The sequence below is a fragment of the Microcoleus sp. AT3-A2 genome (assembly GCF_036705685.1).
GTDB lineage: Bacteria > Cyanobacteriota > Cyanobacteriia > Cyanobacteriales > Microcoleaceae > Microcoleus.
Genome location: NZ_JAUBVF010000008.1, coordinates 114,205 through 162,820, shown reverse-complemented (window position 1 = coordinate 162,820; position 48,616 = coordinate 114,205). Strand labels below are relative to the sequence as shown.

Here is a 48,616-nt window from a genome sequence, read left to right as displayed (position 1 = left end):
GTCGCTAATTTAGGATGATTGCATTTACGTCATACAGCCTAGTTACACAAAGGCTTTAATTGTTTTTGGAGATGTCTAGTAGTAATTAATCCCAGTTAATGAGTAAATCGCCCCCTCACCCTTTCATCACAAAATCTAACAATCGGTGAGCCATTTCTAGCTTGCTGCAAGAGGCTATTTCTACTTGCTTCCCGGCGGCATTAATTAATACTGCTTGATTGGTATTGCTGCCGAAACCGGCACCTATTTGATCGATCGGGTTTGCGGCAATTACATCCAGTTTCTTCGATCGCAATTTCTCCAAAGCAGGCTTGACAATATCCCCAGTTTGTGCTGCAAAGCCGATTAATTTTTGGTGTGGCTGTTTCAATTTTCCTAACTCTGCCACAATATCCGCTACCGGTGCCAAAGGTAAACAATTGGGGAGCGATCGCTTGGGCAATTTCTCACTACTGTACTCAGCCGGCTTCACATCCGCTACCGCTGCTGCCATCACCGTCAAATCCGCATCGTGAAAGCATTGCAGCATCGCCTGCCGCATTTCTTCTGCACTGGCAACTGCGATCGCCCGCACACCTGAGAGCGGCAATTCGCCAGTTATACTGTGTACCAGCGTCACTGTCGCGCCGCGGTGCTGTGCAGCTTGCGCCAAAGCTATACCCATTTTGCCGCTGGAAGGATTGCCGATAAACCGCACCGGATCGAGGTGTTCCCGCGTTCCTCCCGCACTGATCAACACCCGAAGGCCCGCTAAATCTCGATCGCCCTTCGCATACAACAGCGATTCAATATGAGGCAAAATCTCACCAGGTTCTGCCATCCGGCCGACACCCGCGCGATCGCACGCCAGCATTCCCGCCCCCGGATTCGCAGCATGATAGCGCCGATAACTCAACACTTCACGCCAATTCCGCTGCACCGTCGGCTGTTCCCACATATCCGTATTCATCGCCGGTGCCAGCAAAATTGGGCAAGTAGAAGCTAAGACAGTATTAGTCAGCAAATTATCAGCAAAACCCCCTGCCAACTTAGCCAAAGTATTAGCTGTCAGCGGAGCAATTACAAAAACTTCCGCCCATTCTCCCAGTTGAATATGCAGGGGGCGCCCGTGACTTGCTTGCCAAAAATCTTTGTCAGTAAAAGCAGGATGGCGGCAGAGAGTAGCAAAAGTCAAAGGCGTTACAAACTCCCCAGCCGCATCAGTAAGAATAGCTTTAACTTCCGCTCCAGCTTTCGCTAAAGTGGAAACTACTTCGCAAACTTTGTAAGCCGCAATCCCGCCACTAACGCCGATTAAAATTCGTCTGCCCTTCATGATTTTTGGTAATACAGAAACCTTCGAGGTTATGAGAACTTGATGAATTCCTGAAACCATTGCGGAGAAGTGCCCGATCGCATCTCCTCATTCCTTCTTCCTTCTTCCTTCTTCCTTCTTCCTTCAGCCATAAAAAAGAATCAAGAAAGAAATTAAGATAAAAACAGGCTAAAATCCCTAATTCATCTGTTTAATCCGCAACAAAATATGCTGCTAACTTCTTCCTCAATTCCGTCGAAATTTTTGAGCTAGATTTTTCAGTCTATGCTTCGTCGTAGGCTTCCATATCCAGAAGGTGGAGATAAGGTTCAACTAGCTCCGGCCGCTGAAAAGCAAGCGATCGCAACAAATGCCAATCATTCAATCCCTCAAAAGGATCGGTATAATCGTCAACTTCCAAACGGACAGCCAATTCTGCCACGTCCTGAGAAGTAAGTACAGCTATATCGCGCGATGCTTTGGTTAAAGTTTTCATTTTTTTCCCCTGCCCGAGACTTCCGCCATACTATATACTAAACCTTTAATCAGATTTCGACACAGTTTCTACAACAAAACTTCGTATTACCTCTATAACTTCCGGCAGAATCTCGTGTCCCATGTTAAATTCTCGATACTGCACCGCAGCTCCCCAAGCCGTCAAACTCTCGCGCGATCGCACAGCAGCACTAACAGGCACAATGGTATCTTGAGTACCGTGCACGATTAAAACAGGTGGCAAAACACTCCCCGCAACTGGTGAAATCTGGTGTAAATAACCGCTCAGACAAATTAAACCAGCTAGGGGCAAAGTCAATCCCACATCTAGAGTCATCGCTCCGCCTTGAGAAAAGCCACTTAAAATCGTGCGAGACAAAGGCACGCCCGTGCTGCTTTCCAAAGACAGCAAAAATTCCCTCAGCAATTGCCGGCTTTCTACCAATCCCTGAGCCTCTTTGGTTTGAAGGTTATACCACGCTTTGCCGCTCGTTACCTGGGGATGGGGAAAGGGGGCATCGGGAAACACAAACTGATAATCCGGCAAATTGAAAAAGGGTGCTAAGGAAGTCAAATCCCGAGCATTAGCACCCCATCCATGTAAAGCGACCATCAAAGCGACAGGTTTGCGATCCGTTGTGGGCGGTATGCTAATAGATTGTAAAGACATCGTAGTTAATAATTGGTAATCTGGACTTGCTACAATTATAAATTGTCACGACGGGTAAAACCCCAGATATTTGTTTTCGGCAATATTCCACTGGAAATTAGCACGCGCTTGCCAATAACTATAACCGTTGACAGTTGACAGTTAACAGTTAACAGTTAACAGTAGACTGTTGAAAGTAGAGTACGAAATCCGAAACTTTCCCAAGTAAAGTGCAGATAGTTCACCTTTTCTAAATAGGAATTAGGGAGCATCTCATATTTGTAAAAACACTTCTTCTGGCTCCTTCCTTCTCCCTCCTTTATTCTGACTCTTTCCTCCTGGCTTCTGCCTCCAAACTCCAATTTCTAGCTTGGCTGCAAAAGTGATATCGTTTCCGGTTGCATCGGAATAATAAAATCGAGTCACCAGTTAACACTCAACCATTGAGTTTTTCCACCCCTCCTTCAACAGTCAACAGTCAACAGTCAACAGTCAACAATTACCTGACGCTGGAACCGGAATTGATATGAGATGCTCCCATCAAGACTCAGCTAAAAGCGAGATTTCTCCCGCTAATTCCAACTGGCACCTACCGCAGGGAAAACATTAGAAATAGATTGCTTAGACTGTTGCCGCACCGGCACCTCAATCCAGAATTCAGTTCCCTCTCCCGGAGCCGATACGCACCTGAGCGAACCTTGATGTTTGTCCACTATTTGATAGCAGATCGACAATCCCAGACCAGTACCTTTGCCTACAGGCTTGGTAGTAAAAAACGGATCAAACAAACGTTTTTTTACATTCTCCGTCATGCCCGTTCCATTGTCAGCAATTCGCACGCATACACAATTAGAACTTAAAAGTTCAGTGCGAATCCGAATAGTAGGTAAAAATGCAGAATTAGAGGCGTTGTTTTGGAGCCTTTTTGGATTGTCTGCATCAGATAAAACATCAATAGCATTACTCAAAACATTCATAAATACCTGATTCAATTGTCCCGCCCAGCACTCCACTAAGGGCAAATTTCCGTATTCTTTGATAATTTTAATGCCAGGAAAATCCGCTTTTGGTTTCAGCCGACTATCCAAAATCATCAAGGTGCTGTCAATGCCTTGGTGAATGTCAACCGACTTCATTTCAGCTTCATCCAAGCGCGAAAAATTCCGCAGAGAAAGCACGATCTGGCTGATCCTTTCAGCTCCCATATTCATAGATTTTAGGATTTTAGGCAAGTCTTCACTGATAAACTCCAAATCAATATCTTTTAGTTTCGCTTGCACTTCTGGCGTTGGGTTCGGATATTGCTGCTGGTATATTTCCACAAGTTCCAGCAAGTCTTGAGTATATGCGCCTGTATGGATAAGGTTGCCAGAGATGAAGTTGACAGGATTGTTAATTTCGTGGGCAACTCCAGCCACCAACTGCCCCAGGCTGGACATTTTTTCAGTTTGGATTAGTTTAAATTGAGCTTCCTGCAAATTTTTTAGTGCTGTTTCTAGTTCAGCGGTGCGCTGTTTTAGTTGAATTGTGCGATCGTACACTTGCTGTTCTACTTTTGAAGTACGTTCTAGAGACATCAACAGGTAAATCGTCAAGCTGCCAGTCATCAATAGCCCGATCGCGCCAATTGCCAGCGAACCCTGATGCGTCCTGATACTGTTGTACCCCTTCCCTGGCAAAACTAGCAGCATCCACTGGCGGTCTGCTACGTTAAATAAGCGAGTGCAAGCACTAGGATTTTGACAGATTTTTCCCCGGATATTAGTTAACTCTGGCTTTTCGTGTTTTGGGTTATCTATCAACTGCTTAGCTTGTGAGTCGTAGCGCACCAGAAAGCGTTCTTTCTCTATAGCAGAGTTGTCATAGAGGTAAAAATTAATCTTGTCTAAATTTAGCGATTTTAAAGAGGAATCGACCATACTCGTGATCTGAAACAGACCCGCAATAACTCCTATTAGGTTTTGGCGGCTGTTAACCGAGTTATCAGCAGAAGTTGTGTGGCGGGCTACTGGTAGAAATACTTGCAATCCTGGTTGATTGTTGCTGACTAATCTAATCCGCGCGGAAGCCGCTATTTTCCCGGTATTCGCCGACTTCTCTAAAGCTGCTTTGCGATCGGGGCTAGAGGCAACATCAAAACCGATCACTTTGTTATCTTCTTCTAATGCTTCTCTGTAAATAATGGGAAAGTATTCCGATCGCACTTTTGCTTTGACCTGCTTTTTGTCAGGAGTTCGCTCGTAAATTTGAAAGGCCGGAAAACCTTCGGCTCGAATTGTCCGTTCATAAGCTGCTTTTTGGGCAGCAGGCACGCGCCGAATCCAGTTAACAGAATGTATAGCAGTATTTCGGGCAAGTGCAGGTTGAGCGAATTGCTTAAAATCTTGTCGGCTAACTTCAGTAGACGCCCTGTAGAATCCTTCAAGTGAGTACAGAAATTCTAAATTTTTATTGATGCTTTGCTGCAATGCCACATTCAGGCGATCGGCTTGCTGATGAAATTCAGCTTGCATTCGTTGGTTTTCCGAATGCCACACAACGGCTGCGGCTGCCAATGACAAACTCGTACCGGTGCAAAGAGTCAGCGCTGCTGGAATGTAACGACGGTGCGACAGTAAACTTTCGGTCAGCGAATTAAACCAATTGCTCGCAACATTCATATTTCCACACCTTCTGCTAGCGGAGTGCAATTGTTTAAAGACTTGTGAAGTTCATTGATAGCACGATCGACAGCGCACAAACGAGATTGTCTAAAAACTTATGATCGCAGCAATAGAACTTACCTTGAGAAACCCAATTTCTACGAAAATATTGGTGTGGTAACGATAAATCTGGGGAGAAACCGGGTTTCTTAGGAATAGTGCATCCACGACTGAGGATTGCCACCAATTGTAACTAAGTTTGACACTCCCCCGACGCTCAGTACGGGGGATTCTAAGCCGATACTTCGGGACGGGTTGAAACACCGTCCCGAAGTGTCTTCTTAGCTGACCAGAGTTTAATCCTCTGGGGTGCTGTCAAAGGCACCCTACCAACTCCGCTTAGATTAAATCCAAGCATCGTCGCTACTTTTCTCAATATATTTCCTGCGCCATTGCAATCAGCATTAATGTACCAATTGAGGGCAGTTCTGTATAAACCGCGCTTCACTCGCTTTCCTGATGGCTTCCAGTTGTCGGGTTTTTCACCATATTGAGGAAGATAATCACCATCAACGAACGAAGTTTTGGAAGTGTACGACTCTTCTGTTTCTACGAATTGAATTTCATATTGTTCGCACAACTGGGCAATTCGCTCCTTGAGTCGGGCTGTAGGAACTTGCACCCACTTCTGATTGTTTTTGGAGCCAAGGTTGGATTCTTGTTTCTGACCCTGATTCCAACCAAAAACGATGGTTCCCATATTATTGTTTAGGCAGTGATTAATCACTATCCTTGCTGCCTTATTAACAGCATCTCGCATTTGACGGTTTCTACGTTCTGTTAGATGTGCCAACTTTTTAGACCAAAATCCTTGAGGCTTGCCATCTTTGAGCGTGGAAACTTTTTTGTTGTACCAACGATTCAATGACTTAATGTGTTTTCCATCAACAATGAAACTTGTTCCTGTGGTGGAAACACAAGTCAACCAGTTGTCCATGCCAGGGTCAACTCCCAAGGCATTATTAGGATTGAGCTTTGTTTCTACAACATCTAGTTTGTAGACAAACTCTGCCCAGAAGCATTGATTTCTGGGAAGTATCCGCAGTTCCCGAATCTCCTTGAAATTCAGGTTGTTGGGCATGGGAATAGTGAATGAGTCAATCCCAAACCATGTCTTGACTTTACTTCCTAGAGGAATCCTGATATTGCCATTTATCAGCTTTAAGGCTTGCTTAGGGTAGGTGACAACATTTAGCCCACCTTTCCGGTATTTCGGAGGTCTGGGTTGAGCCTCCAATTCCCCTTTTCTAAACAGCTTATTAAGAGCCTTAAAGGATTTGAAGGATTCAAATACGCTGTGGCAAGTTTGCTGCGCCGCCTGAGAATACATGGCTTGAAAGTGCCTATTCCTTTTCAACTCTTGGTCTAACTCTGCTTTTGTGGCATAGCGATGCGCCTTAAAGTATACTTGCCGTGCATAATACACGGCACAATTAAAAACCTTATTTGATTCACTACAAATATACTCAATTATTGCTTGAGTATCTCGATCTGTATGAATCAAAACTTGCTGACATCCGAACAATATAATCACATCCCTTGATATTAGTCATTGTACCATAATAAAAGACAAGAATGCGGGATAAATCCCGCTGTCTTTACGACTCGTTCGGTTTCATCCCCCGACGCTCAGTACGGCGGCTTTCACCATCGCTTTCCTGTAACGAAGCGAGTTAAAATCTGGGCGCTCCCCAAGTTACTTCCCCGGAAGAACCGGGGAAGGAGAAAAAGCCTTGATCTGGTGGGGCGGGTAATCAATACCCGCCCTACACAGCTAACTTAAATGTGGAACAGCTTACAAAACAGTCCCTATTTCCTTCAAATAAACCCGTGTAAACGGTTCATCATCCCCCAGAGTATACTGTTCGATCAATCCCTGGCGGCGAATAGAAATACTATTTCCTTCCCTCATCACAACAGTATCGTCATCAGTGCTTTCTCTGACCAACATCATCTCAGTTTCCCCTGGATTGTCCAGCACCACCATATTGCTGCCCCGATAAAACATTCCCTCAGCTTCCAAAATATCTTCGGGATATTCAGCAATTAACAAATCGAGCTTGGGATTCCGCAGCAAACTTTGCAAGTTGAGATGGTAATTCTTATTCAAAACTTTTTCAGAACGGTTAACAAAAAGTCCACCGCGACAAACAGCACCGATTGTCCAATCGGGATGCTGCAACAGAACATGATCGATGGTTTCTTGTAGGTCATGTACCGAAATTCTGTTGAAAGTAATAATTGGAATTCTGGCTGACTTTCCCGATTCAAAGAAAGTTTCGATAATATGCGAAGGCACATCAACTCCTTCGCCGACAGCGGGGTTGAGGTGCATGAAAATTCCCGGCGCGGCATTGATCTCGATAATCCCAAAATTGCCTGTTTTCCAAGATTTGGCGAGAGTTTCTGTTACCACATCAATGCCCAAACAAGTTAACCGAAAATGTAGGGCGATATCTTGAGCCAAAACAATGTTATCCGGGTGAATATTGCGGGTAGCGTCGATGCTGACGCCGCCTGCAGAAAGATTAGCAACTTTGCGTAGAGACACAGTGCGATCGCGACTTAGCACACTATCCAATGACAGCCCTTGTTCTTCCAGATACATTTCCATCGCTTCGTCGGACTGAATTTTGCTCATCGCCGAAGTTGGCGTATCCAAACGTTCTGGTTTGCGGTTTTCACGGCGGATCAATTCGCGAATTGTTGAGTCGCCATCACCTGTTACCGAAGCGGGCCGGCGTTCAGTTGCAGAAACAAATTTGCCGTCAACGCATAGCAGCCTAAAATCCGATCCTTTGATGCTGTTTTCCACAATTACTCGCACCGGGTCTGTTTCGGGAATGGCCTTAACTGCTCTTTTAAAAGCTGCCTGCAATTCCTCACCATCTCGGACATCTGCGGTTACGCCAATTCCTTTATGACCGACTACTGGTTTGATAGCAACTGGGTAGCCAATTTCTCTAGCAACTGCCAGAGCTCCGTTTTCTGTGGAGACGATATCGCCTTTGGGAACAGGAAATCCTAATGTAGCGAGAAAAGCTTTACAATCGTCTTTGCGCGTGGTAAAATCTGAGTCTAAGTGGCTATCACAATCAAAGGTAGTTGCAGAGCCGCGAACCAGTTTTTTGCCGTACCCATATTGCATTAGTCCTTCATCCCACAAATAAAATGCGGGAATGCCTTTTTGGGATGCCGATCGCATTAACGAATAAACTGTCGGGCCTCCGTAAACTGACTGCCGGAACATATTTTGCAGCGCGCCCATTTGTGCTTCCAAGGGAAAGTCTTGATTTTGATTGATGGCTTCAAACCAATCCCAAACTGCGTAAACTACTGCTCTGGCGGTGCGGGCGTGAAGTGCTTCTATGCTGATTCTGTTAAAATGAGAAAACGGCTTGATGTTCCAGTGTTGGAAGTGCAAACCCATGTCGAGTTTTGCTACTTCTGAGGCGGTACGACCGAACAGTTGGGCATGGTTAGAGAAATTTTCGTGCAGGAGTTGCGGGTAGCGATCGCTAATAATTTCGTGGTAATGTGCGATCGGCAAAGGTTCGCTCGCGCCCGTTACCGCTAAATCAAAAACTAAAGCCGCGGTGTCTAAATAAGGGTTGGGCCCGATATAGTGTTTGAAGTTAAAAACATCAAAAATATCGGTTTTTCGAGCATTGACGCGGGATATTTCAGTGGTTTTTTCTTGCAGCATTTTCTAACCTCCTTTGAGCTAATTTTATACCGTAACTTTATAGTCGCTGCATGGGATACTACCTGCGGGCATAGATATTCCAGCAGTGAGATAAATACTCCGACCAATTCTGCCTTCAGTATTGCCCGAAAGGGGGAGTGGGAGAGTGGGGGAGATGGTGAGAGTGGGAAAATATTCCTTCTTCCTTCAACATCTGACTAAGCATTGATGACTAAGCATTGATGACTAAGTATTGATAACTAAGCACTTATGACTAATTACTACTTCCTTCCCCCCTCCCGACAAAAGCTATAACTTTTGAGAGGTACACTCTGTACTTATAATTGTTTATGACAGTGAAAGAAAATTTAAGAGGCAGCAAATTATGAAAATCGCACAAACTGCTCTCAGGGAAAAAGTTCACCACTTAGCTGAGGAAGCCTTTCACCGGAAGCTAATTTCTGGCTACGGCGATGGTCAAAACAGCAACGAATATCAGATTGTCTGGAACGGCAAACCCAGGCACCTCCCTTTAGAACGGGCGAGTACCATATTGAGCAATTTGATCGAGCGATCGCACTAACGGGCGATCGGACTAATTGAGGACTTACGCTCATCAATCCGATTTCTACGAGCAATCAGAGGAGGATTAGCGAAGAATCGGATCAGAAACCGGATTGATCACCGCGCGCGCGTGGGCCCTGTAATTTAAGCTCATTTCTTGACCCCTCCTATCTCCTGTTAGGGGGGGTAAGTTTGTTTTCTCCATCATCGAGGATGAGTTAAATAGATAGTCCTAGACGCAGAAACCGGTATTTTTTACCAGTCGCGGACGCAAAAGCTCTCTCAAAAACGGGGGTTTCTCAGTTAAGGTTTTCCGCTCACACGCAGAATTTTCGTTCCTATTTCCGGTTTCTTTAATCTAGTGCCTCCAGGACTGTTTACAAAACCATCGTTACAGCCCTGCGCCAGAGTAAAAAAACACCAGAACGCTATAGCTGTATGCGCCCTGGAGGGGTAGAAGTCTGAGATGTTTTTGGTATCTAGATATACCTTTTGGCCGTTTTCGGAAAAAAGAAGTTTGTGTTTTAGTGAAATTATTAATAAATTAACAGTGGAGATAATATGGCGAGCAACGCAATTCAGGGGAAGTTGCTAATTATTGGTGGTGCCGAAGACAAAGAGGGGGACTGCAAAATTCTGCGGGAATTCTTGCGCTGCGCCGGAGGCACTAAAGCCCACATTGTTGTCATGACGGCTGCGACAAGCCTGCCGGGAGAAGTGGGAGATAATTACATCCGAGTGTTTGAGCGGCTTGGCGCTGAAGATGTGCGAGTTGTTGACACCCAGAGACCCGAAGAGGCCCGCAATCCAGAGTATTTAGAAGCGATCGAACAAGCGACAGGCATATTCTTTACCGGCGGAGATCAATCACGGATTATTAGCTGCTTGAAAGACACCAAACTCGACGCAGCAATGCACAAACGCTTCTCTGAAGGGATTATCATTGGGGGCACAAGTGCCGGCGCGGCCATGATGCCAGACATGATGATTATTGAAGGAGACTCGGAGACAAATCCCCGCGTTGATGTGGTAGCAATGGGCCCCGGAATGGGTTTCCTTCCAGGAGTTGTCATCGACCAGCATTTCGCCCAGCGAGGTCGTCTGGGACGCTTAGTTTCGGCACTCTTGCTGCAACCTGCCGTGTTGGGATTTGGTATTGACGAAAATACAGCTATTTTAGTCCACGGTGACGAGTTGGAAGTCATTGGCGAAAACGCTGTAACTGTCATCGACGAGTCGGAAAAACTCCACGACAATATAGATGGACTGTTGAAGGATGAGGCTTTAGCGATTTGCGGCGCCAAGTTGCACATCCTCCCCCACGGATACCGGTTTAACTTGAAAACTCGCCAGCCGGTGCTGCATAACGTAGCAACTACAGCACAGACAGAAAGGGCGATCGCCTAATTTACTTGCAACTGGCAAACCTCTTAAAATTATGTAAGGTGAGCACTACACACCTTATCCATTTTACCAAGTAGGATGCTTAAAAACCCAGTTTCTGTATCCAAAAATAATAAAAAGAAGAGGATTTTACCTCTTCTTTTATTGCTACGGTTTCGGTTTTTTTAAGCACTTTTCTGTTCGCCAAAACTCGACTGCTGCCCTTCTTCAGTCGATATTAAATTCCACCCTTGAGTTCTCAGCTTCTGAAATGTTGCCCATCCATTAGAACCGCCCGGTTCCCGGTAGTCGGCTACAGCCCACTGCGGAAAAGCTGTATAAGGCCGCCACGCCTGACGGGCATCGGTACGCAAGTGCAATATCTTTTCTCCATTGCCTCCGAGTCTGGGCAACCAACACATTTGTTTTAGCATTTTTAACACTCCAGAGTTTTACAGTAACGGTAATTCGCCAACATCCCACATTAAACTTTTAGAGCCTTAGATCCACTGCTCGGAATATCTAACGGGTAAGAGGGACGAATGAGATTTTCACCAATTACCAATTACTGAGGTAGCAGCAGTCGTTAAAGCTGATGAAAGGTTCTACAAAGTTTGCCAGTCACAAACTATAAAACAAGTGCTGCCAAGACATAAGCAAAAATAATCATTGCTATTCTCGGCTCAAACTTGGCTTAAAGTCAGGGGAAAAACCAGTAGAATAAAGGATTCATGTTTCTGGTTTCCCTTGCCTTATAATTACACGTCGATCCTCGCTCTTTCCGCATAAAATGACATCTTTCTACGGTATTACCCCTGTAGGCTAAAAAATGTTTCTTTAGTTACAAATGTTAAATGTTCACCACGATTTATTTAGTTATCAAAAGTTAAATTACTTTTCATACAATACTTCGGACAGTTTTGAATACCCAACCGTAGAATAAGGGTTTCAAGGCTCCAAGGCAAGTTCGCTACCAACGGAAAATCTAGGGTTTCAGACTACGAACTCAAAACAGTCTGGACTATTTTTCATAAATAGCACTTAATAATTTTTAGTTACTTTAACTACATTTTTGATTAAAATCAGGTTTTCGGGTGACTAGGGGCGCACCTTACTCGCTAGAGTTCGCACTACTAAATCCTCCGGGTGCGCCCCCAAGCACGTTACAACATAAGAGTTAGAGGTTTAACTCTTAAGAACGATGGCGGCAGATTTGCAAAATTGTAAAAATCAATACTAATCACACTTATAAGTTCTGCAAACAAGGTATTCATGGCCGCTGCAATTGAATTCAAACTCTTCGCTCCGAACAACAAAGCAGCTACACTGCTCGGCTCCTTTTCCAAATGGGCAGAAATTCCCTTAGAAAAAGATGATAAAGGTTATTTCCGCACTAACATTAAGTTAGAAGACGGTATTTATCAATACAAATTTCGAGTTCAGTCGCAAAGTCCATGTTTTGAACCGGACGAATGGGTAGAAGTCAATGACCCCTACGCGACTGAAATTGACCGCACTACTGATACAAGTACAGTTCGTATCAAAGCCGGGGAACGAATTATTGATACCTATGTTTGGCAGCACGACGACAAAAAGCTCCCCAATAATGAAGAATTAGTCGTTTACGAAATGCACGTTGCTGATTTTTCCGGGTCGGATGGTTCCGACAGTCGCGGTAAATTCCAGGATGTGAGGGAGAAATTAAATTATCTGTGCGATTTGGGAATAAATGCGATCGAACTAATGCCAGTTAATGAATATCCGGGCGATTATAGCTGGGGCTACAAAGTCCGTGATTTCTTTGCTGTAGAGTCCAGCTACGGTGAAACGGCAGATTTGAAGCAATTGATTGATGAGTGCCACGGACAGGGCATTCGGGTGATTCTGGACGGGATTTACAACCACTGCGATGAAGAATGTCCCTTATTGCTAATCGATCGCAATTATTGGTACTACCGCGACAAACACTATCCCGAAGATCCCGCTAACTACTGGGGCCCGGAGTTTAACTACGAAAACTTCGACCCCAAACTCGGCATTCGTCCTGCTTGGAAATTCATCGGCGATGTCGTTAATTTCTGGATTCAAGAATATCATATCGACGGCATTCGCTACGATGCTGTGCGGCAGTTGGACAATCGAGATTTCCTACACTGGATAACTCGTGAAGCGAAAAAAACTGCAGGCGACAAGCCATTTTACAACATAGCAGAACACATTCCCGAACTTCCCGAACTCGTGGCTGCGGACGGGCCGATGGACGGGTGCTGGCACGAAAGTTTTCGCATTTTTGCCATAGAAAATCTCGCGGGGGATACTTTCGATATCGAAAAGCTCAAGCAAGTTCTAGAACCCAAACAACAAGGCTATCAAAAGGCAACTAATGTTATCAATTATTTAGCCAGTCACGACCGTGACCACTTGCTGGCGGAAGAAAGCTTTCGGACTCTAGACCCAGAAGCGGCTTTTAAACGCGCTAAATTGGCAGCGGTTTTGTTAGTGACAGCAGTAGGAATACCGATGCTGTGGATGGGCGAAGAGTTGGGGCAATCTACTCGGCAAACTCCCAACCAGCCGAATAAACTGCAATGGTCTTTGTTGAAAAATCAGCCAAATCATGAGTTGTTGGAATACTACAAACACGTGATTCGGCTGCGGCAACGTTTGCCGGCACTTTATACCGAAAATATTGAATTCATCCACGAAAATCCCGAAGCCAAAGTGCTGGCTTATTACCGCTGGAGCGATGAGGGAACGCGAGCAGTAGTTGTCGCTAATTTTTCGGATACTTATCTATCTGGTAACAGCATTCCTAAGTTTCCGGCTGGGGGAACTTGGCACGAGTGGATGTCTAACAAAATAGTAGAAGTTGGGGAAGAAGGGTTTAAGTTTGATTTGCCGGAATGGTCAGCGCAAGTATTTGTTTGAGAGCGGGAGAATTATGTCTCCAGGCAGATGAGCGGCCCAGTTGTACAACAGTAAATTGTATTTAGGATGGTCGCACCAAGCTCAACAAAGCGGGTTTTTATACCTAGGTGGATGGCTGTAAGGATACTTTTTTGTAAAAAACTCGGTTTCTGCATCCAAAAGTGCGATCGTAATTCCTGGTATTGAGAATAACAATTACAGGGCGATTTGCCAACCGTGAATTAACACGTCAATTAACACGTCAATTAACACAAACTTTGTCGGAGGACAAACTCTATGGGCTGGTTAAAAAGATTGTTTGGTTTAGAAAAACTAGAAAATCAAGAAACTGTTGACGCTCCTGCTTACCAAGCACCTGTTGCTCAAGCTCAAGCTCAAGCTCAACCTGCTGCGAGCGCTCAGACAATCCCGCCGGAACGCATGGGATTGAACGGAGAATACGATCAAAGCGGTTTAGCTAAACGGGTGGCTCAGGCTTTCGATGCAAATCCAGATGTTGCGGATATTGAGACTGTTTATGTGGCTCAACTTGGCACTACGGTGGTTCTCAAAGGTACAGTTCCCAGTCAGGAAATTGTCAACAAGTTGGTGACAATTGCTAAAGGTGTGAAGGGTGCAACTGGGGTAGAAACTAATGAAGTTACTGTCGGCTAACGCGACGGTTATTTCTAATAGTTAGCAGTTAGGAGTTAACAGTTAACTTAACTGCTAACTGTTAACTCCTAACAGTCTTTTTTTATCTTTCATGGTTTCAATAAAATATATGACAGGGGAAACCTTAGAACCTACTCGGGGTAAATTAGAACGGACTCTTTCGCAGGGAATTCAAGCTTTGTACCGCTCTCAACTCGGACACCCAACGAGTCAGGCGCTCTGCAATCTTTTGGATAACAAATTGATAATTGTTGTCGAAAATGGGCTTACTCAACCGGAAAAACTGCTGGCTCAGAACGGTCAGCAAGATTTGGCGTTGCAGGTGCGAACACAATTAGAATCACTTCTGGAATTGCCACTGAAAGAATTAATCCAAAAGGTGTTGGGCGTGGGAGTCACTGATTTGCTCCGCGATGCGACCTTGGAGACAGGCCGCACTGGAACGATCGCAATTTTGGACTCTGCACCTCAATTTCGTGATTCTAATTATAAATCTAAAACTCAACCAAAACCATTGGAGAGTTGATGTGCTGGCGGATAACTGTTTCTAAATCTTTGATGTTAAAAGGTTTAGAAAGGTATTCCACGCAGCCTGCTTGGAGAATTCGAGCGCGGTCTTCTGGTTTTGCTAGTGCTGTGACAGCAACAATCGGAATATGTCTGATCTCGGGGTTTTGTTGGGCGCGCTTTACTACTTCCATACCGTCTATATCCGGCAGGCAAATGTCGAGTACGATTAGGTCGGGCTGTCGATCGACTGCTGCTGAAAGAGCCGCGTACCCGTCAACTGCTCCCACGCAGTCGCAGCCGAATAAATCGAGTATTTGTGTCAGCAGCTCTAAGTTGTCCGGATTGTCGTCTACAGCCAAAATTACAGGACGCTTGTCAACCGGGGGTTGACCGCTACTGAGAGACGAGGATTCCAATTCATTGCTCCAGTTAGGGTAGTTCATAAATGCCGATCGAAACGCTCAAAAAATTTGTTACCGAGGCATTCTTCAAGTGGCGCTGCGGCACTTGACACAGATTGGCTCGTATTTCTAGCTCTCCCATGACCAGTTTTTGGTCTAAGCCGATACAATATCGCTACAAGCTGCAGGCAAAATGACGGCAGTTGATTGACCCCATAGCATCTGCTTAATTCTACATCTCCCAGCGCCAATTACCAAGGCTCAGCCCCTCTGGGTGCCTCAGCCTTGGTAAAAATACGCAATAAAGACGAAAACTCTTACCAATAAAACATCCTCGCTTAATAGCATTGAATAGTGGCGACAGCTTTTTAGGATATTAACCACATTAGACATGGGTTCCCCTACAAGGATCTACCTAAAGGAAGATTCTAATCGACACTTAATTTTAATAACTTCCACCTGCTGAGAGATACTTGATTACTCTACTTTATACTTCAATGTTTTTAAGTAGTAATCATCACAATTTAAGCTAGTAAAAAAAATCAGTTTTTACTTAAGCTTTACCGGATATTAACCTAGGAGGTTTTAATGACAATTCCAATCAGAGACGACCTGACTTACATTTTGCTGAAAAAGATTGGCAGCGGCAACGGCAGGGGAGAGTGGGAAATTAGGAACGCAGCCGAAGAATATGTCGGTCACCCGGTGGCCGAAGCGGACTTGCTCGGTCATTTGGACTACCTCAACCAAAGAGAATTTATCAAAGCTCAGTTTAGTGGCGAGCCTTATGGAGGAGCTGAGTTAGTGCCGCCTTTAGTGGCATTTCAAGAAGCTGACTTAACAGACAAAGGCCGCAAACTGTTACACAAAATGGAGACGAATCCTCCGACATCGCTCCACCAGGAAGGATCGGCAGTTCCTATCGCTTCAAAGGATATGCCGTTTTTGGAAAAAGTGATGGTAAAAGGTCACTTGGAGGATATTTTTGATGCCCGCGACATTACCGAAGTAGTGTACCGGGTCATGCGTGATGTGATGACAAAAGACGCCATCGAGCACGTGGAATCTGAATTGCACAAAGAAGTCTTGCCTACGGATGACAAAACCCTGCAACAAGAAATAGCAGACCTCTGGAAAGATACCAATCCGCTGGTGGGATTGCTCAGCCGGATACGTCAGCCTTTGACCGGCCCGCCTGCACCTGCGGGGATCGATGGCAATTTGTTTGCACGGAGGGTGGAACTAGAAGGCGCACTTCCTTCGGGAGTAAAACCGGAAACTGCGATCGCGGCTGTATTTTCGGCAACGAAGGATGAGCTGTCGCAGGAGCGAATTCAGGAAATAGCTGGCTTTTTGCCCGACCGAATTCGGGGCCTTTGGGAGTCGGCTTAACGAGACCTTTTAAGGTATAAATACTTACCAGCCGGGTTGACCAACCAGTATTATCCCTCATAAGGGCAGAATACTGGTTGGTCAACCCGGTTTCTCTATACCTTTTGTGTTGTAGCTCTGCAATTGCTTTTTAGTGAGGAGGAAAGTCCGATCAAAGTCGATCGGACTTTCGTCCTCACTAATTGTCAGATCGCTCTTTCCTTGCCTTGTAAGTGCTGTGAAAAAATCGGTTTATCACCGAAATTTGTCGAAAAAGCGGAAATATCCCCATAAACCGAGTTTCGCGCTCTTGCTTTGGGTCAAGCCCCTAGACGGAGCGAAAATATTGTAATGTATAATACAGGGCAAGTTAAGACTGTGGCTCGCAAAAATGCTGTCAACAGCCCGGGAGATCAAAAGGCATGACCCGCAACAAAGTTAGACAAATGTCACGATCGACTTTAGAACAAGAGATTTTACTCAATCGAATTACTAATCGCATCCGCAACTCTTTAGAACTGCAAGAGATTTTGACGACAACTGCCCGAGAAATCCGCAGCTTTTTAGAAAGCGATCGAGTAAAAGTTTATCGCTTTGAGGCCGACGGTAGTGGCGAGGTCATTGCTGAGTCCATCAACGGCGACAAGTTGCCATCTATGCTGAGTTTGCGCTTTCCACCAGGTGACATTCCCCATAGTGCTCGGGAAATGTTTCTCAAAGCGCGGCAGCGAGTGATTGTAGATGTGGAATTGAAGCATCAAACAATTAATCGGTTAGATTGTCCCGAAACCGGCAAAACTTTAGCAGTTGAAGATATTAGCTATCGTCCTGTAGACCCCTGTCACGCTGAATATCTGAAGGCTATGGGGGCACGTTCTTCTCTGACAGTGCCGATTGTGCATCAAAATCAGCTTTGGGGACTGTTGGTGTCTCACCATAGCCAACCGAAACGGTTTAGCGATCGAGAATTGAAAATGGTGCAGTTGCTTGTGGATCAACTTTCAATTGCGATCGCCCAATCTTTTCTACTCACTCAAGCTAGACAGCAAGCGCGCGACGAAGCCGTTATCAACCAAATTACCAGTTTGCTGCATTCTCCTCTGGAACTAAACGAAATTCGGAAAGCAGTTCTCGAACAAACTGTCAAGCATTTGCGTGGTTCAGGAGGGCGACTCTACATTGCAGCCGAGTTTGGCGATCGGCCGCCTTTGCTTTATACCTGTGGCCAGCAGCCCGCCGACATCGACCTTGAACTCAGCCCATTTTGGCAGCAGATCATGGGGATGGCGAACCAAGACGATCAAGCACAAACTGCTAATCATACCGGCCAATTAGGTATTTTTGAAAATCTATATTCCCAGCATTACAGTTCAATTGACAGCAATGTTTCCAGTTTTATCGTACCGCACTTGTACCCAATTTCCGATATTTCTAAGGAACCTCAACTTAAATCTGTATCTGCCAATTTAGTCGCAGCTTCCATTCGATCATTTTTGGCAGTACCGCTGCAATATCGCCAACAGTGCATCGGCTGTCTCACCGTTTTTCGCAGCCCTATACAAACCGAAATTTTGTGGGCGGGCCGTTGCAGTTCGGACGCGCGGCACGATCGTCCCCGACAATCCTTTGCAGCTTGGAAAGAAATCAAAACCGGCGAAGCTCAAAAGTGGACTAGCGAAGAACAGAAGCTAGCGCAATCTTTAGGAACTCACCTGTACATGGCTGCAATGCAGAGGCGTGTCGAGGCGATGATCCGACATCAAGCTTCTCACGATCCATTAACTGGTTTACCTAATAGATTACTGTTTAATGAAAGGCTGTCTTTAGCTTTAGCTAGCGCTCACCAAAAGGGAGAAATGCTGGCGGTAATCTTTCTAGATTTGGACAGATTTAAAAATGTTAACGATACTCTCGGTCACCCAGTGGGCGATTTGTTGCTGCAAAGTGTATCTCGGCGTTTGACTAACTGTTTGCGCGTGGGCGATTCGATGGCTCGTTGGGGCGGGGATGAATTTACTGTGCTGCTGTACAATATCAACACCCCGGAGGAAGCAACTAAAATTTGCCAGCTAATTATCCAGAGTTTAAGCAGTCCTTTTGATTTTGAAGGTCTGGAACTTTATATTAAGGCTAGCTTGGGAATTGCTTTGGCTCCTTATGACGGAGAAGATGCAGAAACTTTGCTAAAAAATGCTGATGCTGCGATGTACAAAGCTAAACAGAAAGGTCGCAATAATTATCAGTTTTACACGCAGGCGATCGGCAGTAAAGTCTCCGAGGATCTTAACTTAGAAAATCATCTTTACAAAGCTCTAAAAAATTCAGAGTTTGTCCTGCACTATCAACCGCAAATAAATTTAAATACTGGCAAAATAGTGGGCATGGAAGCTCTGATTCGCTGGGAGCATCCCGAACGCGGTTTGATTCCTCCCGATCGATTTATTCCCTTAGCTGAGGAAACAGGATTAATCTGCCAAATTGACGAATGGGTGATGCGGACTGCTTGCTTGCAAAATCGAGCGTGGCAGTTACTGGGATTGCCGCCGATGCGGATAGCGGTGAATTTATCAGCCCGCCAGTTTCTGCAACCTCACACGGTACAAATCATCGCTGAAATTTTATCAGAAACCAAGTTAAATCCAGAGTATTTAGAAATAGAAATTACCGAGAGCATTGCCATGACAGATGTGAGCTTTACGGTGTCGGTATTGCAGCAGTTGCAGGACATGGGAATTCACATTGCTCTGGACGATTTTGGCACCGGTTATTCTTCGCTGTGGTCTCTGCAAAACTTTCCCCTCAATAATTTAAAAATAGACAAATCTTTCGTGGCCGATTTGGTGACTGGCAGCAGCGGTGCTACTATTGTGAAACTGGCGATCGCCTTGGGACAGGGCCTGAATTTACAGGTGATTGCTGAGGGAGTGGAAACAGCAGAACAGTTGGCGTTTTTGCGATCGCATCAGTGCGATATGGGCCAGGGTTACTTCTTTAGCAAACCAATACCGGCGGCGGCTATAACCCAATTGTGCTTAGAAAATCAATCTGGGAAATAATATCGACTCCGGTTGCACTCCTCATGATTGTTGACTGTTGACTCACAGTGAACAGTCAACAGTCAACAGTCAACAGTCAACATCATTCCGGTGTAACCGGAAATGATATTACTGCCAAACCAACACTTTTGCTTCGTATTCCGGCAAGTCGATCATAATATTATCCTCGCCAGATTCAATATCATAATTCCCCGTCCATTCGTGCCAAGTTCCGTTGGCCGGGAAGTTGGGAACGGTGTAACCCGCTAGATAATTTTCCGACCAATTAACCACTACTACAACTCTCGAACCTTCATCGTTCCAGCGAGTGTAAGCAAAAACTTTAGAGTCGGGGTCTTCGTGGAAAAAGTCGATGTTTTCTGTGTAAAGTGCTTGGTTATTTTTACGCAGATGAATCAAGCCTTTGTAGTATTCCCACAAACTTTTATTCAGGTCATTTCCTAGCAGCGTCCAGTCAATTTTGGATTGCTCAATTGTTTTGGCTTTGTATTCGCCAAATTCTTCGCCCATCCAAATCAGTGGCACGCCAACTGCTGTCATTAACACCACCGTTCCCAACTTCGCCCGCTTGAAGGCGGCTTCATCCAAAATCCCGCGATCGCCCAATTCGGCAAAAACGCGATCGTGGTCGTGATTACTCAAATAATTGACTACATTCGTAGCACCCAAGAAACCTTGCCGCTTGCAGTCAATTACCTCTTTGAGCCGTTCTAAATCAAAATTGTCCCCGCAGAGTTGTGGAATTATGGAGTGATAGAAACTGTCGTGCCAGCAGCCGTCCATCGGCCCGTCTAGATTGGTGATGCTGGGATTTTCGGGAATGTATTCGGCAACGGTATAAAAGGGTTTGGGGCCGGCGGCATTTTTGGCTTCTTGAACTATCCAGTGCATGAAATCGTAGTTAGCAATTTGTCGCGCCGCATCGAAACGAATGCCGTCGAGATGATATTCTTGAATCCAGAAGCGGACTGTATCGCCAACAAATTTGCGCGCTGGGAAAGTTCCTAAGTTTTCGTCGTAGAATTCGTAGTTAAATTCCGGGCCCCAATTGTTGTCAGGATCGCGGGGTTCGTGGTGGTACCAATAATCGTGATCGATTTGGGTGAGGGGGCTCGATGCTTCCGAGTGGTTGTAAATCCCGTCCATGATGATGCGAATACCGCGCCCGTGACACTCGTCTATCAGGTTTTTGAGTTCTTCTGTGGTTCCGTAGCTGGACTCGGCAGCGAAGAAGTAGCGGGGGTTGTAGCCCCAACTGTAGTCGCCTGGGTATTCTTTGAGGGGCATGAGTTCGATCGCGTTGATGCCGAGTTCGACTAGGTAATCGAGTTTTTCGACGACGTGCTTGTACTGGCCGCGGGCGAAGGGATCATCTTCGCCGCCGGAAAAGTCAGCAATGTGCATTTCATAAATCACTAATTCCCGATCGGCTGGCAGCGGTTTGTCGTCGTGTTTCCAGACGTAGGTATCGACAATGCGATCGCCATCTTTGATCCGAACAACGCCGTTTTGAGTGGGATTGTCGATGTCAGTCGCGTAGGGATCGACCACATCTACCCACTGATCTGCTTCCACAAACCAGCTTTTCGACTGAACGCGGAATTTGTATTGATAAACGCCATCTTCCAACTTAACTCGCGTGCGAAAATAACCTTCTTCGTCCTTTTCCATCGGAATCTCTTCCCAATTAGAAAAAGAGCCAATCAAGGCAGCTCCTTTGTTGTATGGAGCAAATAACTTGAATTCAATTGGAGCGACCATAATACCTCTTTCTAAAATATTTCAGTAGCAGTTGATACTTTTAATCTCGCAAATTTAAGCGAACTCAGCATCACTCTACGGATATAATTTATTTAAGGCTTAACTATTCCTAAAAGTATCGTAATCTGGTCTCTGCCTGCGCCTTTTATGAAGTGAAATCGCGCAATATTGGCAGGGCGAGCGAAATTTATCTAACTGGGGATAGATCAATAATAAATATTAGTAATATGATACTTTTTTAGCATCTATCTTAAGGTAGATTTTCTTTTTTAAATATTGAAAAAAATATCTGTACTGGGATAGATGCGGCTTTAAAATTTATCCTTTTTTAACAACAAACAATTGCTCGGCTGGTGCACACTGCCTGCCCTAATTTTTGGGTAACAATTAGTCAGTCGGTGTACACTGCACACCCTAAATCAGTGGCCGTAAGGTGCGCCCAGCGCACCCTACTTTTAACTTGATTTTGCCTGATGATAAGGCTTCATCCAACCAAGCCAGAACGCAGGGCGAGAACGGCTGCCTGAGTGCGGTCATCAGCGCACAACTTGTTCAAAATATTGCGGACGTGAGTCTTGACTGTACCGACAGTAATGTACAGCTTTTCTGCGATTGCAGCATTGCTGTAACCCTGCACGATCAGTTCCAAAACCTCTAATTCCCGCTCGGTTAAAGGGTAAGTCTCAATGATGTGACTAAACTCTGGTTCGGCAGCCTTAATTGTGACTCTTTTGCCCTCAGCCTTCGGTTCTTCCGGCGCGGGTTCCTGAGTACGAGCTTGTTTCAGGACGATACGGGCGATCGCGGGATCGATCCAAGAGTTACCTTCGTGAGTTACTTTTACTACATCTAATAACTGATCGAAGCTAATATCTTTCATGCAGTAAGAGTCAGCTCCGGCGGCAAAAGCTGCCAGAACTTCTTCTTCATTGTCCTGAAAAGTCAGAATCAAAATTTTTGTATCGGGATCGGACTCCGCTACCGATTTTTTAAACTTTTGTGTCAGTTCAATGCCATCAAAATCCGGCAAGCCAATATCTACAATTGCCACGTCAGGTTTTGAAGACTGAAGCAGTTTCAATCCCTCTGTAGCGTTAGCTGCATCGCCGACAACTTCTATCGTGTCACGCTGTTGTAAAGCTGTGCGGATGCCGACTCTTGTCAGGTCATGGTCTTCTACCAAAGCAACGCGAATTTTACTCATCTTTCTTCCAATAGTCCGCTAAACTTTTAAAATATCGTCAACTGACTCAGCTAAACTGAGAAAATTTGAGAATGTGTCCTGATTTAGGGTTTTACAGGTCGCACATCATTTTAAAGCATACTCATGCAGCCGCCAAGAATGCAAGTTAATTTTTAAGTTATTTTGCGGCGATGCCTGCACGAGCCCGATCGGGACCGGTAAGCTCTCAATGTTTTAACAGTTTAACTGAATTATCTCATTGTCCGCCCCTTGATAGAGGTAAAGATACCACTACCCAGATAGATTTAAAGTATAAAAAATTTTGATGCACTTGGGTCGTCAAAATCAATAAAGCTAGCAGCACGAGTCTTTAACCGGTGTTAGGGCTCAAGTCTAATGCTTATTGATAAAACCTCTTATGACTCAGTATCACGCCAATAAGTCTTTTGAGTCGGAGTTTTCCGACTCGGAAATCATACACAAAGTATCTGAAATAAAATCCCCCCAACCGCAAGTTTGCGACTGCCAAACTCAGGGCGATCGCCTGTGGTCGGCAATTCCTCACATAGTTTGGAAAACAAATGCCGACGGCTGGGCGACTTATTTAGGTCAGCGCTGGGAAGAGTACACCGGGGTACCAGCAGCAGCAGCTTTGGGTTTCGGCTATCTGGCGCGCGTCCACCCAGAAGACCGCCCTCGTTTATTGGCGAGATCGCACACTTCTAAGTTCAAACCACCAAGTTACGAAATTATATTTCGTCTGCAGACGCGAGAAGACACTTACCGATGGAACCTGGCCAGAGGAGGGCCCGCTAATCTAGACAGTCAGGAAGTTTTGGAAGGGCTGGGAACCTACATATATATGGAGCAGATCAAACAAAGTCAAGCCGAGCCCCAAGCAGAACCAGAGTTTTGGCGCCATCAAGCGTGCTCGGAAGCTAACTTCAAACCAGAAAAATTGTGCGAAGCCCGGACGGTAATAGAGGCTGGGCGGGATTTACAGGTGATAGAGCAGTTTACAAATATATTGAGCCAGCGGGCGGGTAGTTGGGGTGAATTGTTGCAAGCCATCGCGGACGCGACTGTGGAGGCGATCGCAGGAGCGGAATTTTGCCTAGTTGCTCTCCTGGAGTCCGATTGCAGCGGCCTCAAACTCAGCGCTGTCGGGGGCACGGAAAACTTTGGTGGGGGCAAAACCCCGCACGTGCAAAACAAGCTGCTGTGGAAAGCATTTGCGACGGGAGAGTCTGTACTGTGGCGGTCGGAGTGCCGCAAAGGCTTGCTGCCTGCGGCGGCTTGTGCAGCGGCGATCGAGTCGGGGCAAAGCGGGCGTTTGGGTGTGTTGGCCATCGGCAACGGGAAAGACAGCACGGCGATTGACGCGCATACTCAGCAACTGCTGGGGGTGATGGGAAAACAAGCTGCGATCGCGATTAACAACGCGCTGGCGATCGAAAAATTAAAAAAGCAGGAACAGCTTTTAGACTTGCAAAACGAGCTGCTAATTCGTCAGCAGGAAGAACTAGAAAATCAGGGGCGACGCATTCAACAGCAAAAATTGGAACTGCTAGAAGCAGCCAAGTTAAAATCGCAATTTTTGGGCATTATGTCCCACGAATTGCGAACACCCATGAATGCGATTATCGGCTTTTCCCAATTGCTGCTGCGCCAGCACAAACAACTGCTGACCGCCCAGCAAAGACAAATGGTGGGGCGCATTTTAGATAACGGCAAAAATCTGCTACTGCTGATTAACGATATCCTCGACCTCTCCAAAATCGAGAGTGGCCGCACAGAATTAAAAATTGAAAAATTTGATTTAGCGCATTTAGTAATGGATGTCGCCCTGGAATTCGGAAATCAAGCCACCGATAAGAACGTGGCAATGTCCGTCAGCGTCTGCTTGCAGAATCAGCTTATAGTTAATGACAAGTTGCGCCTGCGGCAAATTTTGGTCAATCTCGTTTCCAACGCCGTTAAATTCACACATCAGGGCAGCATCTACATTGAGGTGCGGGAATTTAATCGCGATCGGCTAATTATCACCGTTCGGGATACAGGAATCGGCATCTGTGAAACCGATCTTCCCCACATTTTCGACAAATTCCATCAAGCCGACCAAACCACAACTCGCCAGTATCCAGGCACCGGTTTAGGACTAGCGATTACTGCCTCTTTAGTCAAAATGATGAACGGCAGAATTAGGGTCGAAAGTCAACCCAAAAAAGGTTCGACATTTCGGATAGAATTCCCGCAAAAAATTTATCCGAAAAAACTAACTTCCTGAGCCAATTTTTTGTTGCTAAAAAATAAATTTACATATAGATTATACGGGAGTATCTGTATGGAAATCGCAAGACCTAAGTCCGGCGTGGGGTGCTTCGATTTTTAACAATTGGTATAAGATTGATGATTAGAGTTCTTGCAAAAGTCCAATTCACCCCCCCGCAAGTCCCCCCTTATTAAAGAGGGTTGACGCACAGTAAAGTATTTGCTTACTTTTGCTTATGTATGCTACTATTTGCTCTATGGCGTACATACCACTCAGAAAAGCAGTCGAATTTCTGGGCTTGCATCCACACACATTAAGGAAATATGCAGACGAAGGGAAGATCAAGAGCATCAAAAACCAAGCAGGGCAACGACTCTACGATGTCGAGTCATACCAGCGCGGTGCAATTAGAGCTACCCTTGTTTGCTACTGTCGCGTCAGTTCCCCAAAACAACGAGACGACCTCGCCCGACAAACTGAATTCATGCGACAACAATACCCCGACGCCGAAATTATCCAAGATATCGGGTCGGGGCTTAACTTTAAGCGAAAAGGACTTCAAGCCCTACTGGTCAGATTTATGCGCGGCGAACAGCTCACGGTTGTTGTTGCCTGTCGCGACAGATTGTGCAGATTTGGATTTGAATTATTCGAGTTCATGGCGGAGCAAAACGGTGGACAAATCGTGGTTCTTGACCGAACTGTTCACTGCCCAGAAACCGAACTCACAAGCGATCTTCTTGCCATCCTTCACGTCTTCAGTTGCAGAATGCACGGACTCAGAAATTACAGCAAGAAGATCAAGGAAGATCCGGCTATTCCTAAATCCTGAGCAAAAAGCGCTGCTCAAGCAGTGGTTTGGTGTGAGTCGTTTTGTCTACAACACGACCATCAAATACCTCCAAGAACCAGATACTAAAGCTAGCTGGATGACAATCAAAACCGGAATACTCAACAGCTTGCCAGAATGGGCAAAACCTGTACCTTTCCAGATTAAATCAATTGCCATCAAAGATGCTTGCTCGGCAGTCAAGGCAGCTAAACAGGCTTTCAAAAAAGACGGACAAATCCGTAAATGCAAATTTCGGAGTAGAAAAGACACCAAGCAGTCTATTTATGTGCCGAAGTCGGCTATAAAAGATTGTGGTGTCTACCATTCAATTCTGGGTAAGTGTTACTTAACAGAACCCTTGCCTGTGAATTTCAGCGACGGTAGGTTGATTCTTGCCTATGGCGAGTATTGCCTAATCGTTTCTGAAGAAGTGCAACAAGCTAAGACCGATAAACAAGGTCGGCTAGTTGCCTTAGATCCCGGCGTTCGCACGTTCATGACATTTTTCTCTGAAAATTCTTACGGTTGGCTAGGAAAAGACTCTAATTTGCACATCCAGAAATTGTGTTTCCGGCTGGATAGATTAGTGTCAAAAATGTCCAAAGCTCCTAGTCGCCAAAAAAGAAGATTAAAGAAAGCAGTTGGTAGGCTTCGTTGCAAAATTAAGAATTTGGTCAAAGAGCTGCATCATAAAATCGCTAAGTTTTTAGTTGATAATTTTGATGTGATTTTGTTGCCAACCTTTGAAAGTTCGCAAATGGTGTCTAAGTCGCGCCGTAAGTTAAGGAATAAAACGGTGCGGCAAATGTTGACTCTAAGCCATTATGAATTCAAGACTTTCCTGAAGTGGAAAGCTTGGGAAAACTCAAAACTCGTAATTGATTGCAACGAAGCTTACACTTCAAAAACTGTGTCGTGGACGGGCGAAATTATCAAAAATCTAGGTGGCGCTAGACTTATTAAGTCCGCAGCTACTGGATTAAAGATGGATCGGGATCTAAATAGTGCTCGTGGGATTTTCCTGCGGGCATTGGTTGACACGCCTTTGTTAAGAGATTCTCTTGACTTATATGTTTGTTAGCATTTGTTAGCAAAAAAGTGTCGGAAACAAGAATAATCCTGCTTCCTCTCCTCCCCTTGTATCAGGGGAGTGTTCCCGATAGGGCGGGTGGAGTGAATATACTTCACTTGCACTCAGTTGAAATCTGCTGTAGCAAGACTTTGTTAAACTGGTATTATTTTTACAGCAAATTGCTGAGATCAAGAGTGATATAATAGTTATTGTTAGCGATTGTTTCGCGAGCGATCGCAATGACATACTATACCCATCCAACTAAAAAAAGCAAGTATTAAAACCGGATTTAGTATACAAACCTGCGGACATAATGAAGTTTATTTATGTCCGCTCATCCTAGAAAACCTGGTTTTAATGTCTCCTTTATTCTTCAGTCTGCGGAGGACGTTAGGCGAAGCTCAGTCGCACCGCAGGCTGCGTTTGGCTCTTAGCAGCGGTTTGAACCGCCGAGTCTTCTCTAAAGACTAGAAGTTTTCCCTACTTCCGCCTGAGTAGAAATTGGTTTAACATCGGTGTAGCCCATATTATTAGCTACGTCGCGCAGCACCGAAATTTGCTGTTCAAAATCAAGACCTTCAATTTGACCCAACACGCCATTGACAGCCTCAGTTGCCTCATATCCTTCGGGGATATCGACAATTGTTTCTCCCATACCAATAGCCCAAGCATACCAAACCACCAACTGATTGTTAGCAGTTAAAGCTCCGTAAGCGTGAGAATAGGGCGTGTCGTCGCGGTTGACAATCCCTCGCATTATATTCAGTTGTTGGTCATGGGAAAGCTTGTAAAAATCATCCAGCAGCATGGGAGCTAATTCGGGTTCGGCGGCGGTGGGAGCTGCTGGTGTAATTGAATCTCCCATTTTTTCATAAACAAAGTAGAGCAGTGCCAGCTTTTCATCTGTACCCAACCCGTTGATTGTCTGAAGGATGTTTTGAGTCTCGTTGGAGAGAGAGTGAGGATTGGTCGCGGCGGGTGAGTTCATAAACAAAATTCCTTAAAAATGCTTCCAGAATATATAAATATCAAGATTTGTAAGTGCCCGTCACCATCCCCGAGAGGTAATACGATTTTAGTTTTTAGATTTTAGATTTTAGATTAAAAAATGGGGAATGGCTTAGTATGTATGGGTTGGGAGCTTGCCTAAAGCTGCATTCTTTTCGGAAAGTGATGTAATGTTAAGGCACTAACCTAGAATAAACCATCCTTAAGATAGAAGCCAACGATACATCTGCGGGTAGATGAAAAAGCCGGGGAGTAAAGTAATAATTGATACAGTGAATTGTTAAATAAAACTAGCAAGGAGTCGGCTATGTCTCAAATCAATACAGAAGTCAATAATACTGAAAACTTTGACGCTCAGCAGATCACTGAAAGCGCGGAAGCTGGAGAACAAAAGTTGCCGACAGTTAATGTATCAGCAGACTACGAAGCTTCTAAAGAATTCAGCGTTAGTGAAATTGATCGCACAGGTGCCGGCGCTCAAGCTGCCGCGGCTGCAACTGCACCTAAATTTCCTATTCCCGCTGCTCAAGATAATATTGCAAAGCCGGCAGATACAAGCGGCAATCCCAATGATTTTCGTTCGATGGCTCAGGAAATTAAGCCCACAGGTACACCGGGCGAAGTTACCGACGATTTGATGCAGAAAGCGATCGATCGTGGTACTCCCGGCAGTTAATTTAGAAATTCTCCATCCTCGATACAAAACTTCTGTATTGTAGGGTGCTGATGGCGCGCCTTACCCCTATAATTCGCGCGTCAAATCACTTTTCGCATAAGTCCTGAATTGTCAAGTGAGTGCACAATAAGCTGCAATACAGTAGGGACACAACATTGTTGTGTCCTTAAGGGCTGCAATACGGTAACGAGACAACATTGTTGTGTGCTTAAACCGTTAATTTTAAGTCTCCCTAATCGCTTAATTTTAAGTCGATCGCCCGACAGATTTTGCCAACACTGTGATCGTCCAAAATTTCAATTACTAAATCCACCCGATCGCCCTTTTCAACCATCGACTTAATAAATAACTCGGGATGCAGCGCTTTCCAAAAATATTCGACAAACCGATGAATTTCGGCCTCTGACATTCCCGACTTCCCCGTCGCCATCATTTCCTGTTCCGCCTGATTGCGCCACATTCGAGAAATGCGATAATCTTGGGGATACAAAACCATCAACCGATCTAATCGGTTCCACAGCGGTAGATAGTCGTAAAGCTTCCCATTCATATCGCGCGCAAACTGACAGTCGCTTTCTGTGGAAATCGGAAACGGTGCACCTGCCAAAAACTCGTTTAATTTGGCATCAACCACCGGATTCACGCCGACAAACCAACCTTCAAAAAGTACAATATCCGCACCGGAAATAATTTCGGGTTGACTTCTATCTCCAGCACCTCCATAGGCAGATTTGTCAAACCTGGGAATTTCTATATTTTTAATTATATCCGGTTTGAAGGCATCAGATTGGGGATTTTCAACTGCTGCTAAATTGCGAGTTTGAGAACCGCGCAACTTGTCTAAAACTGCGATTCCCAGGTCAATATCGTGAGTGCCGGGGGGGCCGCGCCAAATTAAACGCGGGTCTGCTTTTTGGAGTTGTTGGCGATCGGCATAAGTCTTGTAAAGATCGTCTAAAGAAAGGATGACAGTAGAATATCCCAATTTTCCCAGAATCAGCCTCAGAACTTGGCATAAAGTAGTTTTTCCGGTTCCTTGCCCTCCTAAAATTCCTTGGATTAAAGGACGGTTTACACTTTGTTTGGCAGTCGATAATTGCATTGCCAGCGGTAGCCAAAGATTCCATAAAGTTTCGAGGAAAACAGTTGACTTTAGCGGGAAAGTATGCAGCTCGTCAAGAATAGAAAAGAATAAATCGGTTTTGCAGCGGACAACATCGCCTGCATTGTCGGGAGTAATGCCAAAAGCGCGCGTTAGCGAAGCCCTCGAAGAGGATCGCACATCATCCGCAAGTTCCCACAAAGCCAGTCGATCTAAGTCGGGAGCGATCGGGCGATTGCCAGCTTGCCACCGATGTAAAATTTCAACAGGGGTTACAGTCGATCGATCCATATCCTAAAAACTCTCTATGCGGGGGCGGGTTTTGTACAAATACTATCTGCAATTGACAAATATTTGACCCCACCCAAAACGGATACAAACCCCAACTCCTGTCGTGGAGAGATCCCAAATTTAGATCCTAGTTCAAAATCCCAAATTCATCTGTGGAATACACCTCAAATCTAAAATCCTTCGACTGAGTGCCCAGACCGAAGTCTAAAATATCACATAGACTGACACTCAACTCGGCACTACAGATTCAAAAATTTTTAAGCGTAGGTTTATATAAATATTATCTACAACAGACCAATATTTTCCCTCTTTTTAAGAGCCTAGTTTGAAAGCCTCCACAAATAAATTGTAAGTCACGCCAATTTTCAGAGCATAGAGCATATCCACCGAAAAAGAACGGGCTACAGGCCGCGGGCTGCCGTAAACCAGCCAGCTCACGATCTCGGTCAACAACACCAACAGCCCGGCCGCGATAATATCCCAATCCGCAGATTGTCCGGCGATCGTCGAAATAGCAGTTCCCAAAAAAGTGCCGAACAGCAGGCTAATTAGCAGGAGCGAAATCCGTCGCCAAGGATTGTTGAGCCAGCCTCGGAAGCGATCGCCCAGAACATCAATCAATCTGTTAATTCGGGTATTCTGCATAAAAGTTATACAATTTGAGATTTGAGATGTGAGATTTGAGATGCCGAATTACTGATGAGTATTGGGGTTGGGAGTACGGGTCTACAGTGGCACTCTTTTTTTCAACTGGCATTAAAAGCTATACCGATGAGTAAACAAATGCCCCTCCCCACCAACTCCAAATTCTTACCGGGGTCAGTATGTCGCCATCTAAAATCTAAAATTTAACATCTAAGATGGTATTGAGCGATCGCGGACTTATAGCCGAGAACGGTCAAGTAATTAAGTGTAACTGTATCTTGTTGCACAGCAGCCCCTGGTTTTACATTAAAAATAGTTAAGACTCATTATCGGTGCAGTCTATCCTGTAAGCCTAAAATTTATGAATCTTAAAATTTACCAGATCGTAATTGGAGTGTCGATCGTCCTAATTACAGGAATGTTTCTAGGACGTTTTGAAATCACTATCTCCAACGGTTCAAATCAGTCGAGCGATTGGCCCTCACAAGCCACCGCATACCCCCCCACACCCCCCGTTTCCCCAGTTGCGACAGCTTCTGCAGACACCGCCAGCGAGCCCAAGCCCGACTCAACACCAACCCCCCCAGAGTCAGAGGAGGAATTGCTTTCCTCAATCCCTGTAGATGCTAAAGCCTCCGGTCTTTTGCGCGTCAGCAACCGCAGCGAACACCCAGTGCGAGTGGCCCTGCTGTCGAAACGGCAAGCCAAGGAATCCTATGGAAAACCAGCGCACTGGGATTTTGCGCCGGGGGAAGGCGGTGGCAAGGGACTGATGCTATCGCTGCCGGAGGGCAAGTTAAAAGTCAAACGGGGAGACATTCTGGTGGTTTTTGCTCAGGATGGTTCTCGCCGCTACTGGGGGCCTTTCGTCGCCGGGGAGACACCCTCGCCGGCTTGGAACAGCACAGCCGGAGAATGGCAATTAATTTTGCAGCCGTGAACGCTTAGCTGCTGGTGCGGAGATTTTGGTCGAGAAAGCCGATTGATCCGGTCTTGTTGAGAAGGGTGTGGCTATGTGAGTTAACCTCACATAGCCACATCATTTAAAGAAAGGGCTTTCCGGCCTGTTCATGAAAGGCTTGTTGAGAATGGTGCAACATCTGAGTTTAACCAGATTCGATCGAGTTGGGAGTTTCGAGAATGCGAATCTTTCGGTAGACTCTCTAAGCGAGCTAAAATTTTAAATCTAAAATCGCAGGAAGTTTGGGTGAAGGAAGTTATTAAAAATTTGTCAGAGTTTAGAAATCGCCCGTTAGCGAAGCCCTCGAAGAGGATCGCACCTTTGCTGCTATCGATTTTATGGCTGTGCGCGATCGCCTGGGTAGGTTTCTTGTGGAATCTCGGCAACATCGGTTTAGTTGACGAAACCGAACCGCTGTTTGCCGAAGCCGCCCGTCAAATGACGGTGACAGGGGATTGGATCACTCCTTATTTCAACGGCGAAACGAGGTTTGACAAGCCGCCGTTAATTTACTGGCTGATGGCGGTGGCTTACCGCACTCTGGGCGTTAACGAATGGGCCGTGCGTCTTCCCTCGGCTTTGTGCGCGATCGGTCTGACTTGCCTCGGATTTTATACCTTATGGAAGGAAGAAGGAAGAAGGAAGAAGGAAGAAGGAAGAAGGAAGGAGGAAGAAGGGCACGACCCGGATTCGGACACGGATACACGGATGAATGTAACTGTCTTTCCTCCCTCGCTCTCCCACTCTCCCACTCCCCCACTCTCCCCCTCTCCTAGTATTCCTATTTTTCTTTCTACTCCCTGGATTGGTGCGGCCCTAATAGCTTTAAATCCCCAAACTATTGCCTGGGGACGGACTGGCGTTTCAGATATGCTATTAGTCGGTTGTATGTGTTCGGCACTACTGGCATTTTTTCTTGGTTACACTCTAGAAGAACAGAGAGAAAAAGCAGAAATTTCCACCGTTGCCGCTTCCAGATTTCCTAATAAGTGGTATCTGACTTTTTACGTACTAATTGCTTTAGCAATTCTGGCTAAGGGGCCTGTGGGAATTGTCGTGCCAGCGCTGATTGTTGGCAGCTTCGGGCTTTATTTGGGAAATTTTCGGCAACTTTGGCGCGAAATGCGTCCAGTGTCGGGAATCTTAATTATTCTGGCGATCGCCCTGCCGTGGTACATTTTCGTTATTTTAGCCAACGGTCAAACTTATATTGACAGCTTTTTTGGCTATCACAATTTCCAGCGTTTTACTGGAGTAGTCAACAAGCACTCCGCGCCTTGGTATTTTTACTTTTTTGTAGTGCTAGTTGGTTTTGCACCTTGGTCGATTTATTTGCCGGTGGCGATCGCCCGTACCCGTTTTTGGCAGCGCAGTTACTGGCGTCGTCAACCGCGATCGGCTCAGTTGAGTTTATTTGCCCTATTTTGGTTCGGGTGCATCTTTGGCTTTTTTACGATCGCCGTGACCAAATTGCCGAGTTATGTATTGCCTTTAATCCCCGCCGCTGCGATTTTGGTAACGCTGCTGTGGAGCGATATTATTGCAGGCAATGAGCCCGAAAACAGGCGGGCCAAGTTAGAAAAAAAACCGAATTCTTTACCGCTAGGGCTGTTAGTTACATACATTTTCAATGTCGTATTTTTACTAATTATAGCCGGAGCAACTTTCTACAGCTACAACTGGCTGGGAGACGACCCGGCAATGCCCAATTTTCCCCAAGCAATTCAGCAGTCGGGATTGCTGATTGTCGGCGGTACGATTTGGATAACTACAGCGGTGGCGATCGCACTTTTACTTTGGAAGCGGCAACAGCGCTGGATTTTGGTTGCTAACCTGATCGGGTTAGTAGCATTTATCATCTTTGGTCTTACTCCAGCCTACAAAGTGGTCGATATCAACCGCCAGTTACCTCTGAGACAGTTAGCGCAGGTTGCGGTTCAACAAAAACTGCCGGGGGAAGAGTTTATTATGGTTGGTTTCTGGAAACCAAGTCTGGTTTATTATACCCAAGGGCCGGTGACTTACTACCGAGCTGTCCAAAAGGCGATCGACTACATTAAGGAATCTAAAAACCCAAATTCTCCCTCTATTTTGGTGCTGGGATATCCAGAGAAATTTGTGCAATTAGGATTGCAACCAAATCAATATCAATTGTTGGACAGTCGGGGGGCTTACCAACTCGCAAGGGTTCCGAGACAAGCGTTTCGATAGGGCCTATAGTGTGATCTCATCCTTGTTAAACAAGGTAGAAAAATGATTAAAACTACGAATCTTCAACTACTTCCCGTCGAAAGGATTCACCTAGAAGCTTTCTCGCGCAATAAAAGCGAGCTTGCAGCAATTTTAAATGTCGTAGTGCCTAATAGCTGGCCTCATTTCCCGGAAGCATTTTCCCTCCCTGCTGACAAATCTTGCGAATCCAATCCGCCTCCAACTGACTGGGGAAACTACTTCTTTATTCATCCAAAAAATGAAGTGCTCCTCGGCAACGGAGGTTTCACAGGCTCACCTGATGAGTCGGGGACTGTAGAGATAGGTTATGAAATTGCTTCCGAATATTGGAATCGCGGATTTGCAACGGAGGTGGCACAGGGAATGATCGATTATGCTTTCGCTCACGAGGAGGTTAAAGCAGTCATCGCTCACACTTTAGCTGAAAAAAATGCCTCGAATAGCGTGTTACAAAAAGTGGGAATGAAGTTCATCGCAGAGGTGGACGATCCTGAAGAAGGCAAAATATGGCGATGGCAAATAAGCAGGGATGAATATTATCCGACTTGAACTGTAACGCCGTTTGGCTGTTTAAGTCACTGGTTTTGGTGGTAATTTGAAGGTTCTCGGTTGGAGCATTAAATCTGCCAGATTGAATAAAAGCTATAATCTAGTCACTACCTAAAACCCGAAGCTGGGAGCCTACAATGGTTTCAATTCTCAACAAACCCTCCTCGTTAATCCATGAGATTTGCCTTGAAAAAGTCGATCGGTGGAAGTTGTTCAAATTTAGTGAATCGCTCCAACAGCGCATGGAACAATTGTTAGAGAAGAAAAAGGCAGATCAACTAATGGCAGAAGAGGTAGCGGAACTCGACGCCATTGGGGAATTATAGCCTTTCTCAGATAGATGAGGTATGTAATAAGGCTTGAAAGTCCCGCTATTCAGGGAATATCGGGTACCTCATCTTTTTAAGAAAGGCTATAGATCGCATCTTTACCCATATCAATGCAATGATGGCGGCTCAAGATGTCAATCAGCGATCGTGAGTTAACTAGCGTTACGGAGTAGATTAGATGAATCCTGAGACAAAACAAGTATCACAGCATATGAAAGAATTTGGGCTTCATATTCTTGGGAGAGCTATTTATGATGCAACGTTTAGCGAGATGACGAGGCCTTTTGCTCATATGTTGTCGGTAGTTGATGCAGCACATGGAGCAGAAATACTTATCAAGGCACGCATTGCTGAAGAGCATCCGCTTTTAATCTTCAAGTCCTACCCTAAATCAAATACTACTAAGGATGTATTGAGTATCAAGGAACTCTTTAAGTACGGTCGAACTTTAATGTATTCAGAGTTACCTGAAGTTCTTTGGGCGACCACTGGTTATAGAATCAAGGAATTAGATAGATATCAAAAATTTGGCGAGCTGCGAAACATCATTGTCCATATTTCTGCCGATCGTGATTGCGAAGCTTCCACAGAGACATTAAAATTTGCTTTGGAAGTTTTAGATTATATAGTTCAGGATTTTTGGGGTGAGAGCTTGATTTACTATTCGCAACAATGGGACGATGTAATCATTTATGAGGGTTATCTGCGAGAACAAATTGAGGAATTGAATATTCAGGTGCACCCCGACACACAGAAACAAATAGAAAGTCTTGACCTAACCTTAAAATAAAATGGAGATAGAAGTCAGAAAGGGAACGATCGCTCATAATTAAGGGAGTGTCTACAGCCACCCCACATCATCGAGAAAAGCGTATTTAGCAATACTCCGGACAGTTTTTGAGACCGAGGCTGAAACCCTCATTCTACCGTTAGTATTTGACCTCACTGAGAAGGCTGAAACCCTCATTCTGCCGTTAGTGATTGAAAACTGTCCGGACTATTGATTTAGAAAAGTGGAAGATTATGATTCCAATCAATGAAGCCCAAAAGCAGTTGCAGCAGTCGATCGCTCCCATGAGTCAGTCACTTCAACCGATCGCGATCAGCAGGACAAACTAGCAATGCAGTGTTACTATCTGAATCTGACTCCGCATCTGTTAAGGAAACACTGTATCTTTTCTCAGTGCCGGGAATGCGGGAATCGATTCGGGAAGGAATGGCAACGCCGATCGAGGATTGCGATCGCTCTTTGGACTGGTGAGGAGATCCCACTATACGTGCCATAATCAGCCATATTCTTTGGTACGCGATCGCCTGAACCTATGGATGCGCTAATCGGCAAAACTTTACAGGGTGGAAAGTACACCCTCGAACAAGAATTGGGCCGCGGCGGCTTTGGAATAACTTTCAGGGCAAATCACCGCTATTTAGGACAGCCTGTAGTCATAAAAACCCTCAACGAATCTCTGCGGCAGCAACCCAATTTTGCTGAGTTCGATCGCAAGTTTCAAGACGAAGCGAGGCGGTTGGCTTCCTGCGTTCATCCGAATATTGTCCGCGTCAGCGATTTCTTTGTCGAAGACGGGCAGCCTTACATGGTGATGGACTACATAGCCGGTCAGAATTTGGGCGATGTAGTCGGTTCAAATAATCCGCTGCCAGAAAATCTTGCAATTCTCTACATAACTCAAATTGGCGCTGCTTTAAAAGTTGTTCATCAAAAGGGTTTGCTGCACCGAGATGTCAAGCCGCAAAACATTCTTTTGCGCCAAGGTACTCAGGAAGTCGTGCTGATTGACTTTGGCATTGCCCGCGAGTTTACTCCTGGTGCAACCCAAAGTCACACTAATATGGTGTCCGACGGCTACGCGCCCCCAGAACAGTATTTCGCCCAAGGAAAATATACCCCCGCCACAGATGTTTACGGTATGGCGGCGACGCTTTACACTTTATTGACAGCACAGGTGCCGGTGGCTGCAATTTTGCGTACCAGTCAGCCGATGCCTTCACCCCGCGATTTGCAGCCTCAGCTAAGTGCCGCTGTCAGTTCTGCGGTGATGCGGGGGATGACAGTAGAGGCTCAAAATCGCCCTGCTAGCGTCGATGAGTGGTTGTCGCTGCTGCATGGGCAGCCTCTTGGTGCAGCGTCGCCGAGCACCGGGCCGACGGTGGCGGTGATTCCGGGACACGGGCCTCAGTCGCCGGCGGGTTCGAGAACAGCGCCTGCTGTGGTGTCTTCTGGGCAAGGCAACCGCAAGGTTTGGTGGATTTTGGGGTTCGTGGCGATCGCACTTATTGTGGCAGGTTTGGTCGGTATTGCTAGGGTTTTCCTCAACCGGCCGTCTTCGGAACCCGCACCGGTAGCCCAGGACGATCGCACTTCGGCCCCAGCAGATCCAGACGCGCGCTCAAGCCCCGCACCAATTCCCGCGCCCACACCAACGCCTTTCTCGCCGACTCCGAGAGAAACTCCGCCGCCTGCTGCTGAAACTCCAGCGCCTGCTGAAACTCCAACACCAGCCCCAGCGCCAACACCAGAGCCAACCCCAGCGCCTTCTCCCGAGGCAGTCGAACCTACACCAACAGAAAAACTTGTTGACAAAGAGTTGCCGCCAGATCGATCGCCCGCACCCAGCCCCGAACAACCGGGAACCAATTATCAGAAGACTCCCACAATCCCTGGGTATGCGGTTGGTACGCCGGAAAGTCAGATTTTATCTGAATTGGGAGAACCCACTGACTCTCAAGCGCGGGGCTATTGGCCGAATACTCGCACCGCACTTTACGAAATATTGCCGAACCGGATTACTCTCGGCTACATTTACGATCGCGATTCGGGCCAGCTAGTACAAACAGAGGGTTCTTTTGCTCAGTCGGTGGACGCTTTGGTAGTGCGAACCGCGTTAAACGGGATGGTGGGCGGCGCCAGCCGGGAGATTTTGCAAGGGCTCGGCGACGTGCAGCAGCGCCGGACTAATCGGTTTACGTTTAGGAAGGGTTCGCTCGAAGGGATGATCGAACGCAATGAGCGCGATCGGATTTACATCGGCGTCTGGGACGACAACTTGCATTAAACTTGGCAGCGCTGACATTTTTGACCACTGTCAATACACCTTTTAAGGGCGGGCTCTGGGGTTCACAAAAAAAACTTGAACTCTTGTGGAACAGGCATCTTGCCTGTTCAAGAAAATGGTGCAAAATGTAAATATTTCCGACTCAGCTTTGTGCCAAAATCTAAAATCTAAAATCTAAAATCTAACTCAGCTTTGTGCCAAAATCTAAAATCTAAAATCTAAAATCTAAAATCGCTTGACTTGACACAACACAAAATATTGTCTATGATTAAAGAACACACGAGGGGCTGTAATGGTTTCGACAGGGTGGCGAAAGCTGCTCCGTGATGCAGGTCGAGAGGGAGTCTACTCTCGTTAATATCGGCTCAAAAAAAATAGTAAATGCGAACAACATCGTTCCTTTCGCTCGCAAAGCCGTAGCTGTAGCCTAAAAACTTCTTGAGCTTGGTTTAGAGTGTATGCCACCTCACTCCGTTAAAGGTAGCATAACAACCCCCAACGGATGCCCTAGCTAAACGTTTCTAGTCGGCTAGCTAGGAAAGCAATCACTAGAAAATCCCCCCATTTGGGATAAAGATGGTTCCCGCCCCGAGGATTAGAGGGGATAAACCTGTGAACGATCGGAAGGTAAATACCCGCTTTGGACGGCAGTTCGATTCTGCCCAGTTCCATAAAAAAGTGACGTAAAATCAATGGTTTAAACCATTTGAAAGGCACTTTAAAGCATCAAAAGGGCCCAGAGTTAACTCTGGGCCCTTTTGTTTGGCCTATATCTGGCTTATAACTGAGTCTAGAGCCCCCTCGCATTCCAGGGCTGTTTCATTCTCAGGAAAATCATGGTTTTGTAGGGGTAGTGTCCCCGTGCCTACCCCCCACCGACGCTCGAATGGCCGTTTCAGGCAAGGGGGCAACCACGGGGGGTTGGCCCCTACAGATATTGTTTCCCCCTGTTATTAAGGGGCGCTAGGAGGGAGCAAGGTTGGAGACACGAGAGTACGTAAATCCAGATTGATTTCTTACTCAAAATCGATTGGACACTCAACAGTCAACAGCCTACAGTCAAACGTCAACCGTCAACAATCAACCCTCAACCATAAATTACCAACCTATTAGCTACGCTGCAGGCTCATATAATTAGAACTTCACCCTGTCTGTGCGTTCTTGGAGCCTGTCGGGCGATATACTATTAGGCGGTAAAGCATTAAAAATCTTTACAAAGACCCCGATTTCTAAGCCTACTCCTACAAAGGACGGGTGAAAAATTATATGCTGAGCGCTCAAAAGCTGGAAAAATGAACCCAGGAATTGACTTACAAGGAAGTTTTGTAGAAGCCCTGATGAATTTGGGCTTACCAGCGGACATCGCCCAAGTGCTTTGGCTACCCCTGCCGATGTTGCTGATGATTGTCGCTGCCGTTTTCGGGGTACTCACTAGCGTCTGGCTGGAACGGAAAATTTCCGCCGCCGCTCAACAGCGGGTAGGCCCGGAATTCATCGGCCCTCTGGGAGTTTTAGCACCCGTTGCTGACGGTCTGAAGTTGGTATTCAAAGAAGACATCGTACCCGCAAAAGCTGACGCGCTGCTATTTACCCTAGGCCCGGTAATTGTGGTGATTCCAGTTTTTCTGTCTTACTTAATCGTGCCCTTCGGAGAGCATATGCTGATCGCCGATATGGGGACCGCAATATTTCTGTGGATTGCCCTGTCTAGCATTCAGCCGATCGGCTTGCTGATGTCCGGCTATGCTTCCAACAACAAATACGCCCTCCTCGGAGGACTCAGAGCCGCGGCTCAATCCCTCAGCTACGAAATTCCCCTAGCTTTGGCAGTATTGGCAGTCGTGATGATGTCCAATAGCCTCAGTACGATCGACATCGTACACCAGCAAGCCGGCTACGGGATTGTCGGCTGGAATATCTGGCGGCAACCAGCAGGTTTCCTAATTTTCTGGATTGCAGCACTAGCAGAATGCGAACGCTTGCCCTTTGACCTCCCGGAAGCAGAAGAAGAATTGGTAGCAGGATATCAGACTGAGTACACAGGCATGAAATTTGCTTTGTACTATATCGCTTCCTACGTTAACCTCGTCCTTTCTTGCCTGCTAGTAGCAGTTTTGTACCTCGGCGGCTGGGAATGCCCGATTCCTGTCGAAGTGCTGACAAATGCCCTGGGATTGAGCGAGACGACTCCTTGGTTGCAGGTAATTACCGGCTTGCTGGGCATTACGATGACCATGCTGAAAGCCTACTTTTTCCTGTTTCTGGCAGTTCTGCTCCGCTGGACTCTGCCGCGAGTTCGGATCGACCAATTGCTAGATTTGGGATGGAAGTTTTTGCTGCCCGTTGCTTTAGTTAATTTGCTATTGACCGCAGCTTTGAAGCTTGCCTTTCCTTTTGCTTTTGGCGGTTAATTCATAATAGGTAAATGGCAACAGTAAAAAAAATAGCTGTTAACCAATTACCTATTATCAATTAGCAATTACCAAAAACTCAAGTACAGAGAGAGAACACCATGCTAAAATTCCTCAATCAAGTAGGCGAATACGCCAAAGAAAGTTTTCAAGCTGCTAAGTATATCGGTCAAGGTCTAGCTGTTACTTTTGACCACATGAGACGCCGACCGATTACGGTGCAGTATCCTTACGAAAAATTGATTCCGTCCGAACGTTTTCGGGGCCGAATTCACTTTGAATTTGACAAGTGCATCTCCTGCGAAGTCTGCGTTCGGGTGTGTCCGATCAATTTGCCTGTGGTGGATTGGGAATTTAACAAAGAAACTAAGAAGAAACAACTCAAGCACTACAGTATCGATTTCGGAGTGTGTATCTTCTGCGGCAACTGCGTAGAATATTGTCCGACTAATTGTTTGTCCATGACAGAAGAATACGAGTTAGCCACCTACGAACGTCATGAATTGAATTTTGACAACGTGGCCCTCGGACGTTTGCCCTACAAGGTTACAGACGATCCGATGGTGACACCGATGCGGGAATTCGCTTATTTGCCGAAAGGTGCGATCGACCCCCATGAAGTTTCCTACACCGATCGCCGCGCCGGTCTGCGTCCCGAGGAAATTATCGAAAAGTAAGTAATTAGTCATTAGTCAGCAGTCATCAGTTATTAGTGAAATAACCAATTATTAATGACTGCTAACTAATGAGTAAAAACGAACAATAGAAAACTAATAATTGAGGATAAAAAATTGTGAATCTAGCTGAAGGGGTTCAAATTGTTTCGTTTGGAATATTGTCCGTAATGATGATTGCAGGAGCACTAGGAGTAGTGTTGTTCTCCAACATCGTTTACTCAGCATTTTTGCTGTGCGGCGTATTTACCAGCATTGCCGGCTTGTACCTGTTGCTGAATGCCGACTTTGTAGCAGCAGCGCAGGTATTGATTTATGTTGGCGCTGTTAACGTGTTGATTTTGTTTGCGATTATGTTGGTGAACAAGCGCGAAGATTTCCGCACTATTCCCAACGCTTGGGTGCGTCAAGTAGCAACAGCGGTAGTTTGCGTAGGCTTGTTTGCACTGTTGGGTACGATGGTGGTGTCTACTCCTTGGGCTATTGTCGCGACGACAGGAGCACCGGCCGAAAGTTCGATCGTCACTATCGCCAAACATTTCTTCACTGACTTTTTGCTACCTTTCGAGTTAGCATCAGTGTTTTTGTTGATGGCAATGGTAGGAGCAATTGTGTTGGCGCGCCGCGATTTTTTCCCGGATGAACTGTCAAAGAAGCTATCCGAAACACCTGCTTTGAGTTTGCCGGAAAGACCTCGCGAATTAGTTTCTGCCGGAGATGTGTCTTCGCCAGAATCTAAGTAATATTATGGTGCGCTTAGCGCACCATAGTGTTAGTTTTGTAGTAACTTTAGATTGAGACGAAATCACAAAATTTATGCAACTGCAACTCCAGTATTTCCTGTTATTAGCCGCCGCACTTTTCTGTATTGGTATTTACGGTTTAATTACCAGCAGAAATGCAGTGCGCGTGTTGATGTCGATCGAGTTGATGCTGAATGCTGTCAATCTCAATTTGATGGGTTTCTCCAATTATCTCGACCCCGTACAAGTTAAGGGGCAAGTATTTACCGTGTTTGTAGTTACGGTAGCGGCGGCTGAGGCTGCGGTGGGTTTGGCAATTGTTTTGGCGATTTATCGCAACCGCAATACCGTAGACATGGAAGAATTTAATTTGCTGAAGTGGTAATTAATCAATAGTCATCAGTCATCAGTCATCAGTCATTAGTGACAAACTAATGCAGATTAAAGACTGATGACTAAGGACTAATGACTAATGACTTCTAGTAATTTCTAGAGTAATTCTGCCACCGAAATCAGGGATGGGGGCAGCAGGCTTCGAGAGTTGTAGTTTAACTTTCTCGACTAACGGTAGTTGTAAAAGCGCTTGGGCAATAGTATCTGCTAGGCGTTCGATTAATAAAAACTTCGAGTCTTTGACTAGCTTTTGAATCAGAGTAATTGCGCTGCGGTAATCAAGAGTATGTTGAATATCATCACTTTTCCCAGCTTGCGATAAATCCAGCCAGAGAGTAACATCCACTTCAAACCACTGGCCCAAAACTTGCTCTTCCGGCAGATAGCCCGTATATCCGTAGCAGCGAATTCCTGTAAGTTGAATAGAATCCATTTTGCAATAAACTAAAAGTGCGTTGCCTAACCAATTTGTATTAAACCAGATAAAGTTCTCTTTCTCTTCCCTCTCTTTTTTTGCCCTTTTCCGCTTCCCTCTGCGCTCTTTGCGCCCTCTGCGGTTGAATCACTCTTATTCTATCTTAAATTTCACAACCGTTCTCCTTTCTCCAACTTGTCCAGTAAATCCTCAGCAACTTCATACCATTTCCGCCTAATTTCAGCATCTTCTGGCTTTTCTGTCAAGGTACGACCTTGGAATTCGGGATATTTATTGTAATATAATTCATCCACTTTTTGATAGAATATATCTTGATTAATGTTGAGATTTTTGCGTCGTTTACCAATCTTTTCTTGACGAATTATTTCGGCTTCCTCTAAGGATGTATCAGGAGGTTGCTGGCGCGAAGAAAATTTAGGTAAATCAGGCAAATTTGGCAACGTGAAACCAGATTTGACTACACTAAAAGCTAAAATTCCCGGCACCAAAATCACACTTAAACTGCCTAGGGTTTTCCAAGGAATTAACTTGAATGTGCTGTGGTTATTAACCAGTTGAGGATTTTGGTGAACAGGAGTATGATTCCTGCTAGCAGTTTGGGTGGTGTTTTTGAACGGGCGGCCGACAAAGTTCATTGTCACCATTTGGGAAATTATACTGCCAATTTGAGAGAGTTTTGGATCTTTGAGTGCTTCGCGGACTGCTTTTGCAGATTGGTAGCGATCGCCCGGTTGTTCTGATAACATCCGATCCAATACAGTACCGAGATTTTGACTGACTGTGACGTGCGATCGCCAATCCCAATTTTTATTATTGATATCGTACAATTTTTGAGGCTTTTTGCCGCTTAGCAGTACCAAAGCCGTGACGGCTAAAGCGTATAAATCGCTAGCAGCAGAAACTTTTCCCAGCCGCATTTGTTCCGTGGGCGAATAACCCTGTTTGCCGATCGCCGTATCCGATTGTCCGTTAAACTGAAGTACGGCATTTGCTGCGATTTGTTTAACTGAACCGAAATCAATTAAGAATGGTAGTTTGTCAGCCTCATGCTGAATAATATTATCCGGGGAAATATCGCGGTGAATTAAATTTTTTGAGTGGATGTATTCTAAAACTGGTAAAAGCTGAAATAGCAGTTGAGTAACTTCAGCTTCAGTAAAATTTTTACCTTGTTGCTGACGCGATATCAATATTTCTTCGTAGGTTTGACCTTTGATATAATCTTGCACTAAAAATAAAGATGGATTCCCGCCCAAATCGGTTCGCAGGAACTCTCGAAAACGGGGGATTTGCGGGTGTTGGAGGTGGTAAAGCATACTCGCTTCGCGATCGAACAATTCGGCAGCTTTCGGGCTGTGAACCACCGGAGAAAACTCTTTTAGCACGCAATGTTCGTTGTAGCGGTTGATATCTTCGGCGAGGTAAGTGCGGCCGAAGCCACCTCGGCCCAATTCGCGGAGGATGCGGTAGCGTTTTTCGAGAGTCGAACCAGGGGTGAGGAGGGAGGAGTTAGACATAAACCACGGCAAATTGTTCGATTTGGGGAGTCGTCGAGCACAGTATAGCTTATTGTAGCTAAGTTTGTTTGAATGCGAGGGCGATCGCCCCAGCAATATCAATCCTCTACTCAATAGCTTTAGGGATCTTTTGATGATGTAGACTCTCCCTCATCATTATCAAAAAAACGAATAAACTAAGCGCTATTTCTGGACTAGCTTTTAACTAGAATTGCTTCTCATCCTGATGCTGTCGTCAAATCGAGGTGAAGTCAACTGGCTGTGCATATTCTGCACAATTGTGTCCCATTAGGTGATTCAGCTTTTGGGGAGATGTCTAATGTTTCTGGGCCCAATGACAACTTGAGTAATTTGAGTGAATTCTGTCTGCTCTGGAAATAGCGATCGCCTCTAGAGGCAGTTACACATAATATAAACATTTGTCAATGCCTAAGTCCTAGAAGTAAGATACTGGGGAGCGGTCTTTTCTGAGGATTAGCAACAATTCTATACATAAACTTGTCAAAAAATGTATTATTATATGGTTTTAAATATTTAAATATTTTTCAAAGGTAGGAGTCTTCCGTAGATAAGAGGATAGAAGAGTTATAGGACTAGAGTCTTTTGGAGGAATTTTAATGTAATGTAATAACAATGACATATATTAGCATCTTCCTTCAACTATAATACGTATTGTTGGGCAAAAGACAGCGTAATATTGATATTAACCAAGTACCTGGACAAATTCTAAAAAAGCCTCAGCCAGTTAGTGGATGACTGCAACTCCGAAAGTTTCGTTAGGTCTGCTCTTGGTTCGAGCTTTTATCCTAAATATTTTTGTGGATATAGAAATAACGGGGTATGTCTCTCTACAGAATGGACAAATAGCTACGCAATAAATTGTCAAACTCCGCCATGACGAGAGAACACAGATTAACAATTATCCTCATAGTCATTTAAAAATCAATCATTATCCATTACTTATTAGATTATGAAAAAACACCTAAACCAGCGCCTCACAGAACCCATAAATTTAATGGCGTTGTTGTTGATTTTTATATTTCCTTTTGCTCTGGTAGTTTATCAATTAATTGCTGAAATTGATATTAAAATTGAATTCGCTCAAGAAGAAAAAGTCGGCTTGGCTTATAACTATCCGTTGAAAAATTTGCTTGTCGCTGTTATTGAACACCGCACGCAAGTTAATCAATATTTAAATGGGGACAAGTCTTTAGCTCCTGCGATCGCCACGGCAACAGAAAAGATCGAGACCGCCATCCAAAACCTCAATGCCGTGGAAAAACAGCTATCGCCCCAATTTAAAGCTAGCCCGCAATGGCTAGCGCTCAAAACTTCCATTAATGGCAACTGGCAGCAATTAAAAAAGCAAAAATTAAACTTATCTCCTACCCAAAGCTGGCAAGCACATACAACTGTTGTTAACGATATTCTCGATTTAATTGCACACATCGGAGATGTTTCTAATCTCATTCTCGACCCATCTTTAGACAGTTATTATTTAATGGATACCGTTGTCACGCAGCTACCATTAACGATAGAGAATACGGCTCAAGCTAAAGATATCGGTGCAAAAATCGCCACTCAACAAGCTAACCAAAAAATTGCGGACAGCGATCGAGCCAAACTTTTGATTATTCGGAGTTTAATTGCACCGCCTATCCAAGCAGTGCAAAGAGGCTTGCAAATTTCTGCTAATGCTAATCCGCAAATTCAGCGGCAGCTATCCACTAGCGTACGCGATAATTTCAAGGATATCAAAAAATTTATTGACTTACTCGACAAAGATATAATTAATGCCAATACCATCAACTTACAGCCATTCGTATATACAGCTACAGCCACAACTGCCCTAGAGTCCCAATTAAAACTTTACAATACAGCTTTTCCACTTTTAGATCGTTTATTGGAACAGCGACTGAATCAGTTAGTTGGTAGAAAATATCAAATCATCGGGTTTGCACTGCTAGTATTAGCGGTAGTGACTTACATTTTTATAGCTTTTGTCAGCAACCGCAAAAAGCGCCTGCAATTTGAAAAAGAATTACAAGCTGCTGAAGCCAAATATCGCAGCATTTTTAACAATTCAATTAATGGAATTTTCCAAGTTACGCCAGCAGGGGAATATCTTAGCGCTAATCCAGCCTTGGCTGAAATTTATGGTTACAATTCTTCTGACCAATTAATTGGCAAATTAACCAATATTAAACAACAACTTTATGTAGATTCCAACCACCGAGAAGAATTCATAAAAATTATAAGCGATCGCGGCAGTGTTTCCGACTTTGAATCTCAAGTTTATCGCCGCGACGGTAGTATTATTTGGATTTCAGAAAATGCTCGCGCTATGTGTGATGAAAATGGCAATATTCTCTACTACGAAGGTACAGTAGAAGACATTACCGAATACAAACGTGCCGAACAAGAAATTTATGCCGCTAAAGAAGCCGCAGAAAATGCCAACCGCGCCAAAAGCGAGTTTCTGGCTAACATGAGTCACGAACTGCGAACCCCACTCAACGGGATCTTAGGCTATGCCCAAATCCTCAAGCGTTCTGTAAAACTAGGAGAACACGAACAAAATAGCATTGAAATTATCTACCAGTGCGGTTCTCACCTGCTAACTTTGATTAACGATATTCTCGATTTATCTAAAATAGAAGCTCAGAAAATGGAACTCTACCCTACAGAATTTCATTTTCCCGCTTTTCTACAGGCCGTTGCCGAAATTTGTCGCATTCGCGCCGAACAAAAAAGTCTCAAATTTAGCTACCTACCCGATCCCGATTTACCCATTGCCATTCACGCCGACGAAAAACGCTTGCGACAAGCATTAATTAACCTTATTGGTAACGCCATCAAATTTACCAAAATAGGAGACATAAGTTTTAGTGTCAGTTTAATTGAAAAAAATATTAATTTTTCCCATCAAACTAGCTGTAAAATTCGCTTCAGTGTCAAAGATACAGGAGTAGGAATTAAACCCGAAGAAATCGCCAAAATATTTTTACCTTTTGAACAAGTTGGATCTAGAAAAAATCAAGCAGAAGGAACGGGATTAGGACTGGCAATCACTCAAAAAATTATTCAATTAATGGGTAGTACGATTCAAGTCACCAGTCAATTACAAATGGGCAGTATTTTTGGGTTTGATTTAGAGCTATTAGAAGCCACAGAATGGGTTAATACAAGTTCTCAAACTGACAAAGGTAAAATTATTGGATTTAAAGGAAATTCCCAAAAACTTCTTGTGATTGATGATCGTTGGGAAAATCGATCGGTCATTGTTAATTTACTGACTCCTCTAGGATTTGAAGTAATAGAAGCCACTAACGGCAAACAAGGATTGAACATAGCAACTCAGGCTAAACCAGATTTAGTGATTACAGATTTAGTTATGCCAGAAATGGATGGATTTCAATTGATGGAATACTGGAAAACAAGCTTAGAATTAAAAGATATTAAAATAATTGTTTCTTCGGCAAGTGTTTTTGAAACAGACCAAAATCAAAGCTTACAAGCTGGAGCCGTTGATTTTTTAGCCAAACCAGTTCAAGCTGAAGAACTTTTAGAAAAGTTAGAACTTCATTTACAAATAGAGTGGATTTATGAAGCTGCATCATTGATGCCTTCAGGAAGGAAACCCAGTTACGATAAAATTGTTCCTCCTCCTCCAGAAGTATTAGATAAACTGTTTAATTTGGCTTTGCGAGGTAATTTGAAAGAGATTATAAAACAGACAAAAACTCTTGAAGAAACCGATCCAAAATATATGTCATTTGCGTCAAAATTGCGGCAGTTAGCTAAAGAGTTTCAAGAGAAAAAAATCTTGGAAATGCTCACTCAATACAAGGAAATAAATTTATGAACAATTTAAATTGTTACTCAAATACAATTTTGGTAGTGGATGATGTCCCTGCTAATTTAGGGATATTAGCGGATTTCCTCACTGAAGCTAGTTTTGAGGTTTTGGTCGCTCAAGATGGAGAAAGTGCTATTCAAAAAATAAATTATGTGATTCCAGACCTAATTTTATTAGATATAATGATGCCCGGAATAGACGGATTTGAAACTTATACACGCTTGAAAGAAAACCCCTTATGGAGTCAAATTCCTGTAATTTTTATTACGGCTCTTTCTGAAACAGATAATGTTGTCAGAGGTTTATCTTTAGGAGCTGTAGATTATATTATTAAACCTTTTCAAAAAGAAGAGGTTTTAGCGAGAATTAAAACGCATTTAGATTTGCGGCATTTAACTAAAACTATTGAAGTTAAAAATCAGCATTTATTGCAAGAAATTGCGGAACACGCCAAGGCTCGTGCAGACTTAAAACAGCTAAATCAAGAATTGGAAATACGAGTCAATGAACGAACAGCAGAACTGTCTCAAACGCTGCAAGACTTGTACAGAAGTCAAGCTCAATTGGAGCATAATGCCTTCCATGACTCCTTAACAGGTTTGCCAAATCGAGACTGGTTGATTAAGAAATTGCATGAGTTAATTGCAGCAAATACAAGTTATTCTGTTTTGTTTGTTGACTTAGATCGTTTTAAAATTATAAATGATAGCCTAGGACATTTAGCAGGAGACGAGCTACTAAAGTGCGTAGCCAAGCGGATGCAAGGGTGTTTAAAACCTTGCCAAATATCAACGCGAATGGGTGGGGATGAATTTGTTATTTTACTAGAAACAGAAACCGGAACTTTAGTCGCTCAAAAATTATTAGAAGAGTTTAAGTTACCCTTTAATTTTAATGAATATGA

At 44.8% G+C, this 48,616-nt stretch carries 39 protein-coding genes, 1 other RNA gene and 1 pseudogene (1 of these 41 cut by a window edge); 26 read left to right on the top strand and 15 right to left on the bottom strand.

Annotated elements, in window-relative coordinates; genetic code table 11:
* Positions 1 to 115: 115 nt before the first annotated feature.
* From coaBC to QUB37_RS07785, 6 genes are all read right to left on the bottom strand, one after another.
* Positions 116 to 1,315, bottom strand: coding sequence for a bifunctional phosphopantothenoylcysteine decarboxylase/phosphopantothenate--cysteine ligase CoaBC (coaBC, locus tag QUB37_RS07810; RefSeq protein WP_333160667.1), 1,200 nt, complete (start codon positions 1,313 to 1,315; stop codon positions 116 to 118).
* A 262-nt stretch (positions 1,316 to 1,577) separates the two neighbouring features.
* A complete protein-coding gene (gene isiD, locus QUB37_RS07805; RefSeq protein ID WP_006632739.1) occupies positions 1,578 to 1,790 on the bottom strand; it encodes a protein IsiD in 213 nt (70 codons plus the stop codon).
* Between the two features lie 45 nt (positions 1,791 to 1,835).
* Positions 1,836 to 2,459: an alpha/beta hydrolase gene (locus QUB37_RS07800; RefSeq protein WP_333160664.1), complete on the bottom strand. Its 624-nt coding sequence runs from the start codon at positions 2,457 to 2,459 to the stop codon at positions 1,836 to 1,838.
* Between the two features lie 551 nt (positions 2,460 to 3,010).
* Positions 3,011 to 5,098 (bottom strand): CHASE domain-containing protein, encoded by a 2,088-nt coding sequence (locus tag QUB37_RS07795; protein WP_333160662.1) that lies wholly within the window; start codon positions 5,096 to 5,098, stop codon positions 3,011 to 3,013.
* Between the two features lie 274 nt (positions 5,099 to 5,372).
* On the bottom strand, positions 5,373 to 6,674 hold the full coding sequence (locus tag QUB37_RS07790) for a transposase (RefSeq protein WP_333160660.1): 1,302 nt from the start codon (positions 6,672 to 6,674) through the stop codon (positions 5,373 to 5,375).
* A 261-nt stretch (positions 6,675 to 6,935) separates the two neighbouring features.
* Complete coding sequence (locus tag QUB37_RS07785; protein ID WP_333160658.1) at positions 6,936 to 8,846, bottom strand: ATP-binding protein; 1,911 nt, start codon at positions 8,844 to 8,846, stop codon at positions 6,936 to 6,938.
* A 364-nt stretch (positions 8,847 to 9,210) separates the two neighbouring features.
* Between QUB37_RS07785 and QUB37_RS07780 the strand changes: the two genes are divergently transcribed.
* Both QUB37_RS07780 and QUB37_RS07775 read left to right on the top strand, forming a co-directional pair.
* Positions 9,211 to 9,408, top strand: coding sequence for a hypothetical protein (locus QUB37_RS07780; protein WP_015175364.1), 198 nt, complete (start codon positions 9,211 to 9,213; stop codon positions 9,406 to 9,408).
* Positions 9,409 to 9,950: 542 nt separating this feature from the next.
* A complete protein-coding gene (locus QUB37_RS07775; RefSeq protein WP_333160656.1) occupies positions 9,951 to 10,796 on the top strand; it encodes a cyanophycinase in 846 nt (281 codons plus the stop codon).
* Between the two features lie 161 nt (positions 10,797 to 10,957).
* Here the strand turns inward: QUB37_RS07775 and QUB37_RS07770 are convergent, their stop codons facing one another.
* Positions 10,958 to 11,206 (bottom strand): hypothetical protein, encoded by a 249-nt coding sequence (locus tag QUB37_RS07770; RefSeq protein WP_333160654.1) that lies wholly within the window; start codon positions 11,204 to 11,206, stop codon positions 10,958 to 10,960.
* An 838-nt stretch (positions 11,207 to 12,044) separates the two neighbouring features.
* Here QUB37_RS07770 and QUB37_RS07765 point away from each other — a divergent pair.
* The 3 genes from QUB37_RS07765 (at position 12,045) to QUB37_RS07755 (ending at position 14,880) form a co-directional block, all read left to right on the top strand.
* Positions 12,045 to 13,700, top strand: coding sequence for an alpha-amylase family glycosyl hydrolase (locus tag QUB37_RS07765; protein ID WP_333160651.1), 1,656 nt, complete (start codon positions 12,045 to 12,047; stop codon positions 13,698 to 13,700).
* Positions 13,701 to 13,976: 276 nt separating this feature from the next.
* Complete coding sequence (locus QUB37_RS07760; RefSeq protein ID WP_333160649.1) at positions 13,977 to 14,354, top strand: BON domain-containing protein; 378 nt, start codon at positions 13,977 to 13,979, stop codon at positions 14,352 to 14,354.
* A gap of 109 nt (positions 14,355 to 14,463) precedes the next feature.
* Complete coding sequence (locus tag QUB37_RS07755) at positions 14,464 to 14,880, top strand: DUF2294 domain-containing protein (protein WP_333160647.1); 417 nt, start codon at positions 14,464 to 14,466, stop codon at positions 14,878 to 14,880.
* On the opposite strand, the gene QUB37_RS07750 is transcribed toward QUB37_RS07755, so the two are convergent.
* Positions 14,849 to 15,307: a response regulator gene (locus QUB37_RS07750; RefSeq protein ID WP_333160645.1), complete on the bottom strand. Its 459-nt coding sequence runs from the start codon at positions 15,305 to 15,307 to the stop codon at positions 14,849 to 14,851. The genes QUB37_RS07755 and QUB37_RS07750 overlap by 32 nt on opposite strands.
* A gap of 546 nt (positions 15,308 to 15,853) precedes the next feature.
* Here QUB37_RS07750 and QUB37_RS07745 point away from each other — a divergent pair.
* Entirely contained in the window at positions 15,854 to 16,657 is an 804-nt protein-coding gene (locus QUB37_RS07745; RefSeq protein WP_333160643.1) for a DUF2267 domain-containing protein, read from the top strand.
* A 401-nt stretch (positions 16,658 to 17,058) separates the two neighbouring features.
* Positions 17,059 to 19,692 (top strand): EAL domain-containing protein, encoded by a 2,634-nt coding sequence (locus tag QUB37_RS07740; RefSeq protein ID WP_333160641.1) that lies wholly within the window; start codon positions 17,059 to 17,061, stop codon positions 19,690 to 19,692.
* A 108-nt stretch (positions 19,693 to 19,800) separates the two neighbouring features.
* On the opposite strand, the gene QUB37_RS07735 is transcribed toward QUB37_RS07740, so the two are convergent.
* Both QUB37_RS07735 and QUB37_RS07730 read right to left on the bottom strand, forming a co-directional pair.
* Positions 19,801 to 21,453 (bottom strand): alpha-amylase family glycosyl hydrolase, encoded by a 1,653-nt coding sequence (locus tag QUB37_RS07735; RefSeq protein WP_333160639.1) that lies wholly within the window; start codon positions 21,451 to 21,453, stop codon positions 19,801 to 19,803.
* 484 nt (positions 21,454 to 21,937) lie between these two features.
* Complete coding sequence (locus tag QUB37_RS07730) at positions 21,938 to 22,657, bottom strand: response regulator transcription factor (protein ID WP_333057024.1); 720 nt, start codon at positions 22,655 to 22,657, stop codon at positions 21,938 to 21,940.
* 397 nt (positions 22,658 to 23,054) lie between these two features.
* Here QUB37_RS07730 and QUB37_RS07725 point away from each other — a divergent pair, with 397 nt between their 5' ends.
* From QUB37_RS07725 to QUB37_RS07715, 4 genes and pseudogenes are all read left to right on the top strand, one after another.
* A complete protein-coding gene (locus QUB37_RS07725; protein ID WP_333160637.1) occupies positions 23,055 to 24,923 on the top strand; it encodes a PAS domain-containing sensor histidine kinase in 1,869 nt (622 codons plus the stop codon).
* Between the two features lie 241 nt (positions 24,924 to 25,164).
* Complete coding sequence (locus tag QUB37_RS07720) at positions 25,165 to 25,740, top strand: IS607 family transposase (RefSeq protein ID WP_333160634.1); 576 nt, start codon at positions 25,165 to 25,167, stop codon at positions 25,738 to 25,740.
* A pseudogene (locus tag QUB37_RS29810) lies at positions 25,718 to 25,765 on the top strand (hypothetical protein); the annotation flags it as partial. The gene QUB37_RS07720 and the pseudogene QUB37_RS29810, both read left to right, overlap by 23 nt.
* Positions 25,766 to 25,771: 6 nt before the next feature.
* A complete protein-coding gene (locus tag QUB37_RS07715) occupies positions 25,772 to 26,821 on the top strand; it encodes a transposase (RefSeq protein ID WP_333160632.1) in 1,050 nt (349 codons plus the stop codon).
* A gap of 451 nt (positions 26,822 to 27,272) precedes the next feature.
* On the opposite strand, the gene QUB37_RS07710 is transcribed toward QUB37_RS07715, so the two are convergent.
* Entirely contained in the window at positions 27,273 to 27,800 is a 528-nt protein-coding gene (locus tag QUB37_RS07710; protein WP_333160630.1) for an orange carotenoid protein N-terminal domain-containing protein, read from the bottom strand.
* A 327-nt stretch (positions 27,801 to 28,127) separates the two neighbouring features.
* Here QUB37_RS07710 and QUB37_RS07705 point away from each other — a divergent pair, with 327 nt between their 5' ends.
* Positions 28,128 to 28,496: a hypothetical protein gene (locus tag QUB37_RS07705; protein WP_333160628.1), complete on the top strand. Its 369-nt coding sequence runs from the start codon at positions 28,128 to 28,130 to the stop codon at positions 28,494 to 28,496.
* A 232-nt stretch (positions 28,497 to 28,728) separates the two neighbouring features.
* Here the strand turns inward: QUB37_RS07705 and QUB37_RS07700 are convergent, their stop codons facing one another.
* Both QUB37_RS07700 and QUB37_RS07695 read right to left on the bottom strand, forming a co-directional pair.
* The gene (locus QUB37_RS07700) at positions 28,729 to 29,889 is read right to left on the bottom strand and encodes a glycerate kinase (RefSeq protein WP_333160626.1); all 1,161 of its coding nucleotides are present in this window, start codon (positions 29,887 to 29,889) and stop codon (positions 28,729 to 28,731) included.
* A gap of 312 nt (positions 29,890 to 30,201) precedes the next feature.
* Positions 30,202 to 30,534: a DUF565 domain-containing protein gene (locus QUB37_RS07695; protein WP_333160624.1), complete on the bottom strand. Its 333-nt coding sequence runs from the start codon at positions 30,532 to 30,534 to the stop codon at positions 30,202 to 30,204.
* 361 nt (positions 30,535 to 30,895) lie between these two features.
* On the opposite strand from QUB37_RS07695, the gene QUB37_RS07690 reads away from it, so the two are divergent.
* The 12 genes from QUB37_RS07690 (at position 30,896) to nuoK (ending at position 41,892) form a co-directional block, all read left to right on the top strand.
* Positions 30,896 to 31,474 carry a hypothetical protein gene (locus tag QUB37_RS07690; RefSeq protein WP_333160622.1) on the top strand — a complete coding sequence of 193 codons (579 nt, stop codon included), beginning with the start codon at positions 30,896 to 30,898 and terminating at the stop codon, positions 31,472 to 31,474.
* Positions 31,475 to 31,741: 267 nt separating this feature from the next.
* On the top strand, positions 31,742 to 33,706 hold the full coding sequence (locus QUB37_RS07685; protein WP_333160620.1) for a glycosyltransferase family 39 protein: 1,965 nt from the start codon (positions 31,742 to 31,744) through the stop codon (positions 33,704 to 33,706).
* A gap of 42 nt (positions 33,707 to 33,748) precedes the next feature.
* Positions 33,749 to 34,276: a GNAT family N-acetyltransferase gene (locus QUB37_RS07680; RefSeq protein ID WP_333160618.1), complete on the top strand. Its 528-nt coding sequence runs from the start codon at positions 33,749 to 33,751 to the stop codon at positions 34,274 to 34,276.
* A 137-nt stretch (positions 34,277 to 34,413) separates the two neighbouring features.
* A complete protein-coding gene (locus QUB37_RS07675) occupies positions 34,414 to 34,602 on the top strand; it encodes a hypothetical protein (RefSeq protein WP_333160616.1) in 189 nt (62 codons plus the stop codon).
* Between the two features lie 181 nt (positions 34,603 to 34,783).
* Complete coding sequence (locus QUB37_RS07670) at positions 34,784 to 35,395, top strand: hypothetical protein (protein WP_333160614.1); 612 nt, start codon at positions 34,784 to 34,786, stop codon at positions 35,393 to 35,395.
* 336 nt (positions 35,396 to 35,731) lie between these two features.
* Positions 35,732 to 35,866, top strand: coding sequence for a hypothetical protein (locus QUB37_RS07665; protein ID WP_333160612.1), 135 nt, complete (start codon positions 35,732 to 35,734; stop codon positions 35,864 to 35,866).
* A 61-nt stretch (positions 35,867 to 35,927) separates the two neighbouring features.
* Complete coding sequence (locus tag QUB37_RS07660; RefSeq protein WP_333160610.1) at positions 35,928 to 37,679, top strand: serine/threonine-protein kinase; 1,752 nt, start codon at positions 35,928 to 35,930, stop codon at positions 37,677 to 37,679.
* Between the two features lie 283 nt (positions 37,680 to 37,962).
* Positions 37,963 to 38,353, top strand: a transfer-messenger RNA (tmRNA) gene (gene ssrA / locus QUB37_RS07655).
* 618 nt (positions 38,354 to 38,971) lie between these two features.
* Complete coding sequence (gene nuoH / locus QUB37_RS07650; RefSeq protein ID WP_333075256.1) at positions 38,972 to 40,090, top strand: NADH-quinone oxidoreductase subunit NuoH; 1,119 nt, start codon at positions 38,972 to 38,974, stop codon at positions 40,088 to 40,090.
* Between the two features lie 101 nt (positions 40,091 to 40,191).
* Positions 40,192 to 40,767, top strand: coding sequence for an NAD(P)H-quinone oxidoreductase subunit I (gene ndhI, locus QUB37_RS07645; RefSeq protein WP_333160607.1), 576 nt, complete (start codon positions 40,192 to 40,194; stop codon positions 40,765 to 40,767).
* Positions 40,768 to 40,883: 116 nt separating this feature from the next.
* Positions 40,884 to 41,507 carry an NADH-quinone oxidoreductase subunit J gene (locus tag QUB37_RS07640; RefSeq protein ID WP_333070831.1) on the top strand — a complete coding sequence of 208 codons (624 nt, stop codon included), beginning with the start codon at positions 40,884 to 40,886 and terminating at the stop codon, positions 41,505 to 41,507.
* A gap of 79 nt (positions 41,508 to 41,586) precedes the next feature.
* Positions 41,587 to 41,892, top strand: a complete 306-nt coding sequence (nuoK, locus tag QUB37_RS07635) for an NADH-quinone oxidoreductase subunit NuoK (protein WP_199292736.1) — start codon at positions 41,587 to 41,589, stop codon at positions 41,890 to 41,892.
* A gap of 84 nt (positions 41,893 to 41,976) precedes the next feature.
* Here the strand turns inward: nuoK and folB are convergent, their stop codons facing one another.
* Together folB and QUB37_RS07625 are read right to left on the bottom strand one after the other, a co-directional pair.
* Positions 41,977 to 42,333, bottom strand: a complete 357-nt coding sequence (gene folB, locus QUB37_RS07630; protein WP_172190257.1) for a dihydroneopterin aldolase — start codon at positions 42,331 to 42,333, stop codon at positions 41,977 to 41,979.
* Between the two features lie 152 nt (positions 42,334 to 42,485).
* On the bottom strand, positions 42,486 to 43,853 hold the full coding sequence (locus QUB37_RS07625; RefSeq protein ID WP_333160605.1) for a serine/threonine-protein kinase: 1,368 nt from the start codon (positions 43,851 to 43,853) through the stop codon (positions 42,486 to 42,488).
* Between the two features lie 970 nt (positions 43,854 to 44,823).
* Here QUB37_RS07625 and QUB37_RS07620 point away from each other — a divergent pair.
* Together QUB37_RS07620 and QUB37_RS07615 are read left to right on the top strand one after the other, a co-directional pair.
* Positions 44,824 to 47,718, top strand: coding sequence for an ATP-binding protein (locus tag QUB37_RS07620; RefSeq protein ID WP_333160603.1), 2,895 nt, complete (start codon positions 44,824 to 44,826; stop codon positions 47,716 to 47,718).
* On the top strand, positions 47,715 to 48,616 hold the 5' portion of the coding sequence (locus QUB37_RS07615; RefSeq protein WP_333160601.1) for an EAL domain-containing protein. 916 nt of this gene lie beyond the right edge of the window; only the first 902 of its 1,818 coding nucleotides appear in the window; its start codon is at positions 47,715 to 47,717; the stop codon falls past the right edge of the window. Before QUB37_RS07620 ends, QUB37_RS07615 begins: the two co-directional genes overlap by 4 nt.

What these genes read in the sequence shown, in the direction of transcription:
- coaBC (WP_333160667.1), bottom strand. Translation starts at nt 1,315, where the DNA reads ATGAAGGGCAGACGAATTTTAATCGGCGTTAGTGGCGGGATTGCGGCT.
- isiD (WP_006632739.1), bottom strand. Translation starts at nt 1,790, where the DNA reads ATGAAAACTTTAACCAAAGCATCGCGCGATATAGCTGTACTTACTTCT.
- QUB37_RS07800 (WP_333160664.1), bottom strand. Translation starts at nt 2,459, where the DNA reads ATGTCTTTACAATCTATTAGCATACCGCCCACAACGGATCGCAAACCT.
- QUB37_RS07795 (WP_333160662.1), bottom strand. Translation starts at nt 5,098, where the DNA reads ATGAATGTTGCGAGCAATTGGTTTAATTCGCTGACCGAAAGTTTACTG.
- QUB37_RS07785 (WP_333160658.1), bottom strand. Translation starts at nt 8,846, where the DNA reads ATGCTGCAAGAAAAAACCACTGAAATATCCCGCGTCAATGCTCGAAAA.
- QUB37_RS07780 (WP_015175364.1), top strand. Translation starts at nt 9,211, where the DNA reads ATGAAAATCGCACAAACTGCTCTCAGGGAAAAAGTTCACCACTTAGCT.
- QUB37_RS07775 (WP_333160656.1), top strand. Translation starts at nt 9,951, where the DNA reads ATGGCGAGCAACGCAATTCAGGGGAAGTTGCTAATTATTGGTGGTGCC.
- QUB37_RS07770 (WP_333160654.1), bottom strand. Translation starts at nt 11,206, where the DNA reads ATGCTAAAACAAATGTGTTGGTTGCCCAGACTCGGAGGCAATGGAGAA.
- QUB37_RS07765 (WP_333160651.1), top strand. Translation starts at nt 12,045, where the DNA reads ATGGCCGCTGCAATTGAATTCAAACTCTTCGCTCCGAACAACAAAGCA.
- QUB37_RS07760 (WP_333160649.1), top strand. Translation starts at nt 13,977, where the DNA reads ATGGGCTGGTTAAAAAGATTGTTTGGTTTAGAAAAACTAGAAAATCAA.
- QUB37_RS07755 (WP_333160647.1), top strand. Translation starts at nt 14,464, where the DNA reads ATGACAGGGGAAACCTTAGAACCTACTCGGGGTAAATTAGAACGGACT.
- QUB37_RS07750 (WP_333160645.1), bottom strand. Translation starts at nt 15,307, where the DNA reads ATGAACTACCCTAACTGGAGCAATGAATTGGAATCCTCGTCTCTCAGT.
- QUB37_RS07745 (WP_333160643.1), top strand. Translation starts at nt 15,854, where the DNA reads ATGACAATTCCAATCAGAGACGACCTGACTTACATTTTGCTGAAAAAG.
- QUB37_RS07740 (WP_333160641.1), top strand. Translation starts at nt 17,059, where the DNA reads ATGACCCGCAACAAAGTTAGACAAATGTCACGATCGACTTTAGAACAA.
- QUB37_RS07735 (WP_333160639.1), bottom strand. Translation starts at nt 21,453, where the DNA reads ATGGTCGCTCCAATTGAATTCAAGTTATTTGCTCCATACAACAAAGGA.
- QUB37_RS07730 (WP_333057024.1), bottom strand. Translation starts at nt 22,657, where the DNA reads ATGAGTAAAATTCGCGTTGCTTTGGTAGAAGACCATGACCTGACAAGA.
- QUB37_RS07725 (WP_333160637.1), top strand. Translation starts at nt 23,055, where the DNA reads ATGACTCAGTATCACGCCAATAAGTCTTTTGAGTCGGAGTTTTCCGAC.
- QUB37_RS07720 (WP_333160634.1), top strand. Translation starts at nt 25,165, where the DNA reads ATGGCGTACATACCACTCAGAAAAGCAGTCGAATTTCTGGGCTTGCAT.
- QUB37_RS07710 (WP_333160630.1), bottom strand. Translation starts at nt 27,800, where the DNA reads ATGAACTCACCCGCCGCGACCAATCCTCACTCTCTCTCCAACGAGACT.
- QUB37_RS07705 (WP_333160628.1), top strand. Translation starts at nt 28,128, where the DNA reads ATGTCTCAAATCAATACAGAAGTCAATAATACTGAAAACTTTGACGCT.
- QUB37_RS07700 (WP_333160626.1), bottom strand. Translation starts at nt 29,889, where the DNA reads ATGGATCGATCGACTGTAACCCCTGTTGAAATTTTACATCGGTGGCAA.
- QUB37_RS07695 (WP_333160624.1), bottom strand. Translation starts at nt 30,534, where the DNA reads ATGCAGAATACCCGAATTAACAGATTGATTGATGTTCTGGGCGATCGC.
- QUB37_RS07690 (WP_333160622.1), top strand. Translation starts at nt 30,896, where the DNA reads ATGAATCTTAAAATTTACCAGATCGTAATTGGAGTGTCGATCGTCCTA.
- QUB37_RS07680 (WP_333160618.1), top strand. Translation starts at nt 33,749, where the DNA reads ATGATTAAAACTACGAATCTTCAACTACTTCCCGTCGAAAGGATTCAC.
- QUB37_RS07675 (WP_333160616.1), top strand. Translation starts at nt 34,414, where the DNA reads ATGGTTTCAATTCTCAACAAACCCTCCTCGTTAATCCATGAGATTTGC.
- QUB37_RS07670 (WP_333160614.1), top strand. Translation starts at nt 34,784, where the DNA reads ATGAATCCTGAGACAAAACAAGTATCACAGCATATGAAAGAATTTGGG.
- QUB37_RS07660 (WP_333160610.1), top strand. Translation starts at nt 35,928, where the DNA reads ATGGATGCGCTAATCGGCAAAACTTTACAGGGTGGAAAGTACACCCTC.
- nuoH (WP_333075256.1), top strand. Translation starts at nt 38,972, where the DNA reads ATGAACCCAGGAATTGACTTACAAGGAAGTTTTGTAGAAGCCCTGATG.
- ndhI (WP_333160607.1), top strand. Translation starts at nt 40,192, where the DNA reads ATGCTAAAATTCCTCAATCAAGTAGGCGAATACGCCAAAGAAAGTTTT.
- folB (WP_172190257.1), bottom strand. Translation starts at nt 42,333, where the DNA reads ATGGATTCTATTCAACTTACAGGAATTCGCTGCTACGGATATACGGGC.
- QUB37_RS07625 (WP_333160605.1), bottom strand. Translation starts at nt 43,853, where the DNA reads ATGTCTAACTCCTCCCTCCTCACCCCTGGTTCGACTCTCGAAAAACGC.
- QUB37_RS07620 (WP_333160603.1), top strand. Translation starts at nt 44,824, where the DNA reads ATGAAAAAACACCTAAACCAGCGCCTCACAGAACCCATAAATTTAATG.